The following is a 57,671-nucleotide window of genomic DNA, read 5'->3' as shown; positions in this document are numbered from 1 at the left end:
CACGCTTGTACGATTTTCATCACTGCTTCTGATTTTCAGTTGATAAGAAGCATCCCAACCGCCATGCTGATTTACAAAATCAACTGCGGCCAACACATCCCTAATCGGGCTGCTTCCGCTCGCTCCCGGGGCGCTGGGATCGGTATAGCTCATCCATCGCTGATCCTGCTTGATTTGCAGACTGCGCTTGCTGTCTGTATAAATTTGCGAACCATCCTTCTCCTGAATATTACGCGTAATCCCCGGATCGAAAAATAAATTCCGCTGCATCTGCTCTGTCGTGAACAACCCGGCATATACCACTGGCTGCACCGTCTCCAGGTTATCTGCGGGAATGTAATACTGATTATCCACCAGCTCGTACAACGGGGCATTTTTACCGAAATTCACATGCTGCCGGATATCCTCCACCGTCATATCGAACTGATTCGCCTCATACACCACATCACCTCTGGCACTGAAAAAGAGAGCGTGCGGCTTGGCATTTTTCTCATCTATATAGATCCAGATACGGTTAATCGTCTCTCCCTGAAATACAGAATCCGGCGTCAGACGCATGACCCGTTCCAGTAATGAAACCGGGACCCCGCCTGAAAAAGACAATTCCATGCCCTCATTCTCGCTGCGAATCCGCGCCCAATCCGCCGACTGGATACTTCGACGTTGAAAGCTGTTAAAGCTCCGGCTTTCCAGCCGTTTAAAAATCAAATCATAGAAAGCAACACCCGGATAAAAAACGGTATGCTTGTTTTGCCCTTGGTGAATCAGCATTTTATCGGGAAACACGAGATTTTCAATCTTTTTCTCCTGTCCCATGCTCTCGGTTTTAACATAGTTTGTCTCTGAGGTAAGTACAGAATCACTGCCAGGAAGGCGATAAATCAGAAAATAACTCTGTACGAGGCTGGAAGCAACCAGCAAAATAAGCGCCCATGACTTCAAACGTTCCTTCACTGTGCTTCCCTCCCTTCACCCGACATGGGTAGCGTAAAGGTCGTACAGGTTCCCTGACCGTATTCTGACTCCAGAAAAATCTGGCCCCCATGCGCCTTTACAATTTCCCGGGCAATCGATAGCCCCAAGCCTGTGCCACCCATATTGCGCGATCTGGCCTTGTCCACACGGTAAAACCGTTCAAAAATCCGGTCCAAATCCTTTTTCGGAATCCCGATTCCGGTATCCTGAACCGAAATAGCCAGCATTCCCTCACTATTACGGCGAGCTTCAATTCGAATATTCCCGCCCTCCGGCGTATATTTCAAAGCATTGGACATCAGATTGTCCAACACCTGTTCAATTTGATCCCGGTCAATCACGACCTTGCCGATCCCCTGCTCCACGAACATTCCAGACCGGATATTCTTTTGCTTCATTTGAAAAGAAAACCGATCCGCGACTTCGTCCAGCATTTCCATCACGTCCGCAGGCTGCATCCGCAAAGGCGATTCATTGGAATCCAGCCGTGACAGATGCAGCAAATCCGTAACTAACCGGATCATACGCTCCGTCTCGTTGCGGATCACGCCTACGAAACGCTCCGCGAGCTGCGGTTCACCCATTGCCCCGTCATCCAGCGCTTCGGCATAGCTGCGGATCGTCGTCAACGGGGTGCGCAGCTCATGCGATACATTCGCTACGAACTCCCGCCGTGTCGTCTCCATTTCCTCCTGCTCCGTCACGTCCTGAAGCACCGCAATCGTTCCCGTGATGCCAAATTCCCGCCGATGAATCGGCGTGAACGTCACGCGGATAACGATCGGCTCGTCCTGACCCGCGGGCTCCAGTTGTAACAGCGTGGAGGCCGAAGAACCGCTGTACAGGGCCTCGGTTTCCTCCGGGTCGATACCGAGCAGCACCGCGATATGTCTGCCGGTCATTTCGTTCTCGTTCACGCCCAGCATCGCGCTGGCTCGGCGGTTGACCAGAATAACCCGGCCATTGTCATCTGTAGCGACCACTCCGTCGCTCATGTTGGTCAAGATGGAGGAGAGCTTTTCCTTCTCCTCTTCATTTTGTGACAACGCCTCGCGCAAGCGGCCTGTCATATAGTTAAAGGCCACACTGAGCCTGCCGATCTCATCGTCGCCAAACACAGGCATCTGCTGGTCGAATTTGCCCTCGGCAACCTCTGTCGCATGACGCGTCATCACCTTGATCGGGTGTGTAATCGTATGCGCCAGCACCACGCCCAGCACAGCCGTCAACGCCAGTGCAATCAGCATGCCTGAAAGAAACACATTGTTAATGCGTTTCATCGTATCGTACAGCTCGGTCATGGAGGCAGCGATATACACTGCGCCGACAATCTTGCCTTGGCTGATGACGGGCTTGGCGACGACCTTCTTGCGGACATTATCCTCGTCCACCATGTACTCCTCGTTGTCACGAATACCCTGGAGTGCGCGGCTGACCACCGTCTGCGTATTTTTGCGTCCGACATAATCGGCGTGTGAGCCTTGGGACGTAATCAGCACCTTACCGCTGGCATCCAGCACCTGAATTTCTGCGCCGCTAAAATCAAACAGATTATTCACGCGTGCGCGCAGACTTTCCACGCTGTCTTCCTCCATTTTACCGTCACTGCCGTTCAGATCCTGCTCTGCCAGCACGGACAGCATTTCCGCCCGCGCCTGCAAGTCCTGTGTAAAGTTGCTCGTCAAAGAGTTCTTCATCGAGCTGACAAAATAGACCCCAATTAGCTGCATCGCCACTAAAATCAACAGCACATAAATAATGATCAGCTTCGCATGAATAGTGCGAAAGAAAGACAGCCATCTCATGCCCGCAGGCCACCTTTGCCTCCGCTAATAATATATCCGAGTCCACGGCGCGTCAGGATCGTCTCCGGCTTGCTCGGGTTTTCCTCAATCTTCTCACGCAGCCGCCGGATCGTCACATCCACCGTCCGCACATCCCCGTAGTATTCGAAGCCCCACACCGCCTGGAGCAAATGCTCCCGCGTCATGACCTTCCCGGCATTTTTCGCCATATAATACAGAAGCTCATACTCCCGGTGCGTCAGATCGAGCGGTGTACCGTTTTTGTAAGCTGTATACATATCCGTATCAAAAAAGAGGTCCGCCACGCGCAGCCCCTGCTTCTCTTCCTGCGAGCGGCTTTCCGACGTGCCTCCCCCACCGCGCTGCTGTCTGCGCATCTGTGCCTTCACCCGCGCCAGCAATTCCCGTGTGCTGAACGGCTTCGTCACATAATCATCTGCGCCCAGTTCCAGTCCCAACACCTTGTCGATTTCGCCGTCTTTGGCAGTCAGCATAATAATCGGCGTCTGTAGCTGATGCCCGCGCACCTCGCGGCACACGTCCATGCCGTCCATCCCCGGCAGCATCAGGTCGAGCAGAATCAGGTCAGGCTGCTGCTTGACCGCGATATCCACCGCGCTGATTCCATCGAAGGCGCAAATCACCTGATAGCCCTCTTTTTCCAAATTAAATTTCAAAATATCAGCGATAGGCTGTTCATCATCCACCACCAGAATCGTTCCCTGCATACAGCGCTCACCTCTTCTCACGGATCATGTTATATATTAACTTTCGTTTGTCAGTGTCCATAAGCTGCTTATTCTATTCTACCATACCCGCACGCCATTCCATCACTTGTCCAGCCCCTTTTTCTTACACGAAAAAAGCCATGCCTGCACTACTGTTAAGCATGCAGAAAAACATGGCCTTCCCCCGTAACCTCATGAATCATCAATAACTCATCGTTATAAACGATCCATCTATCTTAAATACGTCATTGGATTGCGTGGCGTATTCTCTTTACGAATTTCAAAATGCAGATGTGTTCCTGTCGAGCGTCCCGTGTTACCCATAACTCCGATCGACTCGCCTTGCTGAACCACCTGTCCTACTTGAACGCCAATGCTGCTCAAATGCCCGTACACCGTCTGGTAGCCGTTACGATGGTCGATCATAATGACATTGCCGTAGCCATTCTGCTGACCTGCAAATGTAACTACACCTTCATCCGATGCGTGAATGTCAGGACTGCCAACCAAATCGACACCCTCATGCATACGTCCCCAGCGTGCGCCAAAGCTGCTCGACATCGTTGCGCCGGACACCGGCCAAGCGAACTGCCCAGAGCCTTCACCTACGACCTTCGTTCCTTTCAGAACCACCTCGGTAACAGACGGCTGCAATACCTTTTGACCGAGCCATTCCTCTTGCACGACCTCGCCGTTCTCCTTGGTCAGACGGTAATCCATTTCCTTCAACCCTGCTTGTCCCGGTCTGACAACCTTGGTAACTCCTGCTTTCAGTTCATCACTTTGGCGAACCTCAATCTCAGGCTCAATGGCAATCTGCTCGACGACTTTCTCCACCGTCCGGACCGTAACCGGAGCCTTTGGAGCCGTGAGCTTCAGTTCATCCCCGATTTGCAGATACCGCTCACGCGAGCCGGGATTGTTCTGCTTAATCTCCCAAGCGGTCATATTAAATTTATTCGCAATCGACGACAAGGAATCGCCTTCCTGTACTGTGTACGTTACGGGTGCCTCACGCGCTTCGGTCAGCGCTGTAACCGCTTCTGCCTCAGTCAGCACCTTGTTCGGGTCTGCTTTTACAGGCTCGTATGCAATTTTCTCACGAATGCTGGCAGACTCCAGCCACGCTTTAGGCGTTTTGCTACTGGCACTTGCATGACTGCTGCCCACGGATGTTTTGCGAACCAGTCCCTTGGTGCCTGTAGCCGTGCCTTCACCCGCAGGTGTGTATTTCTTCTGCACTTGCTTCAAAGCCGCCTGCGCAGTCGCTTTATCCTTTACAATACCGACCGTCTGGCCATTGACCTTTACTTCTACCCCTTTGGCATACGCAGTCAGCATACCATCCAGCTTCTTCAGTGTTGCTCCGCTGTCGATATCCACTTTATACGCCTTTTCAATGCCTGTTGTTACCGCGCTCGTATTGAGCACCATGTCCACACCGGGATACTTGTCCTTATATTGCTTGCTCTTCGTTGCATACAATTGCTTTAGCTGTTGCTCATTGAGGATGCTTCCGACCTCGACACCCTTTACATACACTTTATAATAAGGGACCGTATTGGCCCCGACATATTGGTTACCCGCAAAAATAAGACTGCCTGCAATCACTACACCACCTGCGGTCCAGCTCAACCATTTTCTCTGTCCGCTCCACCACTTTGCTATTTTTCCCGCTTTCCCAGCAGGCTTGTCTTCCATGCTCGAATCTTCATTCATGCTGTCTGGTGAATGCTTCTCCTTCAAAACCTCCATGATTCTCTCCTTTTCAGCATATCTTATCTCTATATAAATGCGTTCGTTATTGGTCTTTCACCCTATGAATCCAGCCTGTATTCACAAGCATCTATGATATTAGTCGCTATCTATCATTGCATAGTTGCGTAAAAGGTTTCAAAATTTTAACCTTTTCGCGACACTGTTTACTTTAACATAGCTTTTACAAAGAATTCAACTGCACCCTAGATCCTTCCTGACACGCAAAAAAATCCGCGCTCGGCGCGGATTCCACAGTCCTGTTGTGAGCATGTCTATTTAAGCATACCCATCAGCTTGTTGTATTCCTCTTTGGTCAAATATTTGGCAAGCACCTGCTGAATATCCTGAAGCTCTTGCTCGGTCAGACCGCCTTCCATCGCGGCTGATATTTTCTGCAATTCCTCAGGCGGTAGCTTATTCATCAGAATCGCGAAAATTTCCTGCTTCTGCTCTGCGGGTAAGCTATTCTTCTTTTCCGTCAAATTATCAGGCGTAATGACCAGGTCATGACCTTCAATACTCGTTTCAGGTGTAGCTGTACCTCCTGCGCCGCTCCCACTCTCATCTAATCCCTGTCCCATGACAGGTAAAGCATCATCAGGCGGTTTTACACTTTCCGAACCGCCGCCCGTAGCTTTGTTTTTTCCTGTATCTGTACTTTTATCAGTACCAGAGATTCCATTCAGCCAGCCCAATCCCCATACTGGCTGATGATCCAGTTGGATGTTAAACTGCCGCAGCAGCGATTGAACATAGGCATTCACGACCACACCTGTTACCGCCAGCGTTAAAGCGCTGACCAGCACCACCGTCATTCCTTTTTTTAGCAGCCATCCAAGCCACCTCATATCCCGTTACCTCCTTATACGCATCCTGCCATGTGTATCATCATGAAGTGCATATAGATCAGTATTGACGAGATATGACGATTTTTAACCCTTGGAATATGTAAAACTAGCACGATTAGATAGTAGATGTGATTCTTCCACGGATCAGCGCGTACGGCGCACCCAAAAATGGAAAATGTCGCTGCGGACATAATCCAGTGAATACAACACCTGTCTGTTCAGCTCATCATAATGAAGCTGCTTGAGCAGTAACACCGTAGCCTGCGGATGCTTCAACAGGCGCGTCATATGGGCATCATCATGACTCGGGACAGTAAGCTCCGAATACGCACCAACGATTCGTACCCCGGCTTTAAGTTCCAGACTTTGAAAAAGCGAGCCTGAAAAAGACTCGCCGTCCAAAATCGAACCTGCCAATGTCTCCGGCATCCAATTGATAGAATGTGCTACCGCTTCTCCATCGGCTGTGCGAGTACGCTCCAGAACGATCATGGGCTCATTCTCGGAAAACCTCATTCGTTCGGCAATATCAGGGGGACATACCGTCATCCTCTGGATAGATTCCAACTGCTCATCCTCCCGCAACCCTGCCGAACGGATCATGTCCCCGATGCTGTACAGGCGGTCCAGCGAGCTTGGAATGCTCGGCAGCGGGCAAGTAGCGAACGTACCACTCCCATGCTTCACCAACAGCTTGCCTTCCGTTTCCAACTGGCGGACGGCTCCCCGTAGCGTCGCACGCGAGACGCAGAACAATCGGGAAAGTTCAGCTTCCGAAGGCAGCCTCTCGCCCGGCTCAATTTGGTTGACCTCTATATATTCCTCTATAAGCTGCTTAATGTTCTCTTGTTTTGTTGACACCGTCCAAAGCCCAGCCTTTCTATTATAGTGACCTGAGTTCAAGTGATATACATCGGATTTGTAAAGGCAATCATCGTGACGCAATCTTCCATATATCCATATAATTCGGCTCGCACCCAGCCTTTTCCTGTTGGATCTTGTAATGATAGCGTATATTCACCTGATTGAGCAGGGATATAAGTTTCGGAGCATACCCCCTGGCCGCTTGTCAGCAGAAGGCGAAGGTTCTGAGGCTCAAGGTTGTAATGGGCTGCTCTCGTTTCCACATCCAATTGAACCGTCACGGACAGTGAGTCCTCCACAGCCAGCTCTACACATTCGCCGATACCATACCGCTTATCGCTGTCATTAATTTGTGCCGACATCGTCAGTAACGGCCCCATCGTAACCGACACCGAACCGAGGCGGATCGCCTCCACTGCCCGGTCGGCCAGACTCTCCTGCTGTTCTGTTTCATCATGAACGCCCAGATACGTCACAGCCGGAAGCGCATCATCCGGTTTAGATACATGCCAGTCCCGACCGCTTACCGCAGTGATGCGATACCCCTGATTCAATAAATCCGTCCACATGGCAAACGCCCGCTGGCTGTCCCGCTTAATAGACGGCATGAGCGTCGACCAGACCTCAATATAATCGACCTCATGCCAGTCCTGAATGGTGTATTCCCAAAAGCACCCCGTACAGATCGGACTTCCGATCCTGAATGGATGGGCAAGCCCGGCAATGCCTCCCTGCTCATGCACCTGCCGGATTCCCTCATGAATGTCATCCGGTCCCAGCACACGCCAGTCAATAAAGCGCTCTACTCCCAGCGTCAGCATATGTCCGTAAAAGGTCGTCCACTCCATCCCTGAAATGATCGGGACACCGAACTGCTGCTGGACCCGTTCCTGATCCGCAAGTGCCGACTGCGTATTGTGATCCGTCATAGCGATGCATTCAAGCCCGAGATTTTTTGCGCTTTGGGCAAGCTCCTCCAGCGTTTGCTTTCCGTCGCTGTGAAGCGTATGGGTGTGAAGCTCAGACGGAATCCATTTAAGCATATATGGCCTCCTCCCCCAATACGTGAATTTGGTAAACAAGCGTCTCAGTCACAACGGCATGCAGACTGACGGTAATCCGCCACATGCCCGCCGGATTATCTCCTGCGAGGAATCCCGGCGAAGCCGCAGACGAGCCGAGCCAATGCTCCTGCTGCATCTCGGGACGGTGTGCATTTCCCCGGTGACGGAGAGGGTCATCGACAGACAATGTCAATAAATTTTGCAGCGGTATATACTTCTTCCACAGATCGGATGAATGTCCCGGTTCGTCGTATCCGTATTTGCTCATGCTTCCCTCAATAATTTCTCGCGCTTGCTCTTGATCCTCCAATAACTTGGGGGTGTAAGAGAAGTGAATGTGGATCGTGTCAGTCGGCTGTGGGATGTGAAAAGAGTACGTAATATGGCTCTGGGTGCAAGTTCTATCGACCGTTCCCTCCACGTACAGTAGCCTGCTCATGACTCCCCATCCTGGCTAGACGGTTCATCCACAACATGCTTCACCATATCATTCACAGTATGGTCTTCATCACCCGACATGTCTTTGTCTGCTGCCCACAAAATACCCGCTGGATGATGCCGCGTTAGCTCAATCACCCGGTCCGTACGAATACCAGGAAACTGCGGCAGATAATCCTCGTTTAGCGTAAAAGCATACAGTCCAGCCACTTCCATGCTGTCCGCACCGCCCTCCAGCAATACGGCTCTGATTTCAGCTATATCCTCAAGCACAGCCTCTCCAGATAACTTGACCGTTGTAGAAAAATGCGACTCTGCACCCTCATAAGCAGCCCTGAAATCACCCAGTCGCAGATCATGATAGCACGATGAATACCACTGCTCCGAGCCGTGAAGGCGAAGCTCTATATCCACACAGGCATCTTCCTCGCGTCGGTTAAAGCCTGGCTTGGACGCTGGAGACAATTCACTGCTGGAATCCCTTAAGGGGCGTTTTGAAGTCTGGATAAATACATAGCTGCGCTGGTTGGCAAGCATAATGGAAGACGCATTTGACGGCATTTCCAGCTCCTGCTGACGCTCCATCTCCCACCCGGTGACCTGATAGGCAAAAGGAAAACGGCTCATGACCGCCTCACGCGGCTCTTCCTCTGGCTTCCACTGGAAAGCAGGCGGCAGCATAAAACGATAGTCTGATGAAATGTCATCCTTAAAGTTTCCATTGGTTGTTGCGGATTGGAGAACAGGATGCCCGCCCAGATCATAGTTGCCATTAAACGCAGTCGTAATATGATGTGCCCCCTGGAAAACAGCATCCAGAACATTGCCCCCGGCATCCAGCTCGACGCGGTACATCCATTCGATATCGGTGGTTCTCCCCCATTTGCTCATGAGCAGCGGTGCGGGCGTTCCTTCATCCTCATGGCTGTACATCATCTGGTATTCAATGACCGTTTTCCCCTCATTCTCTTCCACGGAGTAGAACAGAACAAGCGGTGTATCCGTAAAGCGGTTCTCATAGGGATGTGCCAGATTGCGACCGTATAAAAGTGGGGTGTGGCGATAAATCAGCGACCTTGGAGACGAATCGGCCACACAGCGCAGTTCAACCCCGTCGATCCACGCTCTGGATACAAGCGGAGCCGATTCCAGCTCACGAAATTCGGCATACACCTCATAATCGCCTTCTTTTAGATACCCCAACAAACGTGTGTACACTCCCTGACTGCTGCCATAATACAAAATAACATCCTGATTATAGGCTTCGTTCAGGTAGAGGCGCACGAAAGCGGATTCCCGATCTGTAGCAGCCCAATCACTGTCCGATCTGGCGAGCAGATCAAGCTCTGCGAATCCGTCTTCCGGCATGGAAAACGTGAACCGGAATCCATTCCCCGGACTGAGTTCAACCTCCGCTTTGTGTAAGGAAATCCGATACCCGCAATCCAGCAGATCCTTTTCCCACACTCGCCCACTAAACCCGGTAATCTGCACCTCTGCTTGGCTGTTCATCCCTGTAACCTCCTTAGTGTATAGCGGCCGTCTAGCTCGCATCCGCATCCTTCACCATTGTCCGAATATAAAAGTAGCCCATAAAAGAACACAGCAAAAACATAAACACTGCCATTGCGCTGGCTGTATGCGTCTCCTGATAGCTGGAAAACACCTGCTGCATCGCGACACCCAGCACCTGCGGCGAGTTGGCACCGATCAGGAAGGGAGCCGTGAAGCTGCCCATAATCCCCATAAAGATGAAGGTCACCGCAACCCACATCGTTTTGTAGGAAAGGGGTAAAATAAAGCGCCCAAACAGTTGCAGCGTGCTGGCTCCCGCGTCTCTGGCACTCTCTACAACAGCGTTTGGAATGCTGGCCAAGGCCGAGCTTAGGAGCATCGTGGCGAACGGAATGTTAAACCACAGATTAGCCAGTACCAGTCCTTTGTAGTCGTAAATAATCCTCGGAATGGTTTCAATACCCAGCGGCAACAAAAGGCGTGCAGCCCAGCCATGATTGCCGTACATCGTAATGATCGCATAGGTTGCAATTACGCCGGGAACGAACATCGGGACAAAATACAATCGGCCGATCCATTTGACAACAAAACCTTTTCCAAATCGCAGATAAATCGCTAAAGCGTAGCTGATGACCAATGTGAGGGCTGTCGAGACCAGTGTGACATTGATCGTATATATAATGTTTTTTCGCATCGCAGGCTCCGTAAACAGGCGGATATAGTTCGCCAGCCCGTAGCCCGTCCCCTGCTGGTCAATCAGACTTTCCTTTACGGCATAGAGAATCGGAATAATGACGACAATCAGCAAAATGAGAAAAGACGGGATGACCAGGGCAAGCCCTAGCATCCCCCTTTTGGACGATGAACTCATGATCAACCGCCTGCTACTTCACTCTGCCAGCGTTTGTAGATTTCCTGCTGAAGCTCGCCGCTATTAAAGCTGCGGTATCCAGAAGATACACTGTTGAATTTTTCTTGCAATTCACTTGGCATCAGATTCCACTTAATCCCCGGATAGCCGTACATTTTGTTGATGACCACCGTTTGCGCTTCCGGCGTCAGCACGTAGTTCAGGAATTCCTGTGTTGCTTCTTTTTTGGAGGAAAGCGAAGGAACCATCAGATAAGACGGACCGCCTGTAAAAGCAGGGTCGATCTGTGTCAGCTTCACCGTGTCTGGAAGCAGACCCTTAGCCAGTTGCTCGAGCGCCATATCGGACCAAGCCGGAACCATGTCCACCTCTCCACTTGCCAAGATATCAAGCGTGCCTTGGTTCTTTTTCGGATAGACTCCCTTTTGGTACATCGAAGGACCCAGTTCTTTGAGCAGCGAGAAGCCTTGATCCCATTTCTTCATATTTGCCGGATCATCACTGTTCATCGCTTCTGGAGGAAGGAAATTATAGATGACCGTGTTCACAAACGAGCTGCCTGATCCACCCGTGGACGGGTCGTTATAAGCAAACTTGCCCGGATGCTGGCGAATCCACGTATACAGCTCATCCGCTGTTTTCGGAGGTGTCGCTACTTTTGCACTGTTGTAGGCGAGGACAACCGAAGATGCCCGGTATGGAATGGCCTGATTGTTTACTTGCTTGAGATACGTTTCATCGACATTCGCCAAGTTCGGAACTTTGGCGTTGTCTACCGTTTCCCACAGTTTTTCGCCTACCCCTTTGGTGATGTCATCCAGACTGCCTTCGTACAGGTCGATATCTGTATCGGTTTGACCGCTTTTCTTGGCTGCGATCAGTCGATCCAGCGTAGATGCGCCCCCGGTTCCCGCTGGCAAATATACCAGTTTGACCTTAACGTGATCATTTTTAGCTTCAAAGTCCTTGATTAACGTCTCCCACAGCTCTTTGACGTTCAAAGAACCGCCAGTGTACAAGGAGATTTCTGTCGTTCCCGTAGCTGCTCCCGCTTTCGTATCCTTGGCCTCCCCTGTAGCTGTAGCGGCATTACCGCCGGTTCCACATCCAGCCAACAACGATAAGCTAAGCACCCCAGACAAAATCAGACCCATCTTCTTTTTCCCAAACACGTTGTTGCCTCCTTTAGATAGTTGCACAAGTTCGCAGCATCACCAGATGATGCGTTCATGATGGACATTGATGCGATGTAGAGGTTGATCGTGAATCTTCACTGTGCTGCTGGAAAAGTAACAATTTTACTGAAGCTGAATCTGACTTGCTCTCCACTGCGCAGATCAGCCGCCCGTTCACGGGGCACAAACATTTTCAGATGATCGGTACCGCTATCCAGCGAAACCTCCGCATAATGCCCGAGAATCATCACTTGTCTGATCGTTCCGGCTAGAGAGCCGTTTTCTTCCGTCGTCAGAACAATATCCTCTGGCCTTACACCGACCATGGATTCACCGCTGTATTCATGCTCCTGCGCAAACGCAATTCCGCTCACGGACACACTGCGACCTGTACTCACCCCCTTTAATAAATTGATCCGGCCAATAAAGCCCGCTACAAAAAGCGACTGTGGCTTGTCATAAATCTCCTGCGGCGAAGAGAGCTGCTCAATCCGTCCCGCATTCATAACTACAATCCGGTCGGAAATGGACAGCGCCTCCTCCTGATCGTGGGTGACGAACACCATCGTCATTCCCGTCTGGGTCTGGATGTCGCGCAGCTCCTCCCTCATCTCCATGCGCAGCTTGGCATCTAGCGCGGAAAAAGGCTCGTCCAGCAGCAGCACATCCGGCTTTAGCAGCAGAGCCCGAGCGAGCGCTACCCGCTGCTGCTGACCGCCGGAGAGCTGTCCCGGCGTTTTACGCTCTGCCGTCTCCAGCCGAACCAGCGCCAGCGCTTCCTTCACCTGGCGGTCAATCTCTGCCTTTTTCACCTTACGAATCTTCAGCCCGAAAGCAAGGTTGTCATACACCGTCATATGCGGCCACAAATTATAGCTTTGGAACACCATAGCGGTCGGGCGTTTTTCGGGTGGCAACTTGAGCACACTTTTGCCCTGAATCTGGATGTCGCCACTGTCCGGGTCCAGAAAGCCGCCAATGGAGCGAAGCACGGTTGTTTTACCACAGCCAGAAGGGCCTAGCAGGGTCACAAGTTCCCCTTTCATCACGTCAAGTGAAATGCCCTTGACTCCGTCTCCCGTCTTAAAACGTTTGGTTAACTCACGAATGGATAATTGAATGGACATTAGCTTTGGCTCCTTTTTACCAATTGCGTTATTTCACCTGGAATCCGCCAGCCAGCACGTCCGCGCTTACGAAACGCCTTGCGGCCAGCAGCAGGATCACCGTGGGCAGAGTCAAAATGACAGAGAATACAGCACCCGTGGTACTCGGATAATCCGCAATAATGGAATACATAATGACAGGCATCGTTTTATAGTCCGGTGTCCCGACGAGCAGCGTTCCCTGCGCCTCATCTAATGAAGCGAGAAATGTAAAAATGGAAGCGACCACAATGCCGGGCAGCGCCATGGGGAACGTAATTTTCCAGAAAACCCGTAACGGTCCCGCCCCAGCATCCCGGGCAGATTCCTCTTGAGCGCGATGGACGCTGCGGAACGCAGAGGAAGGAATCCAGGTCATGTACATCAGCGTGTTCACCATGTGGATCAATACAATGCCCGCAAAGGTGTTCATCAGCCCGAACTTGTAGAACAACACCGCGATGGACACGTACAATCCCATTTTCGGAAAAGCATGCGTGAGCAAAAATGAAAACAAAAACCACTTGCTAAGTGGAAACGAAATCCGCGCGAAGGCGTAGGCAGCGGGAACACATACAATAATCGAGCAGACTGTAACGGTAATAGCGATCAGGAAGGATAGAGATATAGAGCTGAGCACATCATCCTGTGTCAATACAAATTTCCACCATTCCAGTGACAAACTCTGTGGCAGCGGTGCAGGATACTGCCATTTTCCCGAAATCGCCAGCAGCAGCAGATTGGTCAGAGGCCCCAGGAAAAAAATGACGAAAATAACGAGCACGATGAACTCCACAATTTTGCGTGTGCCAAGTGAGCGAAGATACCAGTTCATAATTCATCCCTTTCAAGTCGTCTAGACGTCCGAATCTCTTTCTATCTGGATTATATAGAGGGTTTGTTATCACAAATCGACATGGGCGATAAGATTTTGTAAAGGGGACGCAAATCAGAGGAACGCTTTTTACATAAAAAAAAGGAGAGGGAGGCTTTAACAGCCTCTCTCTCCTTGGTCGTGCAGGAATAGCTATACAATTAAATAGGCATAACGCCTTAACAGATAAAACGATTCCGCTGGTTTACAGGTAAATTGGAAGCACTTGGTTCGTTTGGTCACGGTTACGACCAACAGAGAAGATCGCAATTGGAATACCTGTCAGCTCGGATACGCGTTGTACGTAATTACGAGTAGTCTCAGGCAATTCCTCCAGCGTTTTCACGCCAGTAATGTCTTCGCTCCAGCCTGGCATTTCTTCGTAAACAGCCTCGCACTCCGCTAGCATTTTCAAACTAGCCGGATAATGCGTAATCACCTCACCGCGATACTTGTAGCCTGTGCAAATTTTCACCGTTTTCAGACCTGTCAATACGTCCAGCGAGTTCAAGGACAAACCTGTAAGTCCGCTGACACGACGGGCATGACGTACAACCACACTATCAAACCAGCCAACACGACGAGCACGACCTGTAACGGTACCATACTCATGACCTGTTTCACGGATGTAATCGCCGATTTCATCATTCAGTTCCGTTGGGAATGGACCGTCACCGACACGAGTTGTGTACGATTTGGCTACACCAATGACCTGTTGGATCTTGGACGGGCCTACACCGGAACCGATACATACGCCGCCAGCCGATGGGTTCGAGGACGTAACGTACGGATACGTACCTTGGTCGATATCGAGCATAACGCCTTGCGCGCCCTCGAACAGTACCTTTTGATCCGCATCAATCGCATCATTCAGCACAACAGACGTATCCCCTACATAAGGACGAACAAATTCTGCATACTCCAGGTATTGTTTCAGTATGTCTTCCACATTCAGCGGCTCGCCGCCATATACCTGTTCGATCATCTGATTCTTTTCCTTCACTTGAAGGCGCAGCTTCGTTTCAAATTCCTCTGCATCCAGCAAATCAGCAATACGAATACCGTTACGAGCAGCTTTATCCATATAAGCAGGGCCGATCCCTTTACGCGTAGTACCGATTTGGTTAGGTCCTTTGCGGTCTTCTTCCAGCACATCCAACGTGATGTGGTATGGCATAATAACATGTGCACGGTCACTAATGACCAGATTTTTCGTAGAGAAGCCATTATCGTGAATGTAAGTAATTTCTTCAATAAGAGCGGCCGGATTAACTACCATGCCGTTGCCAATGACACACTTTTTATCTTCATAAAAAACGCCGGATGGAATCAGGCTCAGCTTGTACTTTTTACCGTCAATGAGAATCGTATGACCAGCATTGTTTCCGCCTTGGTAACGGGCCACCACTTCAGCGCTTTCCGCCAGATAGTCCGTAATTTTACCTTTGCCTTCGTCTCCCCATTGTGTTCCCACAACGACTACAGTTGACATGTTTCATTCCTCCGTGGAGTGCCCACAGACACTCTGATTTTGAGCTGACGCGCTGCGCATATCCGATTTCAACCGCCTGAGCGGACAGATAGGGAGCGTTCTCGGACAGCAGGAAAAAACGTCCGTCGCAGACATTCCGTAGGTACGGAAAGCCCCGGGCGTAATGATCTCCCCACTGCGTTGAAGCAGCACTATAAGTGTAACAGCACCATTTTTCAAAGTCAAATAAAAAGCGAACATTATATCACATGAAAATAGTATTGTTCGTAATTGAGAGTTTCGGACCTTATATAAAAACTTATGAATATCGTATGTAAAAGGCCCCTCCGACATCACGAAAACCGCGTCGAAAGAGCCTTTCTTCAAATATATCATTCCGTTATCCAGCGAACGCATCCGAATGGGCACGCTCGTAATTGGCGAATTTATTATAATTTTTGAGAAACACCAGCTCTACCGTGCCGACCGGGCCGTTACGTTGCTTGGCAATGATAATCTCAATAATATTTTTCTTTTCCGTTTCCTGATTGTAGTAATCATCCCGGTACAGAAACGCGACGATATCAGCATCCTGCTCAATGGAACCGGATTCCCGCAAGTCACTCATCATCGGACGCTTGTCCTGACGCTGCTCTACACCCCGGCTCAACTGGGAAAGGGCGATTACAGGCACTTCAAGCTCACGGGCAATTTGCTTCAAGGTCCGTGAAATTTCGGATACCTCCTGCTGCCGATTCTCGCCCGATTTCCCGCGCCCATGAATGAGCTGCAAGTAGTCGATCACGATCATACCCAGTCCTTTTTCCGTCTTAAGACGGCGGCACTTGGCACGGATATCCGCAACCGTAATACCCGGCGTATCGTCAATATAGATCTCGGCCTCCGACAAGGCCGCAATGCCCATCGTCAGCTTTGCCCAATCGTCGTCGCCTTTAAAATCACCTGTCCGCATGACGTTCGCGTCCAGATTGGCCTCGGCGCAGATCATCCGCTGAACGAGCTGGGCCGCCGACATTTCCAGACTGAAGATGGCTACCGTCTCCTTCGCCCGAACCGCAACGTTTTGCGCAATATTCAGGGCGAACGCCGTTTTACCCACGGATGGACGAGCTGCTACAATGATTAGATCATTACGCTGGAAACCCGCCGTCATCTTGTCCAAATCAACAAAGCCGGACGGAATCCCGGTCGTATTACCCTTGTTCTGGTGCAGCAATTCGACCCGGTCGAACACTTCCATCACGACATCGCGGATGGCAATAAAACCGCTGCCCGAGCGCCCGTTGGATATCTCCATAATCTTGCGCTCGGCATCGCTCAGCATACCAGCGACGTCCTCGCCGCCGCTATAGCCTTCGCTCACAATCTGCGTGGCTGCACGAATCAATCGGCGGAGCATCGCCTTTTCTTCAATGATCTGAGCGTAGTAATCCACGTTAGCCGCCGTCGGCACCCCGTGAGCCAGCTTCGCCAAATAGCTGACGCCCCCGATATCCTCCAGCTGACCCTTGTCCTGAATTTTCGAGGTCAGGGTGACCAAGTCTATCGGCTGTCCGGATTCACCCAGCTCAATCATCGCTTCGTAAATCATCTGGTGAGCCTTATCGTAAAAATCCTCGGTCTGCACCCGCTCCATCGCTGTAATCAGTGCTTCGGACTGGAGCAAAATGGACCCAATAACCGCCTGTTCTGCCTCCAGGTTTTGCGGAGGAATCCGATCGAAAAATTCGCCGCCCATAATTATTCTTCGGTCACCTGTACCTTCAGCGTAGCTTTGACCTCAGGATGAAGCTTAACGGTCATTTGAGTCACGCCCAACGTACGAATCGGTTCTTCCAGCTCGATTTTGCGTTTGTCCAGCTTAATCCCCGTCGCAGCGACCGCCTCCGCGATTTGCTTACTTGTAATCGCTCCGAACAGTCGACCGCCTTCACCAGCTTTTGCTTTAAGCTGAACGGTTGTGGATTCCAGCTTTTTGCCGAGTGCCTGCGCCTCTTCCTTTTCCTCTTGCTTGCGCTTTTCTTCAGCAGCGTTCTGGTTCTCCAGCGTCTTCATGTTCCCTTCCGTCGCCGGGCGGGCAATACTGCGTGGCAGTAGGAAATTCGCTGCATACCCATCCGATACTTCCTTAATTTGACCCTTCTTGCCTTGACCCTTCATATCTTTAATAAAAATCACTCTCATTCAAATAACCCCTCTTCCCCATCAATTTCGGCCAGCACGTCGACCACTCTGCGTTTGGCTTCCTCCAGCGGACAATCCAGCTGGACCGCCGCATTCGTCAGATGTCCTCCGCCGCCTAGCCGTTCCATGACGACCTGTACGTTCATGCGTCCGAGTGAACGGGCGCTGATCCCCACCAGGCCGTCAGGACGTTCACTGACCACAAAGGAGGCCAGTACATCCGTCATATTGAGTAATGAATCCGCCACCTGAGCAATCAGGAGCTGCGGTATCTTCTGTCCGGGCTCTGTCACCGCAAGCGCGATGTGCCCATATATCATTTTAGCATGCTTAATAATTTCCGCCTTAGCAATATATTCATCCAGGTCCTCTTTTAACAAGCGCTGGATCATCACCGTATCCGCCCCGCTACGCCGCAAAAAACCGGCTGCCTCAAACGTACGCGAGCCTGTATGCAGGGAAAAATGCTTGGTATCTACCGTTATCCCCGCAAGCAACGATGTCGCCTCCAGCGGCGTCAGTTGAACCTTTTCATGAATATATTGCAGCAGCTCTGTCACCAGCTCACAAGCCGACGACGCATACGGCTCCAGATAAATCAAAACAGAGTCGTTAATAAACTCCTCGCCCCGACGATGATGGTCTACAACGACCACCCTGCTCGCCGTCTGCACCAATTTTGGCTCAATCGTCATGGAGGCCTTGTGCGTATCCACCACGACCAGCAGGCTGTGCTCGGTCATCAGCTGGAGCGACTGCTCCGGCGTCATGAGCGCTGCCGACAGATTCTCGTCCTTGTTCACCTGCTCCATCATCCGGTCGATGGACGGATTGGATTTATCCAACACGATGTGCGCCTCTACGTTGTAGAGCGCTGCGGCCTTCCACACCCCGATGGCCGCTCCCAGTGCGTCCATGTCCGGTATTTTGTGCCCCATGATCAGCACGCGATCGCTCTCCTGCATCAGATCACGCAGCGCATGCGCAATGACCCGCGCGCGCACCCGTGTACGCTTTTCGACAGCATTGGACTTGCCGCCGTAAAAAGATAGACGCTGTCCGGCCTTCACCGCCGCCTGGTCGCCGCCCCGTCCGAGCGCCATATCCAGACTGGACTGAGCCAGCTCGCCCAGCTCTTTAATGCTCTCCGCGCCGAAGGACAAGCCGATGCTCAGTGTCATCGGCACCTTCAAATCGGCCGTCATTTCCCGTACCGTGTCCAGAATGACGAATCGACTTTGCTCCAGCTCCTGAAGTGCCTTGTGATTCAGCATGGTGAGGTAACGCTCGGATGACAAACGGCGCAAATAAATATTGTACTGGTTGGCCCATGCTGTAATCTCGCTCGACACCTTCGCAATAAGCGCGGTACGCTGCTGATCGTCCATTCCCTGAGCAGCTTCATCCATATTATCAAGCATAACGATGCCGAGCGCCAGCCGCTCGTTCTCATACTGCTTGCGCAGCACCGCCAGCTCCGTTACTTCATACAAATAAATCAGACGCTCATCCAGCACGATAAGGAACTGATAGTAGCGCTCATCATGCTGTAGCTCCACCTTTAGCTCACGAACTGGCTCCTTCGTCTCCTTTTTGGCACCCAAAGCTCCTGCCAGCTGAGGAAAGAGGTCCTGAAGCGGCTCGCCTATCAGTGACTGGTCCTCGAACATTTCCCCTGCGAACCGATTGTGCCATTCCACCGTTCGATTTTCACTATATAAAATGATGCCAAACGGCAGTGAGCTGATCGCTTCCCCTTCCACCCGCTTGATGCGAAAGGAAAGGCCACTGATATATTGATTCAGTTCCCGACGGAAATCCAATTCCGTCTTCAGCATCAGCCCGCCGAGCAAGAATGACAGCACCAGTCCCATCACACCCAGTTCCCAGTTATACATGGAAATACATATGACAAGCACCAGCAGCAGTAAAAACGCCCAGACAGTCTGATAGCCGTGCCAGCGTTTTTGTAGAAATTTAGGCATGACTGTTCACCCTATTTCTTTGATCTTGTAATAGCTTCACGCAGCGGAAAGGCCAAATCAATAATACCGATAATGCGGAGCGGCTGGAACACCAGAACGACGAGCGACAGCAGCAACGCGATCACCGGGCTCATTTTACGACTATGCGTCCAGAAGTAAATAAAGCCAATCGTCTGGATAATAAAACACGCATGGATTAGCGGCAACATACTAACAGAAACCGCCTGAATCCAACTGCTGTCAGAGGACATGGCCATCCACTCAAACACAATCGCCAGCAGGTAATACCAGATGAGCGCGCGTGGCAGCCTCCATTCTCGAGCAGGCTTCATTTTGCGTACAGGCACATCAAGGCTGCTCAATGCCGGACGCGTCAGAGCGTGCGTGATCACAGCCAGTAAAAACGAGGTCAGGATCAGCACATATGGAACTTTGCCGATCATCATCGTACCGAGTCTCTGTGTATCTTCTGCTGTCCAATTCATGCCCGGAAGCATCGGATTTCCATTTAAGATTTGCTGTACCAGATTTGCCGATATAGCAGCCTGATCACGAAGATACTGCGAAAGATCAAACCCGAGGGCATACGTAGCAATGAGTAGCACAACCAACAACTCGGCTAAAATCACACCCGTTCCGGTCATCAACGCCTGAAAAGCAGGGGCTCCCTTTTTATATACCCGTCCCATTAACAAGGCTGGGATCAGAAAATAAATCGCGGGAAGCAGTAAATATACATCTTGTAGCGCTATAATCAACAGCACCGGTATCACATGAATCAGAAATCCTTTGAAAGGCAGCGATGAAAACAATACAACGCCAGGCACAATCAGCAAAAATACGGTAAAGATTCTTAAGGGTGTCAATAGAGACAGCAGCAGAAGCAAATAAATAACGCTCCATGCTACAGTTGCCAAGCGGAATTTCAAAGTTTTCACCTCTTACGCATATGTTCTTCCAGTGCGGAAATGTCCTGATACCAATCCTCTAGCTGGTGTCCTTCTTTTTTGTGCTTTCTTAGCTTGTCAATGAGGAGATCATCCAATTCACGGTAAGACACCCCGAGGCGTCTTCCCAAAATATAACTGCTCATCATCAGGCTCGCCAGACAATCGCCAATGCGGGCTGTACTGCCTTCCCACATCGCTTTAAACAGACGGGAAACCTGGTCAAGCACCTCTGTTTTGAGCCATTCAATCACCTTGGCCCGTTTAACTACATCCAGTTCTTTAGGCATATGATGAAGAGTCACACCCCTCTGAAAAAGCTTTATTCTCCATTATAGCATATCCTATTCTGAAAATAACTGTTACCCCATAGGGTAAATCGTTATTTTCAGAGCAACTATGCTGCTTGCTTTAAGATGACGAGTTAAGTGATTCCCTCGACACAAACTTTTCACAATATTCAATAATCTGGCTACGGCGGACAATGCCGATAAACCTTTCCATGTCATCCACAACAGGGACAAAGTTCTGTACCTTCGCCAAATTAATTAAATCCTCCATATTGGCATCAATGGACACCGGCTTTATCGAAACCCGAAGCGGGACGTCCTTGAGCATGAACTTCGAAGCGTTTTCAAAGGTGATTTTTCCCTCAGATTCTTTCATATGCCACAGCAGATCACCCTCTGTAACCGTGCCGGTATATCTACCTTCCTTATCCAAAATCGGAACCGCCGTGAAACGGTGATACTCCATTCGCTCCAACGTTTGCCGTAAAGTTGCATCCGCCGTGACAAAAGCAACCTCTTGTTTGGGAAGCAAGAAAAAAGCGATATTCATGAGAAACGAATCCCCCTCAAAATCAATTGTAAGATCAAATGATTACTCACTGAATGTCCTGCTTGTCGGGAAGCTTCAGCGTCTGCGGGGTTGTGCCGGAATCCAGCCAGTTTGCGATCATGAGTCTGGCGTATTCGAGTTCCTGTTCATTGGCCCGGTCATAATACAGGCCCTTCTTCTTGAAACCTTCCCCCGTAATCGTAAAGCTCGAAATTTGTGGTTGCCCCTGCGAAATGGCCTGCTTGCCAAGCCCGGTAATAAAAGTAGGCTCCATATCCGTCTTGAAATTGGCCCCCATAATATCGAGCAGCTCCGGAATCTTGGAAATCCCGTTGATATTCAGCAGCTTATCCGCCATTGCATTCAGAAAAATTTGCTGCCGTTTGGTACGGTTAAAGTCGCTGTCTTCCCTATATCTAACATAATACATTGCTTCTTCACCATTATAAAGCGGCTTGCCCGCCTCGATGCGGAACTTGATATGCAGCGGATTTTTATTCTCAATCGGCTTATCGATGGGAAGCTCAACCCCGCCCACCACATTTACAGCATCCTGAATACCCTGAAAATTAATCGTAGCATAATAATCGGCCTTATGCTCCATCAGCTTCTCTACCGTAGCTATGGACATATCCTCGCCTCCGAACGCATAAGCATGCCCCAACTTATCAAAATCATCCTCACCGTCATGATTTGGATCATGTCCGACAATCTGGACATACGTATCCCTTGGAAGGGAAACCAGAAGCACACGCGATTCCGCAGGCCGTACAGCCGCATAAATAACCGTATCCGAGCGGCCACGCGCCTTCTCGTTCGGCCTTTGGTCCGTACCGAGCAGCAGCACCGAAAACGGCTCTTTCCGATAAGCAACCGGCTCCGGTTGCTTCTGTCCCTCCGACTGGCGCGGCTGAAAGGACTTCTCCAGCTTGCTCTCCAAGGTCGGAGATACGAACCAGTCAAAGGCCACCAGCGTCAGCTGTTTACGGAACAGATATCCTCCCGCCGCAATCAGAAACAAAACAATACATGAAATATATAGAGCAGTAAACCTTTTTTTCTTCTTAGGCTTTCCGCCTGTCCTTCTCCTATGTCTTCTCTCCATAACAGGTTCCTTCCTTCTTTACTTCAATAAATCCCATCTCTTCATTAAACCGAATCAGGTCCTTATGAAGCGGAAACTTCCCCCCACAGCATAAAAGGTCTGCTACCTTGTTGTCAAAAGTACCATGTCGTAGCCAGCCCCTCGCCACCACATTCACGCCAAAAAAGGCTTCACCCTCACGGTCAAAGCCTTGCTTGATGTTTATAGCCCGTATCCTATGTAGCTTTTAAAGTCGTTCCTTACCTTAGCGAGGAGCCAGCTTCACCAAATTCTGCACCCTTACCGGGAAAGAGGTAGACAGAGCGAAACCGTAGTCGAACAGCTTCCGTGTCTGCTCGAAACGTTCCTCCTTGCTCGGTGCCCCCAGCACCACAGCTACCAGCCTTCTGCCATGCTGTTCGGCTGTGCCGGTGAAGCAATATCCCGCATCGCTGGTGTATCCCGCTTTCAGCCCATCCGTTCCTGCGTAAGAGTAGGGTCCCGCCAAGGAAGGCAGCATCCAATTCGTATTACTAATATAAATGCCCTTATCCTTCAATTCCATCTGCGTACGGCTGGACGTTCTCAAAATCTCCGGATGCGACGTTATCAGGTAGGAGGCCAGCTTCGCCGTATCGCTTGCCGTCATTTGTGTTTCTCCCCGAATATTCTCGGGATGGTTAGGACCCAGCTCACTCTGTCCCGCTCCTGACGCATTGCTAAATCGGCTGTAGGACGTTAATCCAATCTTAGCCGCCTTGTCGTTCATACGCTTCACAAAGGCCGGTTCATTGCCTGCTGAGCGTTCCGCCAGTGCCACAGCCGCGTCATTAGCCGAATACACAACCATACTCTGGAACAGTTCGGACACCGTCAGCCTTTCACCATACCGGAGTGACAGATTTACACCACCCACCGTACTTGCGTAACGACTAATTTTCACTTCATCATTCCAGCCTAACCGCCCGGCACGAATATCCTCTAGCACCAGCAGCTCGGTCATGAGCTTGGACATATTTGCGGAAGGCATAGGCGTATCGCCATTCACATCCATCAACAATTCTCCCGTCTGCATGTCCATCAGTACCGCAGCGCCTGCGTGTACATCTGGCTTACCGACCAGCAGTCGGGGTCCAAGTGTAATAAAAATCAATATAATAAGTACCGGGACCACAATAGCCCAACGTAACCAGTATTTTTTCATCATCGTAATAACCCCCATACTTTATTAGACGATGAAAAATCCATTTTGTCTGCAACTTTTCGAAAAAAAGATGCAATTTTTTTGCTTTTTCCAATCCACAGCAAAAAATCTGTCATTTCCTGCTTGCAGACTGACAGATTTTTATAAGTCGAATGATTCAAAAAGGCTTTCTACTATGTTTCTAGGCAAAATGACAGGCCACATAATGCTGATCGCCTGCATCCCGATACGCTGGAATTTCTGTTTTACAACGGGCCTCCGCCATAGGACAGCGCGTATGGAACTTGCAGCCTGACGGCGGATTCGCCGGGGAAGGAATGTCCCCTTTTAGCACAATCCGTTGTCTCTTGATCGTCGGGTCGGGAATGGGAACCGCCGACAGTAGCGCCTTCGTATACGGATGAAGAGGATTACGGAATAGCTCTTCCTTGGAAGTTAACTCCACCATCGAGCCTAGATACATCACACCGATACGGCTGCATAGATGCTCGACCACACTTAGATCATGCGAGATGAACAGATACGTCAACTGCCGTTCCTGTTGCAAATCACTTAACAAGTTAATGATCTGAGCCTGAATAGACACATCAAGTGCAGATACCGGCTCGTCAGCCACGATAAAATCAGGATTCAAAATCAAAGCCCGCGCAATCCCGATCCGCTGACGCTGACCGCCAGAGAACTCATGCGGATACCGATCATAATGATAAGCAGATAATCCGCAGATATCCAGCGTCTCGTTCACCTTTTTCCGCAGCTTGCTATGTTCAATCAATCCGTGATCCAGCAGCGCTTCCCCGATGGCTTCCCCCACCTTAATTCTCGGATTCAATGAGCTAAAAGGGTCCTGAAATACAATTTGCAGCTTCGGACGAAGCGCACGGATCTGCTCCTTGCTTAACGCATGCAAATCCTCTCCCTTGTATCGCACCGATCCCTCGGTCTTATCCATCAGTCTGAGAATCGTACGCCCAATCGTGCTTTTGCCACAACCGGATTCTCCTACCAGACCAAAGGACTCTCCCTTATGGATGTTAAAAGATACATCATCGACCGCTTTCACATGCCCCACGGTACGCTGGAAAATCCCGCCTGTGATCGGGAAATATTTTTTCAGACCTTCCACTTGAATTAAAGGCTCGCTCATCCCCGTTGCCCTCCTTCTTCCTCATATAGCCAGCAGGCAACCTTATGACCGTTCTTCTTTTCGTGCAGGGGAGGGACCTGATCCTTACAGATTTGCATACAATGCGCACACCGATCATGAAAATGACAGTTTTCCTCCAGCTCAATCGGGTTGGGAACCTGACCAGGGATCGAATACAGCCGATCAATCTTCTGATTAATGACAGGCTTCGCCTTCAATAGCCCTTGTGTATACGGATGCTGTGGATTTTTGAACAACTCAATGACGGGGGCCTCTTCAATCACATTCCCAGCATACATAACGACCACGTAATCGGCCATTTCCGCCACGACGCCCAGATCATGCGTAATCAGCATAATGGACGTTTTGAGCTTATCCTTCAAATCCCGCATCAGATCGAGGATTTGCGCCTGAATGGTAACATCCAGCGCCGTTGTCGGCTCATCTGCAATGAGCAGCTTCGGATTACAGCTCAATGCAATAGCAATCATGATCCGCTGACGCATGCCGCCGCTCAGTTCATGCGGATACGAATGAAATATTTCTTCCGAACGCGAAATCCCCACCAGATTGATCAGCTCAATCGCCCGGGTACGTGCTTCCTTTTTACTCATTAATGTATGCATCAGCAGCGGTTCCGTAATCTGTTCTCCAATGGTAAGCACGGGATTCAGCGAAGACATCGGCTCCTGAAAAATAATTGAAATGTCATTGCCGCGAATTTGCTGCATTTGACCTTTATTCAGCGTTAACAGGTTTTTGCCCTCAAACCAGATTTCACCGTCTGAGGTGTGTGGGGAATCAATTAGTCGCATCATCGTCATGGCTGTTACACTTTTGCCGCAGCCGGATTCGCCTACCACACAGAGCGTTTCACCCTCACGTATTTTAAAACTGACGTCATTGACCGCTTTGACAGTTCCGCTAGAGGTATGAAAGTGGGTTTTCAGGTTACGAAATTCAATCAAAGCATTTTCCATAAACGTTCGTCTCCTACTTCTTCATTTTAGGGTCCAATGCATCGCGCAAACCGTCGCCAATCAGGTTAATCGCTACAACCGTAATCAAAATACACATTCCTGGTGGAACCCATATCCAGGGCCGTTTGCGGAAGTCGATCAGATTGTTCGCAGCCGAAATCATATTTCCCCACGAAGGTGTGGGCGGCACAACACCGATTCCCAGGTAACTGAGCGCTGACTCCGTGATAATCGCCCCGGCCACCCCGAGCGTAGCCGTTACAATAATAGTAGGAATCGTGTTCGGCAGCAGATGGCGGAATATTTTACGGCGGTCTCTCAAGCCGAGCGCTTCCGTCGCCTGCATGAACTCCTGTTCACGCAGCGTAAGAATCTGCCCCCTGACCAGACGGGACAAGCTCGTCCAGCTCAAGATCCCGATAATGAGCATTAGAAAATAAATCCGTTTCGCTGGATCAACCTTCAAATCGGACAGAACGGCACCTAAAATAATCAACAGCGGCAATGTAGGCAATGCCATAAAAATATCGGCAATCCGCATAATGATCGTATCCACGCCTTTACGATAAAATCCTGCCAGTGCTCCCAACGTCGCACCGATCACGACTGAAATAAACGTGGCCACCAGCCCCACCGTCAAAGAAATACGGCCAGCCAGCATTGTACGCAGCAAAATATCTCTGCCAAACTTATCTGTACCAAGCCAGTACTGGGCATTCGGGGCTAAATTTTTGTCAGATAGCTTATAATCATCCAGATGATAAGGTGAAATCATCGGTCCAAATACGCAAATGATCACCATAAGAATCAGTATAATGAGTCCGGCCAAAGCCAAATGGTTCTGGTTAAAACGGCGAACGGCGATTCTCCACGGAGACGCTTCAGGACGGGTCGCCGCCTTTGGACTGGTTTCAATCGTGACTGTTTCTGCGGGCAATAGTATCCCTCCTACTTCAAGCGAATTCTTGGATCTGCCATGCCATACAATACATCCGAGAGCAAATTACCGATGAGCGTAAGGACCGCCAGAAAAATAGTGAAGCCCAGCATAAACGGATAATCACGCATACTGATCGACTCCAGATAGACCTGCCCCACACCCGGCCACACAAATACCTTTTCCAGAATCATCGCCCCGCCAAATAAAGCCGGAAGCTCAAAGCCGAGCAGCGTGATGGCTGGAATCAGTGCGTTGCGCAGAGCATGCTTGAAAATAACCGTCCGTTCCTTCAAGCCCTTAGCGCGTGCGGTGCGAATATAATCCTGACGAATAACCTCCAGCATACCTGTACGGAAATACCGGGTCAGGCTGCCTGTGCTCAGCATCGTAAGAACGAGCGTTGGCAGGAACATATGCTTGAGAACATCCACGATATAAGCCCATGAGCCCGGCTCCATCCCTGCTGTTGTCATACCGCCAACCGGAAGAATGCCCCATTCCAAAGCAAATACTTTGATCACCAAAAGACCGATAAAGAAGGACGGCAGCGACATACACAAAAATATGAATAGCGTGACAAACTTATCGAATAACGAATATTGGAACTTGGCTGAAAATACCCCGGCAACAACTGCAATCAGCCAGCTAAAAATAAGACTGAAAAAAGCGATAATAAAAGAGTTCCATACATAATTGCCAATGACCTTCGTTACCGGCTGCTTATGCTGTAATGAATCCCCCATATTACCCTTCAACATATTCCCCGCCCATATAAAATAGCGTTGGTACTCCGGCTTATCCAACCCGTAGATATGTCGTAGCTGCTGTGCCTTTTCGGCGGTCATATTCGGGTTCTGCTTGGCTGTAATATAATCACCCGGCACCATGGCTGAAATCGCAAATACGATAATGGATATGCCAATGAGTGTGGGGATGAGTTGCAGCAGTCTTCGAATAATATACTGCTTCATAATCATTCCTCCAGACAAATAAAGAAGTGATATGCCCAGCCCGTGAGAGCTGAGCATACGATTGGCAACCCTTATTGAGCGAGCTGAGCGTTATACAGACTGAATTCAAAATCTTTGTATGGTGTAATTTCTAAGCCGGATACACGCCCATTAACTGGCCACATATCTCTGCGCTGATACATAAAGATGGCTGGCAAATCCTTGTTCAGCTCTTGATACAGCTCCTTGTAGATCACTTTACGTTTCTCTTGATCCAATTCCTTTTTACCCGTAATCGTCAACTCATCGACCTTTTTATTGGAGTAGCCGACATCATTTTGTGCGCCGTTCGTAAGGTAAACCGTTGTATCCGGATCAGGTGTCAATCCCCAAGCGGCAAAGAACATATCGAACTTGCCTGTATCTTTTTTATCCATAATCGCGTTAAAATCCAGTGTTTCAGAATTCAGCTTAATGCCCAGTTCCTTGTAGTTGTTGGACATAATCGGCAGCAAGGCCTCTACTACTGGATTATCCGCAGTCGCTGAGAAGTTAATGGTAAACTTTTCACCATCCTTCTCACGGATACCGTTCGCTCCAACCTTCCAGCCAGCCTCATCCAGCAAAGCCTTTGCTTTAGCGGTATCAAACTCATATTTGTTAATGCCTTCATCTGTATAAGACCAAGCTTCTGTAGATTGTGGAATGTTAATGACATTCGCATACGGACCGTACACCCCTTCCACAATTTCCTTCCGGTTCAAACCGATGGTCAGAGCTTGGCGTACCTTAGGGTCCTGAAATTTCTTTTCTTTGTGATTAAATGCAATATATCCGTAGCCGTTGGTCGGCATAATATTCACGTCCAGGAAGCCCAGAGACTTCAATTCCTCTACGTTATCTTCTGTAACCGTAACATTGTCTATATCGGTCTCACCCGTTTGCAGCATAGACAAGTTGGTTTCGTCTGTCGTGGTTTTGAAAATAACCGATTTTACCTTCGGTGCGCCCTTGAAGTAGTTTGGATTGGCTTCAAGTACGACTTGTTGACCCGGGGAGAAGCTTTTCAACACATACTGCCCGGAGCCGATTGGCTTATTATTAAGCGCCTTGATGCTGTCCAGGTTACCCTTTTTGAAACCTTTTCCGTAATAAGCTTCTGGCATGAAGTATTGCTCACCCAGAAAATCCTTTGTATAAGCTGTTGCTTCTGTAACGGTTACCTCTACCGTATTATCATCAATGACCTTGATACCGGAGATATCATTCGCCTTGCCATCGTGATATTCTTTACCGCCTTTAATCTTAAAAGATAAAATATCGGTTTCTCCATCGTAATTCGGATCATGCAGTACCTTCAGGACAAAAGCATAATCCTTCACCGTTACTGGCGTTCCGTCGCTATACTTCACACCTGGTTTCAGGTGGAACGTGTATTTCAAGCCATCCTGAGATACATCAATTTTGTCAGCCAAACTATTTTCATATGTACCATCCGCTTTCACCTGTAAAAAGGAATCAAATACCGTTCTGACTACATATAGATCGTAGGTCGTTTGCCAGAACAACGGATTAAATACCCCTTTAGGTGACGTCATACCTACCACAATGTTATCCTTTCGGTTTGTAGCTCCCGGCGGATTTTGGGTCAGATCACTTGCTTTAATAACACCCTCAGTAACTTGTGCACTGCCTTTTTTACCCTCTGTTTTATTATCCGTTTTGCCCGGCTGCGCTTCATTAGCACCTCCGCTACATCCTGCAAACAGAACACCAACGATCGTAAGCACCATAAGCAAAGAAACCCATTTCTTCGTTTGCACCATTCTGTTCATCCCCCTTAGTCGGTTCTTTTATTTAACAGCCTGTCTCTTTCCTGCGTTGATTCGTTAAAGCTTGAGGTTTGAAAATGAAGTCTGTGCATCCTCCTTACGGTTACCAATGATAACGTAAACACGTGTTTTTAGACCTTTGGTCAATTTAGGGTGCTGATAACCATTACATTTTTATTAAGGTTTATCTTAAGTGTAAAATAATATCACGTCAATATCTTTTTTTGTGTAATATAAAAATGCAAAATATCTATTTTTGTAAAGTTTATGAATTTTATTCGAAAAAATGCCGGTGATCTGAACTTCCATGTAATATAAAATAACATTTCAGAAATCTGAAATGTTTACTCTGGCGAGTTGGGGAATGTGTGATCACAAATGCGACCATAAAAGCTGAGCTACGCTTAATGGTTAAACATGGATTGTATTATTAGTAAGTTACAATACATGGGACTTGTTGTCAACCAGAAAAATCATAAAAAAGACGCTCCCGAAATCGGGAACGCCTCTTTTGCTCTTCCATCAAACTACTATTCAGTAGTGTAAGGAAGCAATGCGATTTGACGGGAACGTTTAACCGCGATTGTCAACATACGTTGATATTTCGCGCTTGTTCCAGTCACACGACGAGGAAGAATTTTTCCACGTTCGCTGATGAATTTTTTAAGCAGGTCTGTATCTTTATAGTCAATGTGAGTAATTTTGTTCACAGTGAAGAAACATACTTTACGACGTTTGTTGCGACCACCACGACGAGCTGGTCTTTTGTTATCGTCTCCGCCTTCTCTTTGTCTGAAGCCCATTCTTTGTCAGTCCTTTCCCAATTAAAATGGTAGATCATCATCCGAAATATCGATCGGTTTTCCGTCATCGGAAAAAGGATCCTGATTGTTTCGCGAGTTATTATTCCCGCGTCCACTATTGCTGTTACCGCCTCCGAAAGGAGACTCCTCACGCGCAGCTCCACCGCTATTGCCGCCACCGTTACCGCCATCGCGGTTAGATTCCAGGAAACGCACATTATCAGCTACAATTTCAGTCACGTATACACGTTTTCCTTCATTGTTCTCATAATTACGCACCTGAACACGGCCTTCAACAGCCGTTAAACGACCTTTGCGAAGATAGTTAGCGCATGTTTCAGCAAGCTGACGCCAGGTTACGATCGGCAAGAAATCCGCTTCCCGTTCGCCGCCTTGACTCGTAAACGGACGGTCTACAGCCAGGGTGAACTGGGTTACTGCTACACCAGACGGTGTATAGCGCAGCTCTGGATCTTTGGTCAAACGACCGATCAGAATGACACGGTTCAACAATCCAATCCCCTCCTTTGAGCGTTGTTCATTACATAATCACGTACAATAATTAAGCTACGTCGTTCGTAATGAGATAACGAATTACTTCGTCAGAAATTTTCATGAGACGCTCAAGCTCAGCAACTACAGCAGGTTCTGCTGTGAAGTTTACCAGAACGAAAGAACCATCACGGAATTTCTTAATCTCATACGCAAGACGACGTTTAGTTACATCGTGACTCGTAATTTCGCCACCGCCGTTGGAGATGATACCTTGGAATTTATCGACTGCCGCTTGAACAGCTTCTTGTTCAATGTCAGGACGAATAATGTACATCACTTCATATTTGCGCATTCTTTACACCTCCTTATGGACATAAGGCCCTCAATCTTGGTTGAGAGCAAGGAACGAGCCTAAACTCGCACTAAAACAGTTTACCAAATCCAGCAACTGATTGCAACCAGCAATTGAGTTCATGGGATGTAAATCCGTTAAATTAGCTGCACACATCCCATTTTCTATGATTTTATAGGTACAGTATAATTTATATATATAGGAAATAACTCAATTTTCTGAAATCCCGTGTTGTTGTTCCCGCATGTTTCTGCTCATGTCAGCGCACAATAACCGTTGCAGTTCAAATCCATGTAGTAAAGGAGGAACAATCTTATGGGTGAAAAAACCGAATTTGAGCCAGGCGACAAAGCGCCAAATGACGGCGTATATATGGAAGTCGGAGAAAAAAGCTTTCATACCGAAATTCAAAACCCGCAGCAAGTGACACTCGAAAGAGGCGAAACTTTTCCGGAGACGACCAACCATAATCGCAAATGGAAGAAAAAAACGAAAGCCCGCGTTCATTAATGTATATTTTCTCGACATTCGGGCCATATTATAATCAGGCGATACAACAGAGAGGTGTGGTTCCGTTGGATGACGTAGCCGGACAAACTGTTAGGGGATCCATTCCGGGCATTAGAAGCGTTAGGTTTGTGTAAGAGGACACTGTCTTTTCAACACTGGTATTGCTTGTCAGTACACCGAGTTTCGTGATGTGATTGGACAGATCGTATCCTGTTAAAAATGTATCGCCTACGATGGAGGACCTTTGAGGTCCTCCTTTGTTGCATTATCGGACTTTTTGCATATACTGGTAAAATGCAGATTAATCCGGCTCCTTCTGCTAGAATATATCCAAGTACAAAGACCTACTATTTACGGAGGTTTTAAGATGAGTTATTCTCGAATATTAAGGTGGATATCAGGTATATTCGAATTGGTGCTTGCCGTACCGATTGTGGGAGGAGCTATTGTCGTGGGGACCGGTTACTCTGCTCTGGGATTCATGCTTGTCCTGCATGCAGTAACACTCATCCTGTCGTTACGCAATCAGGAAGCGATCTACGGCTCTGTATGGGGGATATTGACCTCTTTGCTGGCCTGGATCCCCGTCGTAGGCTGGGTTCTCCATCTGATCGCAGCAATCCTACTGATGATCTCCGGCTCAAAAAAAACTAAACGCTATAACTACCCACCAAACCAGTTATAACAACGAAAAATGCTCCTGACGGCACTTATTTTCCTGCTGTCAGGTTTTTTTCGCTGTAACGACACCTCTAAAGAACTTCCTAACTCTTGTCTTTTACAAGATTCAGCTGTATGTCTCCCCTTCCTCGTAGACACAGTAATTCATCGAACAGAAAAGTAAGGCCGCTCTTGTCCCTCCAGCTCCTGATGAGGTCGGTTACTACCTCCATCAAATCACGCCGAATCCCTTCTGCCAGTTGTAGTCCTGCACTATCTCCGTCGATGAAAAAATGTGAATGCCCCGGCTGATCAAACTTGCGAACCTGACGCAGACATAGCACACCATTGTCCAGATAGAAGTAATAGCATTCTTTATAAAGTACTCCTTCGAATAGCTCATACATATGCGGCAAATCATACGGCCCGTATACCATCGCAGCCCATTCCAATCCCAACGATTTACTCATACACCCGTCCTCCTTTTCTTCCTTTATCCGTTTTAGTTCTTAAACCAATTAGAGACTCAACTTCCTTTGATTTTTTTCAACTTCGTACGCTTATACGTACAACATATATTTCAATTATATTGTACGCTTATGAGTACAGTCAACGGTTTTTGAAATAAAAATAGGAGTGTGTGGAATGAAGGTAAAAGTAATGCTTGGTGAGCTGATCAAAGTGAGGGGGATTTCTCTAAACGAATTGTCTCACAAGACTGGTGTCCGCAGAGCGGCACTATCTGAACTTGCGAACGAGAAGAGAGAAAACATAAACTTCAAACATATTGAAGAAATCGCAGATGCATTAAACATTACAGACATCCGTGAAATAATCACACTTATAGATGAAGAACAGAGCACACGTTATAAATAGGAAATAAAAAACTTTGTGATCCATATATAATCCCTTCCCTTAATTACGATTTTCGTAATTTACATTTAATTACGTTTTGCGTAATTGTCAACATTTATTACGTTTCTCGTATCCTCTATATATTTAGTTATGTGAAATAAGAAAGGAGGACAAACATTGAGTCAACGATTGCTCGTCTGTGATTTAAAGAACCTCTTGCGCGAAAAGGGTTGGGAACAAAAGAAATTAGCCGAGCTAACTGGTATTAGAGAAGCTACCATTTCAGAACTGGTCAGAAATAAAAACAAGATGTTTCCCCGACAGGCATTGGAAAAAATCATTAATGTTTTAGATATAGATGATATAGGGAAATTATTAAGAGTTGAATATGCAGATGCTGATAAGTAAATAAATATCTGCCTCAGCTTAATTGTAGTGTAACGCTATAACTACCCGCCAAACCAGCTATACTATAATAACAAATAACTAATTTAGTATTTTACAATATGTCTCTAAGGAGGCTCACTAGCTTGGGTCAAATTTATTTTAAATTGAGTGAAACACTAGAAATGATTGGAGCTACACGTAACAAGGTCGCAGTTGAGTCGAAAACAAGACCTGCTACTATTCTTGATTTAGCAAGTGGCGATACAAAAACCATTAAGCTGGAAACCTTGGTCAATATCTTAAATGCGATAAACGAAATCGCCCATAGCCACGGATTAGAAAAAACATTTGGTATTGAAGATATCATTCAGTACATTCCTAAAAACATAAAAAATGAGCGCTAACCCGCTTTGGGGCAGCGCTCATTTTTTTATCAGTTTATATAAATTTATTGCATAATAAATTATCGCCTAGAAAATCAAAAAATCTCCTACGTCCATAGACGTAAGAGATTGATTTATTATCTAATGAAGTTAGTGGCGGAAAGAGTGGGAGTCGAACCCACGCACGCCTTGCGACGCCTAACTGATTTCGAGTCAGCCCCCTTAGACCTCTTGGGTACCTTTCCGCAGCAAGGATTATTATATCATCATTGTGCCCATGATGCAAGTTCATTCTTACCCAAAATCACTCAGTTACCCCGGCTCAATTCGTTTCTGAATTTTGCCCATCAGCGCTTGCCTTTGAACGCAACACCTTCTTCATATTCTTTTCGAACTTGGCACGCGGAATCAGCACACTGTGCTGGCAACCGACACATTTGATCCGAATATCCATACCCATACGGATAATTTCCATTTCATTCGTTCCGCAGGGATGGGGCTTCTTCATCTGCACAATGTCCCCCAGTTCAAACGACTTACGCTCCACCCTTCTCTCCCCCTTTTCTTTCTTGCTCGTCTTCCTTTTCGAGGGTTACCGCCGTCTCCAGCGCGCTCTGACGATGTTCCTCATCCTCTAGTGCCTTCTTGATGTTATTCTGAATATCGCGTCCCACCGCAGCCCCTGTATTCGGCATACACTCCGCCACAACACGCACAATATACTCAGATGTCGTCATGGACTGAACTCCCAGAACATCCGGTATATTCAGCACCTGCACATTGGACTCCTCAATTCCATGGATCGCTTGTTTTACCAAGCCAACAGCTTCCTCCAGAGTACGCTCCGCCTTCATCGGTACATCTACCACCGCCAACGAATTGGACATGGAAAAGTTCGTAACAGCCGTAATCGAGCCGTTAGGTAAAATGTAAACTTCCCCTTTCCAGCTCACCAGCCTGGTTGTACGCAGCCCAATCACTTCTACTGTACCTTTGTAGGTTCCTGTCTGAATAACGTCTCCTACGGCAAATTGATCCTCGAAAATGATAAAGAATCCGGTAATCACGTCCTTGACCAAGCTCTGCGCCCCAAAACCAACGGCCAATCCAAGCACTCCGGCTCCGGCAATCAGAGGTCCGAGATTAATGCCCATTTGAGACAATACCAGCATAATCAGAATAAAATTGAATACGATATTGGTTACATTTTTAAGCAGTTCCCCAACGGTAGTTAACCGCCGGGTATTCAATCGAAATCTGCCGTTCTCTCCCTTTTGCTGCATCGACTTATCTATAATTTTATTAATAACCCGAATAAAGATACGTGTAATGATGAAAATAATAGCGATCTTCAAAACCACAAACAACAAGGTTGACCACATCGCACTATCTGTAAGCCATCCCCATATAACATCCTTCCAGTGTATCGCATCCTTCACAACAGCAGCCGTTCCTGTATCGTTCTCCAACCAACGCATTAAGGTCATTCTGTTGCTCCTCCTTACACAAGGGACCTACTCTTCTGGTTTCCCAAATTCTATTTTCTACTACATAAGCCCATCTACTGCCTTCATTCATGTTGCTATGAATAATCTACTTCCCCCGAGTATAAAAGCCCAAACTTATCCATATACTAGCTACTATCTTGAGAATAAATGTTACCCGCAGGCTAATTGTTATTCTCTAAGGCAGTTATACTGCTGGTTTTCATCTCTGATCAAATGCGATACCAACAGCTAACAGTCTATATAAAGCGAGCGCAACCTGCACACTCCATTACAGAGCGAAAGGAAGATTCCATGACTCATCCATCTGACTTCATTCCGGGGCAAGAACCCCTTAGCTTAAAAATATCACACACCGACCCCGGGATCCAATCAGCCATCATCCATCGTTTGCTGTTCCATTTGCACCAGGCGCCCAGTCTGCAAAATATCGTTATTATTTGCATCGGCACCGACCGTTCTACTGGAGATTGTCTCGGCCCGCTCGTAGGTACTCATTTGTCTCGCTATAAAAGCCCGCTCTTTCACCTTTACGGGACATTGGAAGAGCCTGTACATGCTATGAATCTGCAAACAACACTGGACGGCATACACACCCGGTACGACCAGCCCTTTATCATCGGCATAGACGCATGTCTTGGACAAACCTCCAGCGTTGGATGCATTCAGGTTGCGGACGGGCCTTTGAAACCTGGTGCGGGGGTAAATAAAGAATTACCGCCGGTCGGCGATATCCATTTGACAGGAATCGTTAACGTCGGCGGCTTTATGGAATACTTTGTGTTGCAGAATACAAGACTAAATCTGGTAATGAAATTATCAGATATCATTGCTGGCAGCTTATACTCCGCGATTAAGGAGTGGCATTACCGTTCCGTCCTGCTTGCTGCGCAAGAGTAATGGCTTCTTTCTCTTCAGGAGATAAGGAATAGGATGACTGCCCCGCTTCCAGGGGCTTGGCATACACATAAGAACCATCCCGGTTATAAATACCGGTTAATACGATACCGTCCTGATTGTCATCTACAATAGCCATGGAGAAGCTTAGATCGCTTCCTCGCTCGCCAAAGGCATTATAGCGTTTGATGCCTATATGTCCTTTCAGGCCTGTCAGTTTACTGCGTAGAGATTTCATACTTGCACGATGGGCTTCCTGCTCATCCTCAATCGTATCCATTTGTACCTTCAAATCAATCAGCAGCGTTTCCAAATTCTCAACACCGCTGCCTGCCATCATGGTTTCATACTTTCGCCGCATCTTCTTCAACTTTGCACCCTGCACAATGATAACAATCAACAGGATGAGCAAAATCAGCACAATTCCTGCAACGATTCCGGCAAGCTGTTCCATGATTAGTCCGTTCAATTCAGCCATATGCTTGCTTCTACTCCTCTATCTCAAAAAATCATGTCACTGCATACCTCTTATTTTATACGTTTGAGGACAGCGAAACAAATAACAGAAGGCTATTAGTTTATCCATCCAGACTATTCTGATTCCTACGCATCCAGACAAAGTAAAGACATATCTCACTTCCCATTTCGACCAAGGAGACATGTCCTATTTCATACAGACTACTGCAATAGTTCCAGTAATCTTTCCAAATCCTGCTGGCTGTAATAATTCAATTCGATTTTACCTTTATCCTTGTTATGCTTAATTTTCACAGTTGTTTTAAAACGTTCACGCAAGGACTCCTCCATATGATCAATAAAAGGGTCCTTTTTTCTCACCTTGGGCTTGGCCTTCGCTTCACCAGGCTTATGGTCCAACTGCTGTACGGCTTCTTCCAGCTCCCGAACACTCCACTGCTGCTCAATGCATTGTGTCGCCAGCTGCTTCACCATGTCCGGATCTTTGAGCCCAACAATCGCTCTGGCATGTCCCATAGATAATGTTCCACGTGAAACATGATCCTTAACTTCCTCCGGCAATGCAAGCAAACGAAGGAAATTCGCAATATGAGAGCGCGACTTGCCCACTTTCAAGGACAATTCCTCTTGAGTTAACGAGAACTGATCCATTAATCCCTGATAGGCAACTGCTATTTCCATCGCATTCAGATTTTCGCGCTGCAAATTCTCAATCAGGGCAATCTCCATTACCTGCTGATCAGTAAAATTGCGAACAACCACAGGTATCGTCGAATTCCCACAATATTGGGAAGCCCGGAATCTTCTTTCACCTGCAATAATTTCATAGCCTCTTAATACACTACGCGCAATAATAGGTTGAATAACACCGTGCTGACGAATGGATTCTGCCAGTTCTTTAATCGATTCCTCATCAAACGTTTTGCGAGGCTGGTACGGATTTGCACGCAACTGACTAAGCGGAATGTCAACAACCTTGTCCTCATCATTGACCGTAAGGGAGGGAATGAGTGCATCCAGCCCTTTTCCCAACCGTTTACTCATAAGATGCCACTTCCTTTGCCAACTCAATATATACCTCTGCCCCACGGGAGCGGGGATCATACGTAATAATGGACTGGCCATGTGATGGTGCTTCACTGAGTCTCACATTGCGTGGAATAATCGTCTGATAAACCTTGCTTTGAAAATACTTTTTCACTTCTTCAATCACCTGAATACCCAAGTTGGTACGGGCATCAAACATCGTCAGCAGCACACCTTCAATTTGCAGTGAGGTATTCAAATGCTTTTGCACCAATCGCACAGTATTCAGTAGCTGACTTAAACCTTCCAATGCGTAATATTCACATTGAATGGGGATAATGACCGAATCAGAGGCCGTTAAAGAATTAAGTGTCAAAATCCCTAACGATGGAGGGCAATCAATCAATATATAATCGTACTTATGCTTGACGAGCTGGAGCGATCTTTTTAATCGGAGTTCACGAGAAATGGTCGGCACCAGCTCGATTTCCGCTCCTGCCAGTTGAATGGTGGCAGGAATAATATCCAGACCCTCAATCTGTGTACTGACAATCGCTTCGCTAGGATCAACCTCATTAATGAGTACATCATAAATGCAATTTGCCACATCCGCCTTATTGATACCCACACCGCTCGTTGTATTACCTTGCGGGTCGATATCCACGAGCAATACCCTTTTGCCGAGGGAAGCAAGTCCGGCGCCCAAATTCACGGAAGTAGTTGTTTTGCCCACTCCGCCCTTTTGATTGGCTACGGCTATTATTTTTGACACTTCATTCACCTCATACTTTAATCGGAATCCTGCTATATTTCTTTATTGCAAAATCCTTTATTAAGACGATTCTCTATTATTAGCTTAGGGATAAGGGCAATTTTATCAATAGAATACGAGTATGCTGCGATTTTAATTGGCGTTAGACAGAAAAAGCGGCAATTGCTGCCGCCTGTACGCTTCATCCCTTACTTACGTTTGGGGATTTGAATGACAATCTCATAGTGATCCTCATGATCGGATTCCTTGGTCTTGATATCCAAGCCTGAGCCAGACACCATATCAATGGATTGACGAATCGTATTCAGCGCAAGCCGGACATCCTTAGTAAAGGAAATCCGCTTGGATTTCTTAATCGTGGACACTTGTTTATAAAAGGCGACTCTCGCCTCTGTCTGTTTCACATTGAGTTCCTTGGCGATGACTTCATCCAAAACCTTATACTGTAGCTCTTCAGTCTCTAATGACAATAAAGCACGGGCATGACGCTCGGACACTTTCCGTTCCATTAGAGCACCTTTCACTCTCTCTGGCAGGTGAAGCAGTCGTATCTTATTAGCAATAGTGGATTGGCTTTTGCCAAGTCGCTGAGCGAGACTTTCCTGGGTGAGCTGATGCAGGTCAATCAACTTCTGGTAAGCTACAGCCTCTTCAATCGCTGTGAGCCCTTCCCTTTGAAGATTTTCAATCAACGCGATAGAAGCAGCTTGTGAATCATTAAACTCACGAACAATGGCTGGAATGGTATCCATCCCCAGCTTGGTGACAGCCCTCCATCGACGTTCCCCTGCTATAATTTCGTATTGTCCATTACGGAAACGAACGACAATCGGCTGAATTACACCATGCGTCTTAATGGTCTGGCATAGCTCATCAATCTTCTCGTCGTCAAATATGGTGCGGGGCTGATAAGGACTGCTGACAATATCCCGAACTGGAATTTGCTTTATTTCGTCCCCAGTGGATCGCTCCGTCAAACCAAATAGCTTGGAAAATTGTTCTTTCATTCCGTATAATACCACCTAATTTCATAATAGCACCATACTAACAGCGCTTCGTGAAAAACAGTTCCTTACGCGGATCGTAGACGCTTTTATATGGGACAGCGCCGTAACCGGGTACACTCCACGTATTCTCCCTGGCATTGTTGTCCCACTTCCCCCTTATGTATATCGTAATCGAACGGTACGGGAAGCAGTCAACTTAAATCAAAAACGATTATCTCTATTCTATCACTTTTCCAGCCATAATCCTATCGTCTCTACCAGCTTTTCGGAAGGATCAGAGAATAAATTGCACACCCAATCAGATGCCTATTTATCCATGTTTCTCTACGCCGTAAATAAAGACCTTCTGCATCTATACGTTGTTTATGTTAAGAGCATTGCAAGTCATAAAAAAAGTGAATGTTTCACGTGAAACATTCACTTTCTTTCAATTGGTTACACTAACGGTGTTTTTAAAGGCGTACCCGGCTTACGCGGATATTTCCGTGGTGTAGCTGCTCTTTTTTCAATAATAATCATATGTCTAGCTGCATCCTCCACAGGTAACTGAAAAGCCTGAATATGCTTAATCTTCCCTTTAAGCTCTTTCAAGCTATAGGAAGCTTCCTTGATTTCTTCCGTCGGATCACTGCCCTTCATCGCAGCAAAGTGACCCCCTTCACGGACAAAAGGCAAACAAAACTCATTCAGTACCGCAAGACGGGCAACGGCTCTGGCGGTGACCAGATCGTAGCTGTCGCGGTATCCCGTTTTACGACCCAACTCCTCTGCCCTGCTATGGACCAGCTCCACGTCTTCCAATCCTAGCTGTTCTACCACATGCGCCAGAAATTGTATGCGTTTGTTCAACGAATCCACAATGGTCAACTGAATCTGCGGAAAGCATATTTTCAAAGGAATGCCTGGGAAACCTGCACCTGATCCGATATCCGCCAAGCTTTCCACATCATTTAACGGAACATAAAAAGCCAGCGAAAGAGAATCGTAAAAATGCTTGGTGTACACCGCATCCCGCTCTGTAATGCCTGTCAGGTTCATCTTTTCATTCCACTCAACCAGCACACGGTAATACGTTTCGAACTGCTCTAGCTGACTGTCATTAATCACAATGCTATGCTCTGCCAGTCGCTGCTTAAATTGCTGTTGTATCGCGTCCATTATGATCCCCTTGCTGCCGTTACGCGGTTATAATGCTCCAGGTAAACAAGCAAAATGGAAATATCCGCAGGAGTCACACCCGAAATACGGGATGCCTGACCAATCGACATCGGACGAATTTTCGCAAGCTTCTGCTTGGCTTCAATCGCCAAACCCTGAACCTCATCGTATACGATATCCTCTGGAAGCTTTTTCTTCTCCATTTTTTGCAGACGTTCTACATGCATCAGTTGTTTCTCGATGTAGCCCGCATACTTAATCTGGATTTCTACCTGCTCCTGTTCCTCCTCAGTCAGAGCTACAGGTGAAGGTGAAATTTGTGCCACTTGTGCATAGCTGATCTCTGGTCGACGCAGCACGGTTAACAAATTACTGCCGTCCTGTATCGGTGCAGATCCACCTTGCTCCAGCATCTCATTCACATCAACTGGACGCACTTTTGCCAGACGCAAACGCTCAATCTCTTGCTCTACCTTTTGCTTCTTATCCAAAAAGCGCTCATACCGTTCATTCGTAATCAGGCCGATATCATGCCCGATTGGAGTCAAACGCAGATCCGCATTATCATGACGCAGCAACAGACGGTATTCTGCACGGGAGGTTAGCAAACGGTAAGGCTCATTCGTACCTTTGGTCACCAAATCGTCGATCAGAACGCCGATATAGCCTTGGGAGCGGTCCAGCACGACAGGTTCTTTGCCCTGCACCTTACGAGCCGCGTTAATGCCTGCCATAATCCCTTGGCCGGCTGCTTCTTCATAACCGGAAGTGCCATTAATTTGACCCGCCGTGAACAGGCCGGGTACTCTTTTCGTTTCCAACGTAGGCCACAATTGTGTAGGCACCATAGCATCATACTCAATCGCATAGCCGTTACGCATCATTTCTACCTTTTCCATCCCCGGAATCGAGCGCAGCACAGCTAATTGCACATCCTCAGGCAAGCTGGTCGACAAGCCTTGAACATAGTATTCAGATGTGTTTTTACCCTCAGGCTCCAAAAAGATTTGATGCTTCGGCTTATCACTGAAACGCACCACTTTATCTTCAATAGATGGGCAATAGCGCGGTCCTGTTCCTTCAATCAGACCAGAGAACATCGGCGCACGATGCAAATTATCATTAATAATCTGATGAGTTTCCACTGAAGTATAAGTCAGCCAGCAAGGAAGCTGCTCATTATCCGAAGACTTCGTTTCATACGAGAAAAACTTCGGTTGATCGTCCCCCGGCTGAATTTCGGTTTTGCTAAAATCAATCGTGTCCTTATGCACGCGCGGCGGCGTACCCGTTTTGAAGCGGACCAGATCAAAACCCAGCTCGCGCAAATGCTCAGACAGTCTCAACGAAGGCTGTTGATTGTTCGGGCCACTTTCATACATCAGCTCACCCATAATGATTTTACCACGTAAATAAGTGCCTGTAGTCAGGACAACCGCTTTGCTGCGGTACTCTGTGCCGGTCTTCGTGATGACGCCCACGCAATGACCGTCTTCAATAATCAGCTCTTCCACCATTCCCTGGCGCAAGGCCAGATTCGGTTCCTTTTCCATCGTTTCCTTCATCGCATGCTGATAAGAGAACTTGTCAGCCTGTGCGCGCAATGCGTGAACGGCAGGCCCTTTACCTGTATTCAGCATCCGCATTTGGATAAACGTCTTGTCGATGTTCCGGCCCATTTCGCCGCCCAAAGCATCAATTTCACGCACAACATGCCCCTTTGCAGGACCGCCAATAGACGGGTTGCAGGGCATGAACGCGACCATATCCAGGTTAATCGTAATCATCAACGTACGACAGCCCATCCGGGCTGCTGCCAAGGCGGATTCCACACCCGCATGGCCCGCGCCTACGACAATCACGTCATAGTCGCCTCCTTGATATCCCATACCTCTCTTACCTCCTTATGCACTTCAGTCTTGATACCGAATATGCTCTTGTATATCTATAACGATAGCAGGGCTTATACCAGCCATACTCGAATGTCCTATTTGCCCAGACAGAATTGTGAAAATATTTGATCGATTAACGCATCATGCGCCGTATCGCCCACAATCTCGCCCAAATGCTCCCACGCCAATCTTACATCAATCTGGATCATGTCAATCGGAACGAATTGATCAGCAGCTTCATAGGCATCTACCAACGATTGGCGAGCCTTCTTCAACAAAGCAATATGCCGTACATTGCTGACATATGTCATATCGGCAGATTCCAGCTTACCACTAAAGAACAACTGCGATATGGCCTGCTCCAGCCGATCTGCTCCCTCATTTTCCTTTACAGACATCGGTACGATAAGCTCTTCGGGAACATAACGCAGCAGCAAATCCCGGTCTATTTGGGCCGGTAAGTCCATTTTATTCATAATGACAATCGCTTGTCTACCGCGGATTTGTTCCATTAATGCCATTTCATCCTCATGCAGCGGTTCGTTGGCGTTAATCACGATGAGCAGCAGATCTGCTTCACTGACCGCTGTTCTCGAACGCTCTACCCCGATCCGTTCCACCACATCCATCGTTTCCCGAATGCCAGCCGTATCCAGCAGCTTCAGAGGGATGCTGTTAATCGTCACATATTCCTCAATAACGTCACGGGTCGTGCCCGGAATATCGGTCACAATCGCCCGTTCGCCCTGAGCCAGTGTATTCAGCAGCGAGGATTTCCCCACATTCGGTCTTCCGACAATCGCTGTGGTCAGGCCCTCACGTAGAATTTTCCCCTGCTCCGCTGTATGCAGCAACCGATCAATTTCCGCCATGACCTGACTGCTCTTATCCTTGATCAGTTCAGACGTAAAAGACTCCACATCATGCTCAGGATAATCAATGTTCACTTCAATATGAGCCAATGTCTCTACCAGAACATGCCGCAAACGGCGGATATTCTGTGACAGTTGTCCATCTACTTGCTTCAAAGCTACTGAAAAAGCTTTATCCGACTTCGAGCGAATCAGGTCAATGACTCCCTCCGCCTGACTCAGATCAATACGACCGTTCAGAAAAGCACGCTTCGTGAATTCGCCCGGTTCGGCCAAACGTATATTTTGCAGCAATAGTAAATCCATCACCCGTTTGACGGCTACAACCCCGCCATGGGTACTGATTTCTACGACATCTTCTGTTGTAAAAGAGCGTGGCGCTCGCATAACCGTAACTAGAACTTCCTCCACCTTTTCATGGCTTTGAGGATCTATAATATGTCCATAGTGTACCGTGTGAGATGGAGCCTTGCTTAGAGGCGTTTTGCTCCGAAACAAAGCTTCCACTTCCGTGACGGCTTCCGGGCCGCTGACCCGTACAACCGCAATCCCCCCTTCACCAACAGCAGTTGCAATGGCAGCTATGGTATCGCTCAACATATGATTTCTACCTCCTATCAAGTAGAAACGGCATTGCCGCCCTTAATCAAGGACGGCAACCGTTTCAGCAAGAAATATAAAAAACAATGGCTTCTGCACCTTGCAGAGAGCCATTGCGTCGGATTATTTTTTGGCAATGACGACGCGCCGATTCGGCTCGTCCCCCTTGCTGTATGTTCTAACCAGCGCATGCTGTTGAAGCTTGGCGTGAATCAGCTTTCGCTCCTGTGACGGCATTGGCTCCAGCACTACTTCCTTGCCAAAACGAATAGCCTGGTTTGCCAGCCGATCTGCCAAATCTTCCAATGTTTTTTGCCGACGTGCGCGAAATTGCTCGGCATCCAGCACAATCCGGATGAATTTGTCAGAATGACGGTTGGCAACGATATTCGTCAGGTACTGCAATGCATCCAGCGTCTGTCCCCGGCGGCCGATCAGCATGCCGAGCGACGGACCGGATATATCTAGTATGCTTTCATCCTTGCGGTGACGGACATCCACTTCCACATCCAGTCCCATTCCGGCTGCTGTTTCGTGGATAAAACGTACAGCTTCTTTATAAGGGTCTGCATGTTCTGTGGAGGCTTCCTTACTCGTACGTACTTCCTGGATAACAGATTCCACTTTCGGAACAACAGTCTGTCCCACGGCAGGCGCTTGAGCCGATACATGATGTTCAGCCGCGTGTGTGGTTTCGGGAGACGGATCAGATAGCAGCGTAAGCTCTACCTTCGCCTTTTTGACCCCCAGCCACCCCAGGAATCCTTTTGACGGCTGTTCCAACACGTTTACGGTTACCCGTTCACGGCTTACTCCCAACTGGGAGAGTCCTTGTTTTACAGCATCTTCAACGGTTTTTCCTGAAGTCACGACTTTGGTCATCTCGACTTTTTAGCCCCCTTCGAGTTTCTGCCACCTTTTTTCTTGTTATTGCTATTGGAGGAACCTGTTTTCGTAAGACTGGCTGTTTTTACATTGGCCAGCGCAACTTCTTTATCCTTATTCCGATAAAGGAAATAGTTTTGAATAATCGTGTAAATATTACTGTAAAACCAGTATAGCGGCAAAGCGGATGGGAAGTTATACGACATGAACAGAATCAACACCGGATAGACGTACAGCAAAAATTGCATCGGTCCCTGCTGCGGAGTCGGATTCATTTTCATCATCATCCAGGTTTGGACGAATGTTGTGATTGCTGCCAGAATTGGCAGGATAAAGAAGTGATCCGGTTTACCTAACTGGAGCCACAAGAAATCATGATCCCGCAATGCCGAGTTATAGTAAATGGCATTATAGAGCGCGATAAAAATAGGCATCTGAACTACCAAAGGAAGACAGCCCGCCATCGGGTTGACCTTGTTTTCCTGGAACAGCCTCATCGTCTCTTGCTGGACTTTCTCAGGCGTATCCTTGTATTTCGCTTGAATTTCTTTTAATTGCGGCTGAATGGCCTGCATAGCTTTAGAACTGCGTACTTGCTTGAGTGTAAGCGGCAAAATAATAGTTCGCACGATAATCACCAGAATCAGTACGGCCAGGCCATACTCTCCCGAGAACCATTGAGCAAATGTATCCAGCGCATACGAAAACCAGTAAACGACATATCTTTGCCACCAAGATCCATTGGCCAAGTCTGCCGTCGTGTAAGAATTGTGGGCCGTCTGGGCACATCCCGACAGCACAGCAACAAGTGCCAATAAGGCAATCAGGAGGAACCATTTCCCCCGTTGAGTCTTCAAACGCGACACTTCATAACCCCTTTCTTAACCAATCCATTCCAACGTAAATCATACCATATCCTGTAGGACAAAGATACTGACTATCGACGTGAAGACTTGAGCAGCGAGGCTTTGCGCAGAACGTGCAGCACGCTTTTCTCCAGCTCCTGATACGACATTGTAACCGCTCCCTTGCGGACGATAAAAATCAGGTCAATTTGCTCCACCAATTCATGCTCATGATGACGCACAATTTCCTTGACAATTCTGCGCATCCGGTTACGGACTACGGCGTTGCCGATCTTCTTGCTGGCCGAAATTCCAACGCGGAACTGCTCTACCTCTCTGCGGCGGAACCAGTACACCACAAACTGATGGTTGGCAAAAGATTTGCCATGGCGGTATACGCGCCCAAAGTCCGCCCGGTTTCGTAGACGCAATTTTTTTTGCACGGCGCTTCTCCTTGCTCATCTCTTTTACACATGCCAGCAAGCCAATCCTTACCTCTTATATAGTAAGAAGTATGGACAACATTCCGTCATGGTAATCTCGCTTATTTTACATCCATTTTCAAAAGCTTCATCTAATATAGAGCAGGATGCGGTGCTTCTCCCTCTTTTTTCACTGCATTTCTACAGACGCAGGGAGAACGATCCGGCCCATGAATACCTCCATTATGAAAAAAAAGACCACCGTAGTGGTCTTTATGCACGCATTACGCACTCAATACTTTTCTGCCTTTTTGGCGACGAGCTGCCAAAACTTTACGGCCATTCTTTGTGCTCATTCTTTTACGGAAGCCGTGGACTTTTTTACGTTTGCTGACATTCGGTCTGAAAGTCGGTCTCATTGTACTGCACCTCCTTACAAGGAATACGTTTTATATGGAATATACCTAACATAGCAATCTCCACAAAAAACACCTTTGTACATTTAACCATAAATAGCGGCCAAAGTCAATGTACAGCTTAATCCCCTCCCCCAAAATCATGCAATCCTCTCCCTCATTTTTTTACGCCAGAGATTTTGCTCTTTCATCCAGTTCACTTATCCCACGCTCTTTTGCTCTTTTTTACCGTGAATTTTCTTCGACCTTCCTCCTTCAATATCAGCTTGTCTACATTTTGCGTTCCTTCCACCTCTCCTGTTCCTTACGATTCGTTCTTCCTTCCTAATTTCTTTACACCGTCTTTTATTTTGTGATCGGCATATTTCCAAGCACCGTAATCGGATCATTAAAAATATTGTCGGAAACGTTACCGGAAATTTTCAACAGAAAAAACGACCTCCGTGACCAAAAGGCAACGGCTGTTATGCACAGATCCACAAAAAGATCTGAATTGTGATTTAAATGGTCATAACCTGTGCATAACATTTTGAGACGAAAAAGAGTTATTGTCGAAAACTGAACAAATTATAAACAATATCTTGTGTTGTGAATAAAAATTGTACACAACAGATTGAATTTGTGGATAAATAACCACGAGTCATTGAAATACAAGGCTTCTTTTGCTATGATGATATTACTTTTGAATGTGAATATGTTGTTTTACCCTCCATATTATCAACACCCTGTGGATAAAGTTGTGAACAAGTTCAATTTATCCATCTTTTTATTTTTGTGCGGATTCGGGATTCTGGGGATATATTCTACATTTTTCATTTGATTTCGACATATTGAAGTCCCGTTTTGGCCTGCGGGATCAAGAGAACGGATCGTGCCGCACATTCCCTCCTGAGAAATATCGCCTTCTTCTGCCGATCAGCAGCGGATTTTTCCATTAGCTATTTTTCAGGACCATTTTGTGCTGCGTTCTCTCACCACACTGCCGCATGATTCAGGCGGCGGTATGTCTTTTTATGGCCTTCAACAACATTTTTGGGATTTTAGGCGTTTTGCCGAAGCGCCGGGAGCAGCTCTCTGCAGCTTAAACGGCAAAATGTCAGGATTTAAAAGGAGTGACGTCTGTGGACAGCCATACCTCTGAACTATGGCAGCAAATTCTATCCATCATACAAACCAAGCTGAGTAAGCCGAGTTACGACACTTGGTTTAAGGCTACCAAGGCAGCGAAACTGAATGACCACTCCATTGTGATTTCCGCACCAACAACTTTTGCCGTGGAATGGCTTGAAAGCCGCTATACCAAGCTAGTCGGGGCAACGGTTTATGAAATTTTGGGCAAGCAGCTGGAGGTCAAGTTCGTCATTGAAGAGAACAAGCCAGCTGAGTTCGACCTTCAGCAACAACCTCAGCAGCAGCCGGTCGTACATGAAGAAGCCGTGTCCCATATGCTGAATCCCAAATATACATTCGATACGTTCGTCATCGGATCGGGGAACCGTTTTGCCCATGCAGCATCGCTGGCCGTCGCCGAGGCGCCGGCCAAAGCTTACAACCCGCTGTTTCTGTACGGCGGCGTAGGCCTGGGCAAAACGCATCTGATGCACGCCATCGGACATTATATTTTGGAACACAACCCGGCCAGTAAGGTCGTGTATTTGTCGTCGGAGAAGTTTACTAACGAATTTATTAATGCTATTCGGGACAACCGCGGGGAAAGTTTCCGGAACAAATATCGCAATATTGATATTTTGCTCATTGATGATATTCAGTTTATTGCAGGCAAGGAGTCGACGCAGGAGGAATTTTTTCACACGTTCAATGCACTTCATGAGGAACGCAAACAAATTATTATCTCAAGCGATCGTCCGCCTAAAGAGATTCCAACGCTGGAGGAACGGCTGCGTTCCCGCTTTGAGTGGGGATTGATTACGGATATTCAGCCGCCGGATCTGGAAACGCGAATCGCAATTCTTCGGAAAAAGGCAAGAGCGGAAAACCTGGATATTCCCAATGAAGCCATGATGTATATCGCTAACCAGATTGATACGAACATCCGAGAGCTGGAAGGGGCACTGATTCGCGTTGTAGCCTATTCCTCCCTGACCAATCAGGATGTGACAAGTCATCTCGCGGCCGAGGCGTTAAAGGACATTATTCCTTCCAGTCGTCCCAAAATGATTACCATTCAGGATATACAGCACCAAGTCGGGGAATTTTACAATCTGCGCCTGGAGGATTTCAAAGCACGCAAGCGGACAAAGGCTGTTGCTTTTCCACGGCAGATCGCTATGTACCTGTCTCGCGAGCTAACCGACTATTCCTTGCCGAAAATCGGAGAAGCCTTTGGCGGACGCGACCATACAACTGTCATTCATGCGCACGAAAAAATCTCCAAAGCCATTCAAGTGGATCAGGAGCTGTTCAAAGTTATCAACAGCCTAATCGAAAAAATCAAAAATCCAACCTGAACAAGTTCAGAGCCTATACACAACTTATACACATGTGGATAGGCTTGATTTTATTAGGCTTACACCGACTTATCCACATATTCAGTGCGCCTATTACTATTACTAATAGATTTTAAAGATATACATCACCTAAATAAGGCCCGCGTCAACGCGTGCTTGAAGGATTAAAACCCGTAGGAGGAACTTATGAAGATCAGCATTTTGAAAAACGTATTGAACGAGGCTATACAACATGTATCCAAGGCCATATCAAGCCGGACCACGATTCCGATTTTGAGCGGTATTAAGCTGGATGTGAATCATCAGGGAGTAACGTTGACTGCCAGCGATACTGACATCTCCATTCAATCCTTTATTCCGATGGAGGATGGTGACCAAACCGTCGTTCAGGTCGAACAACCGGGAAGTGTTGTACTGCCAGCCAAGTTCTTTGTCGAAATTATCAAGAAGCTGCCGTCTCAGGAGATCCGCATGGAGGTAAAAGACCATTTCCAAACCTTCATCTCATCCGGTGCAACCGAAATTCAGATTGTGGGTCTGGACCCTGAAGAATTCCCGGTGCTTCCAAGCATTGAAGAAAATCAGGTTATCTCTGTACCAGGTGATTTGCTCAAAAACATGATCAAACAGACCGTTTTCTCCATTTCCACTCACGAAACGACACCTATTTTGACAGGGGTATTGTGGAATTTGGCTGAGGGCGAATTAAAATTTGTAGCAACGGACCGCCACCGCCTCGCCACCCGCAGCGCCCGTTTGGAAACGTCCGAAGGCTTGCGCTTTAGCAATGTTGTCATTGCAGGTAAAACGTTGAATGAACTGAGCAAGATTATTCCGGATCAAAATATGCTTGTGGATATCGTCGTAGCAGACAACCAGGTACTATTCAAAATTGACCGGGTTTTGTTTTATTCCCGCATTTTGGACGGAACGTATCCGGATACTTCTAGAATTATTCCAACCTCCTACAAAACAGAACTGATTGTGGATACAAAAAGTTTGAGCGAATCCATCGACCGTGCTTATTTGCTGTCTCGTGAGGAAAAAACGAATATTGTAAAAATGCAGTCGCTGGAAAACGGTGGCCTAGAGATTTCCTCCAGCTCCTCCGAGCTGGGTAAAGTGCGTGAGGAAGTCACAGTCTCCAAATTTGAGGGAGAGCCGCTCAAAATCTCGTTCAACTCGAAATATATGCTTGATGTGCTGAAAGTGATTGACAGCGAGCAGCTGACGATTGCTTTTACCGGCATTATGAGCCCGATCATTTTAAAACCGGCGGACTCCAGCAATGCGTTGTACATCATCCTGCCATATCGCACCACCAACTAACGTGTAGCGTCACTCATTAAGAGCAAGCGAAAGGATGAACAAGCCTTGAAACAGATATCTATACAGACCGAATACATCAAGCTGGATCAATTTTTAAAATTAGCCGATTGTGTTCCTACAGGGGGAATGGCCAAAGCTCTGTTGCAGGAGGGACAAGTTCGTGTCAACGGTGAGCAGGAAGAACGACGCGGAAGAAAACTGTACCCGGGCGATATCGTAGAAGTAGAGGACAACGGAAGTTTCGAGATCACAGTAGGAGCATGATCGCCTGGTTGGCAAGGACTCCTTTTAGGTGCGGAGTAACAAGGGGGACCCTATGTGTTTGTGAACAATATTGTTTTGCAGCAATACCGGAACTATGAACAGCTGGAGCTGAATGAATTTGGGCCCGTTAATTTGCTGATCGGACAAAATGCGCAGGGCAAAACGAACCTGGTAGAGGCGATTTTTGTCCTAGCTTTGACCAAAAGCCACCGGACGTCGCGCGACAAGGAGTTAATCTCTTTCGGGGCTACCTCCACTCATCTGGCTGCGGATGTGGATAAAAAATACGGAAAAATCAGGCTGGATCTGTCGTTATCCACACAAGGGAAAAAAGCGAAGATCAACGGCCTGGAGCAGCGAAAGCTGAGCGATTTTATTGGTTCGCTGAATGTCGTTATGTTTGCACCTGAGGATTTGGAAATCGTCAAAGGAACACCGGGGGTACGCCGCCGGTTTCTTGACATGGAAATTGGACAGGTTGCACCGGGATATCTGTACCATTTGCAGCAATACCAGAAAGTGCTGGTCCAGCGTAACAACCTGCTCAAGCAAGCATGGGGCAAAGATATGGCTTCCGTACAGCTCATGCTGGAGGTATGGAATGAGCAACTTGTTGAGCACGGTGTTAAAATTGTTAAAAAGCGGAAACAATTTATAACAAAGCTGCAAAAGTGGGCTCAGGCCATTCATGAAGGGATCGCGGGAGGTACTGAAGAGTTAAAATTAACTTATGTTCCCTCCTTCAGTGAGCCGGAGGAAGAAGATGAAGCTGTCTTATTGGAGCGATTTATGATAAAGTTATCCCAAATGAGGGAACAGGAAATCCGCCGTGGTATGACTTTGGCGGGGCCCCATCGTGATGATTTGGCCTTTGCCATTAACGGCAGGGAAGTGCATACGTATGGCTCTCAGGGGCAGCAGCGGACGACGGCCCTGTCCTTGAAGCTGGCTGAAATTGAATTAATCCATGAGGAAATTGGTGAATATCCTGTCCTGCTTCTGGATGATGTTCTATCCGAACTGGACCCCTACCGTCAGACCCAACTGATCGAGACCTTCCAGAGCAAGGTACAAACCTTTATCACGGCAACCGGCATTGAGACCTTGAATGCAGAACGACTCAAGGATGCCAGCATTTATCACGTCCACGACGGGCATGTGGAACACTAAGGAGTGAGTGACTGCTATGTATATTCATCTGGGTGGAGAAAAAATCATCCGCTCGTCAGAGCTTGTGGCTATTTTCGATATCTCGATTAAAAAATCCTCTAAAATCTCCAAGCAGTACGTGAACCACGCCCAACAGCAAAAGCATGTCGAGATGATTGGTGAAGAGGAAGCCAAGTCCATCGTGGTGACTCAAAATACGGTGTATTATTCCCCCATCTCCTCAACAACTCTCAAAAAGCGGGCAAACCAGTTTGTTGCCAATGCTTAACCATAGAATCTATAGAAGTAGGTGAAAGGCATGTCTATGAATCAACCGTCTTATGATGCGGGTGAGATTCAGGTCCTGGAGGGCCTGGAGGCGGTTCGGAAACGTCCCGGGATGTATATCGGCTCCACCAGTGCCAAGGGGCTCCATCATCTGGTCTGGGAAGTTGTGGACAACAGCATTGACGAAGCGCTGGCAGGTTATTGTGACAGCATTCAAGTTGTCGTTCACGAAGATAACAGCGTTACCGTTACAGATAACGGACGTGGTATTCCGGTAAGCGAACACGCCAAAATGAAAAAATCTGCGTTGGAAGTAGTTATGACTGTACTTCACGCAGGTGGTAAATTCGGAGGCGGAGGGTACAAAGTATCCGGCGGTCTGCACGGTGTTGGTGTATCCGTAGTAAACGCCCTCTCCAGCAAAATGATCGTTCACGTCAAACGGGATGGACATCTGTACGAGCAGGAATACCACCGCGGTGTTCCGCAGTATGATGTCAGAGTCATTGGCGATACGGACGAAACCGGTACCCAAACGACGTTCTACCCGGACGATCAAATTTTTACAGAAACGACCATATATGACTATGATACGCTCCAAACGCGGATTCGCGAACTGGCCTTCCTGAACAAAGGAATTGCGATTAGTTTGACCGATGAACGGACTGGCACCAGTGATACGTTCCACTACGAGGGCGGAATTAGTGAATACGTGCAATTTTTGAATCAGAAAAGAGAAGCGCTACATGAGCAGCCGATTTATGTCGAAGGCTCGCGCGATATGATTCAAGTCGAAGTTGCGCTGCAATATAACGACAGCTATACCGAAAATATTTATTCTTTCGCCAACAACATCAACACCCACGAAGGTGGAACGCATGAATCCGGCTTCAAGAGCGCATTGACACGGATTATTAACGATTATGCGCGTAAAAATGGCTTTATCAAGGACAACACCGCCAACTTGACGGGTGACGATGTGCGTGAAGGACTGACAGCAATTATTTCTGTCAAAATCCCGGAGCCGCAGTTTGAAGGTCAGACCAAAACCAAGCTGGGTAACAGTGAGGTGCGCGGGATTGTCGAATCCCTGTTCGCAGAGAAACTTCAGGAATTTCTTGAGGAAAATCCGTCTGTCTCCCGCCGCGTTGTTGATAAATCATTACAAGCAGCCCGTGCTCGTGAGGCGGCACGTAAAGCGCGTGAGTTGACTCGCCGTAAAAGTGCGCTGGAGATCAGTTCCCTCCCAGGTAAGCTGGCAGACTGTTCTTCCAAGGATGCGTCAATTAGCGAACTGTACATCGTCGAAGGCGATTCAGCGGGCGGATCGGCCAAACAAGGCCGTGATCGTCACTTTCAGGCTATTTTGCCGATTCGCGGTAAAATTCTGAACGTCGAGAAGGCACGTTTGGATCGTATTTTGTCCAGTGATGAAATTCGGTCAATGGTAACAGCTATGGGAACGGGGATTGGCGACGATTTCGATATTGCTAAAGCTCGTTATCACAAGGTCATTATCATGACCGATGCGGACGTCGACGGAGCCCATATTCGGACGCTGTTGCTGACATTTTTCTATCGGTACTTGCGTAAAATTATTGACGCCGGCTATATCTATATTGCTCAGCCGCCGCTGTTTAAAGTAGAGCGCAATAAGGTCGTACGTTATGCAAACTCTGAAGCGGAACGTGATGCTATCATCAGCGAATTCGGAGAAAATGCGAAGTACAACGTACAGCGTTATAAAGGTTTGGGTGAAATGAACGCGACCCAGTTGTGGGAAACGACTATGGACCCTGAGAGCCGTACAATGCTTCAAGTTACCATCAGTGATGCCATGCTGGCTGATACGCTGTTCGATACCCTGATGGGCGATAATGTTGAACCGCGTCGCGACTTTATTCAGGAGCACGCCAAGTACGTGAAAAATCTTGATTTTTAATTTGAAAGAATTCACCAAGGGGCGCTCAGATGAGCGTCCCTTTTCTTGTCATTAACCCGTCGCGGAGAATTTGAATATTTAATATCAAACACTTACGCCTTTTTCTTAGCGCTTGCAGGCTTACCCGTGGATGCTGTGTAACGGCCGTAGCCTACAGCATATCTGAATATTTTATGATACAGGCTTTTGTTAGGCAGGGAAGAGAACACTTTAATCGCTGGTCTTGTATTTACCTCCAAAATCCACGGATAGACTTGCTGATCCAGGCCTATATCCAAACCAATTTCCCTCAAACGGGGATATCTTTTTTGCAGTTGCCAAGCTACCCGCTCGCCCATTTTCGATAATTTTTGCTCCAGCCGTACGGCTTCCTTTACATCCAGATATGAAGCTACCAGTTCATTGAAAAAGCGCACTGTGCCCCCGCTGTGGTGATTAGTGACGACTTTGTCAGGAGCAGCTACGCGTCCTATGATGAGCGTCGTCTCCCATTGCTTTCTCAAGTTCATCTGTGTTAATACCCGTAAATCAAAGGGACATCCATCATGATGAAGAAGGGGGATTCCTCGTTGAATTAGATAAGGACGCTTCCGTATGCGGTGAGAAACTGCCCTATGCAGGTCTTCCAGATTTTCGAAGGTGTGGGTCTCTACCTCATAACGAAGGATATACCACGTTCTCTCCCCGATGATCCCCTCTTCAGTTGGCGGAAGCGGCTCAGTGAGTCTCTCTGCACGCATAACCCCTTTCCCATAAGTACCGTTATCCGGCTTAATATAGACGGTTCCGTACACTGCCAGCATTTCATTCAAATGTTCCATGGCATACAAACGTGTTTCCGGTACATAAGCGGACAACAACGGATTGGGGAGAATGATATTTGTTTTGGTCCACTTACTGGATACTCGTTGAATTGACAAGTATTCTCATCCCTTTCTTTTGGAAATGTAAGTCACGTTCTTGGAATTCACGACGCTTGAACAAAACAAGGGAAACTAAAGGACAAGTGCGTAAAACAATGATATAATAGAGAAATACGGCGTTTTTTCGGAATTGTACTCAGTTAACCCTGACCGTATACGTATTGTATGTGGAAAAGGCCTTCAGGGTGGGGGCTAATCCCCAATTCGGGGGAATTTGTCATGATTAGGACCTGTGAGCCGTAAGATGCGTGGGTCATTCTGCTGCTCACAGAAGGGCAATCTCTGAGAGATTTACGCTGTAAAGCGGACAGATGCGTTTAATTGTGCTCTTTTTGTGAAAGTAATATAATTATACAGATGAGGATTTCAGCCAAAATCCTGCTTACAGAGCGGAGTATATAGGCAGTATCTTGTTAGGCTTTTCACATAGAGAGCAATGAATGAAGGACGAGAAGGAGGACCAGCATGGCGGATCAAAATAACTCGCAAATCATCAATAGGGATATCGGAGTGGAAATGCGCGAATCCTTTATGGATTATGCCATGAGTATTATTGTCAGCCGTGCCTTGCCTGATGTGCGGGACGGACTGAAGCCGGTACACCGTCGTATTTTGTACGCGATGTCCGAGCTGGGCATGTCGCCAGACAAGCCTTACAAAAAATCAGCGAGAATCGTCGGTGAAGTTATCGGTAAATATCACCCACATGGTGATACGGCCGTATACGATACGATGGTTCGGATGGCGCAAGATTTTTCCTTGCGTTATATGCTGGTGGACGGACACGGTAATTTCGGTTCCGTTGATGGAGATATGGCGGCTGCGATGCGTTACACCGAAGCACGATTATCGAAGATTGCAATGGAAATGCTGCGTGATTTGAACAAAGAGACCGTTGATTTCATGCCAAACTACGATGGTGAAGAGAGCGAGCCAGTCGTGTTGCCTGCACGTTATCCTAATCTGCTGGTGAACGGTGTCGGCGGGATTGCAGTCGGAATGGCAACCAATATTCCTCCCCATAACTTGGGAGAGGTTATCGATGGTGTACAAGCACTAATCGAAAACCCTGACATTACGCCAATGGAACTGATGGATTATATTCAAGGGCCGGATTTCCCGACAGCAGGTTATATCTTAGGGCGGTCGGGCATTCGTCAGGCGTACCAGACTGGTCGCGGATCTGTGACCATGCGTGCCAAGACTACCATAGAAGAGATTGGCAATAAAGCACGGATTATCGTGCATGAGTTGCCTTACCAAGTCAATAAGGCTCGTCTGGTCGAAAAGATTGCTGAATTAGTACGCGAGAAGCGTATTGAAGGCATTACCGATCTGCGGGATGAATCGGACCGTACGGGTATGCGTGTCGTTATCGAGTTGCGCAGGGATGTGAACCCGAACGTTGTTCTGAACAATTTGTTCAAGCATACGGCAATGCAGTCCACTTTCGGCATCAATATGCTCGCGATTGTAAATAACGAGCCGAAGATTCTGAACCTCAAAGATGTTCTGTATCATTATCTCAAGCATCAGGTTGAAGTTATTCGTCGTCGGACAGAATTTGATCTGAAAAAGGCTGAGGCCAGAGCACATATTCTGGAAGGCTTGCGTATTGCCCTCGACCATCTGGATGAGGTTATTTCACTGATTCGTTCCTCACAAACTGCCGAAGCGGCACGCGAAGGATTAATTGAGCGCTTCTCGCTGTCTCTGGAACAGGCTCAGGCGATTCTTGATATGCGTCTGCAACGCCTGACCGGCTTGGAACGTGAGAAGATTGAGAACGAATATAATGAGTTGCTGCAAAAAATTGCGGAATACCGTGAAATTTTGGCCAACGAGCATCTGGTACTCAGCATTATCAGCGATGAGCTTAATGAGCTGAGAGGACGTTTTGCAGATGAGCGCCGTACTGAAATCACAGTGGGTGAAGAGAGCATTCTGGATGAGGATCTTATTCCGCGTGAGGATGTTATCATTACTGTAACCCATACCGGATATATTAAACGTCTTCCCGTGACTACTTATCGTAGTCAAAAACGCGGCGGTCGTGGTGTAGTGGGGATGGACACCAAGAATGAGGATTTCGTAGAGCATCTATTCATTACGAATTCACATCATCATTTGTTATTCTTCACCGACAAGGGTAAGGTATATCGGATTAAGGCTTACGAGATTCCTGATCTAAGCCGGACAGCCCGTGGGACACCGATCATTAACCTGATTCAGATTGAGCAGGGCGAGTCGATCAATGCGGTCATTCCAATTGAGGAATTTGTAGAGGACAGCTATCTGTTCTTTGCTACTCAGCAAGGGATTATCAAGAAAACACCGCTTGATAACTATGCTAATATCCGCAAGGGTGGCCTGATCGCTATCAACTTGCGTGAAGATGATGCCCTGATCGAAGTGAAGCTGACCGATGGACAGCAAGAAATGAT

Annotated in this window: 58 protein-coding genes and 1 tRNA gene (2 of these 59 only partly in view); 13 read left to right on the top strand and 46 right to left on the bottom strand. The window is 47.7% G+C overall.

The window, feature by feature from the left end:
* The 30 genes from ACQ4MX_RS15170 to rpsF form a co-directional block, all read right to left on the bottom strand.
* A protein-coding gene (locus tag ACQ4MX_RS15170) for a YycH family regulatory protein (protein WP_431085689.1) crosses the window boundary here: on the bottom strand, positions 1-954 show its 5' portion. The gene continues 390 nt to the left of window position 1, outside the view; 954 of the gene's 1,344 nt are visible here — the first part of the coding sequence; the start codon lies at positions 952-954; its stop codon lies beyond the left edge, outside the window.
* The gene (walK, locus tag ACQ4MX_RS15165) at positions 951-2,705 is read right to left on the bottom strand and encodes a cell wall metabolism sensor histidine kinase WalK (protein ID WP_431091344.1); all 1,755 of its coding nucleotides are present in this window, start codon (positions 2,703-2,705) and stop codon (positions 951-953) included. Before walK ends, ACQ4MX_RS15170 begins: the two co-directional genes overlap by 4 nt.
* Positions 2,706-2,776: 71 nt before the next feature.
* On the bottom strand, positions 2,777-3,508 hold the full coding sequence (yycF, locus tag ACQ4MX_RS15160) for a response regulator YycF (RefSeq protein ID WP_134911790.1): 732 nt from the start codon (positions 3,506-3,508) through the stop codon (positions 2,777-2,779).
* Positions 3,509-3,739: 231 nt separating this feature from the next.
* On the bottom strand, positions 3,740-5,263 hold the full coding sequence (locus ACQ4MX_RS15155; protein ID WP_431085686.1) for a peptidoglycan DD-metalloendopeptidase family protein: 1,524 nt from the start codon (positions 5,261-5,263) through the stop codon (positions 3,740-3,742).
* A gap of 275 nt (positions 5,264-5,538) precedes the next feature.
* Positions 5,539-6,114, bottom strand: coding sequence for a hypothetical protein (locus tag ACQ4MX_RS15150; RefSeq protein WP_431085684.1), 576 nt, complete (start codon positions 6,112-6,114; stop codon positions 5,539-5,541).
* 144 nt (positions 6,115-6,258) lie between these two features.
* Positions 6,259-6,975 carry a GntR family transcriptional regulator gene (locus ACQ4MX_RS15145; RefSeq protein WP_431085683.1) on the bottom strand — a complete coding sequence of 239 codons (717 nt, stop codon included), beginning with the start codon at positions 6,973-6,975 and terminating at the stop codon, positions 6,259-6,261.
* A 38-nt stretch (positions 6,976-7,013) separates the two neighbouring features.
* The gene (locus ACQ4MX_RS15140; RefSeq protein WP_431085682.1) at positions 7,014-8,021 is read right to left on the bottom strand and encodes a CehA/McbA family metallohydrolase; all 1,008 of its coding nucleotides are present in this window, start codon (positions 8,019-8,021) and stop codon (positions 7,014-7,016) included.
* Positions 8,014-8,481, bottom strand: a complete 468-nt coding sequence (locus ACQ4MX_RS15135; RefSeq protein WP_431085680.1) for a hypothetical protein — start codon at positions 8,479-8,481, stop codon at positions 8,014-8,016. The genes ACQ4MX_RS15140 and ACQ4MX_RS15135 overlap by 8 nt, the downstream gene beginning before the upstream one ends.
* On the bottom strand, positions 8,478-9,992 hold the full coding sequence (locus ACQ4MX_RS15130; RefSeq protein WP_431085678.1) for a hypothetical protein: 1,515 nt from the start codon (positions 9,990-9,992) through the stop codon (positions 8,478-8,480). Before ACQ4MX_RS15130 ends, ACQ4MX_RS15135 begins: the two co-directional genes overlap by 4 nt.
* 31 nt (positions 9,993-10,023) lie before the next feature.
* Positions 10,024-10,866, bottom strand: a complete 843-nt coding sequence (locus tag ACQ4MX_RS15125) for an ABC transporter permease (RefSeq protein WP_431085677.1) — start codon at positions 10,864-10,866, stop codon at positions 10,024-10,026.
* A 2-nt stretch (positions 10,867-10,868) separates the two neighbouring features.
* Entirely contained in the window at positions 10,869-12,038 is a 1,170-nt protein-coding gene (locus ACQ4MX_RS15120; protein ID WP_431085676.1) for an extracellular solute-binding protein, read from the bottom strand.
* Positions 12,039-12,136: 98 nt separating this feature from the next.
* A complete protein-coding gene (locus ACQ4MX_RS15115) occupies positions 12,137-13,168 on the bottom strand; it encodes an ABC transporter ATP-binding protein (RefSeq protein WP_431085675.1) in 1,032 nt (343 codons plus the stop codon).
* Between the two features lie 28 nt (positions 13,169-13,196).
* The gene (locus ACQ4MX_RS15110) at positions 13,197-14,021 is read right to left on the bottom strand and encodes an ABC transporter permease (RefSeq protein WP_431085674.1); all 825 of its coding nucleotides are present in this window, start codon (positions 14,019-14,021) and stop codon (positions 13,197-13,199) included.
* A 244-nt stretch (positions 14,022-14,265) separates the two neighbouring features.
* Positions 14,266-15,552, bottom strand: coding sequence for an adenylosuccinate synthase (locus tag ACQ4MX_RS15105; protein ID WP_431085673.1), 1,287 nt, complete (start codon positions 15,550-15,552; stop codon positions 14,266-14,268).
* 379 nt (positions 15,553-15,931) lie between these two features.
* Entirely contained in the window at positions 15,932-17,290 is a 1,359-nt protein-coding gene (gene dnaB / locus ACQ4MX_RS15100) for a replicative DNA helicase (protein WP_014278975.1), read from the bottom strand.
* A 2-nt stretch (positions 17,291-17,292) separates the two neighbouring features.
* Positions 17,293-17,736 carry a 50S ribosomal protein L9 gene (rplI, locus tag ACQ4MX_RS15095; RefSeq protein WP_431085672.1) on the bottom strand — a complete coding sequence of 148 codons (444 nt, stop codon included), beginning with the start codon at positions 17,734-17,736 and terminating at the stop codon, positions 17,293-17,295.
* Positions 17,733-19,721 (bottom strand): DHH family phosphoesterase, encoded by a 1,989-nt coding sequence (locus ACQ4MX_RS15090; RefSeq protein ID WP_431085671.1) that lies wholly within the window; start codon positions 19,719-19,721, stop codon positions 17,733-17,735. The genes rplI and ACQ4MX_RS15090 overlap by 4 nt, the downstream gene beginning before the upstream one ends.
* An 11-nt stretch (positions 19,722-19,732) precedes the next feature.
* Complete coding sequence (locus ACQ4MX_RS15085; RefSeq protein WP_431085670.1) at positions 19,733-20,650, bottom strand: DUF2232 domain-containing protein; 918 nt, start codon at positions 20,648-20,650, stop codon at positions 19,733-19,735.
* A 5-nt stretch (positions 20,651-20,655) separates the two neighbouring features.
* Positions 20,656-20,958: a MazG-like family protein gene (locus ACQ4MX_RS15080; RefSeq protein ID WP_014278979.1), complete on the bottom strand. Its 303-nt coding sequence runs from the start codon at positions 20,956-20,958 to the stop codon at positions 20,656-20,658.
* A 121-nt stretch (positions 20,959-21,079) separates the two neighbouring features.
* Positions 21,080-21,508: a CBS domain-containing protein gene (locus ACQ4MX_RS15075; protein WP_025683707.1), complete on the bottom strand. Its 429-nt coding sequence runs from the start codon at positions 21,506-21,508 to the stop codon at positions 21,080-21,082.
* Between the two features lie 46 nt (positions 21,509-21,554).
* Complete coding sequence (locus tag ACQ4MX_RS15070) at positions 21,555-22,613, bottom strand: LCP family protein (protein ID WP_431085669.1); 1,059 nt, start codon at positions 22,611-22,613, stop codon at positions 21,555-21,557.
* 244 nt (positions 22,614-22,857) lie between these two features.
* Entirely contained in the window at positions 22,858-23,799 is a 942-nt protein-coding gene (locus tag ACQ4MX_RS15065) for a D-alanyl-D-alanine carboxypeptidase family protein (protein ID WP_025683705.1), read from the bottom strand.
* A gap of 178 nt (positions 23,800-23,977) precedes the next feature.
* A complete protein-coding gene (locus ACQ4MX_RS15060) occupies positions 23,978-24,943 on the bottom strand; it encodes an ABC transporter ATP-binding protein (protein WP_134911778.1) in 966 nt (321 codons plus the stop codon).
* Complete coding sequence (locus ACQ4MX_RS15055; RefSeq protein ID WP_431085668.1) at positions 24,940-25,923, bottom strand: ABC transporter ATP-binding protein; 984 nt, start codon at positions 25,921-25,923, stop codon at positions 24,940-24,942. The genes ACQ4MX_RS15060 and ACQ4MX_RS15055 overlap by 4 nt, the downstream gene beginning before the upstream one ends.
* 13 nt (positions 25,924-25,936) lie before the next feature.
* On the bottom strand, positions 25,937-26,860 hold the full coding sequence (gene opp4C, locus ACQ4MX_RS15050) for an oligopeptide ABC transporter permease (protein WP_431085667.1): 924 nt from the start codon (positions 26,858-26,860) through the stop codon (positions 25,937-25,939).
* 11 nt (positions 26,861-26,871) lie between these two features.
* Positions 26,872-27,834, bottom strand: coding sequence for an ABC transporter permease (locus ACQ4MX_RS15045; protein WP_431085665.1), 963 nt, complete (start codon positions 27,832-27,834; stop codon positions 26,872-26,874).
* 71 nt (positions 27,835-27,905) lie between these two features.
* On the bottom strand, positions 27,906-29,639 hold the full coding sequence (locus ACQ4MX_RS15040; RefSeq protein WP_431085664.1) for an ABC transporter substrate-binding protein: 1,734 nt from the start codon (positions 29,637-29,639) through the stop codon (positions 27,906-27,908).
* 536 nt (positions 29,640-30,175) lie between these two features.
* A complete protein-coding gene (gene rpsR / locus ACQ4MX_RS15035; RefSeq protein ID WP_013312800.1) occupies positions 30,176-30,448 on the bottom strand; it encodes a 30S ribosomal protein S18 in 273 nt (90 codons plus the stop codon).
* A gap of 21 nt (positions 30,449-30,469) precedes the next feature.
* The gene (gene ssb, locus ACQ4MX_RS15030; protein WP_013312801.1) at positions 30,470-30,961 is read right to left on the bottom strand and encodes a single-stranded DNA-binding protein; all 492 of its coding nucleotides are present in this window, start codon (positions 30,959-30,961) and stop codon (positions 30,470-30,472) included.
* Positions 30,962-31,010: 49 nt separating this feature from the next.
* On the bottom strand, positions 31,011-31,295 hold the full coding sequence (gene rpsF / locus ACQ4MX_RS15025) for a 30S ribosomal protein S6 (protein ID WP_044648139.1): 285 nt from the start codon (positions 31,293-31,295) through the stop codon (positions 31,011-31,013).
* Between the two features lie 315 nt (positions 31,296-31,610).
* On the opposite strand from rpsF, the gene ACQ4MX_RS15020 reads away from it, so the two are divergent.
* Positions 31,611-31,805: a YjzC family protein gene (locus tag ACQ4MX_RS15020; protein WP_025683698.1), complete on the top strand. Its 195-nt coding sequence runs from the start codon at positions 31,611-31,613 to the stop codon at positions 31,803-31,805.
* A gap of 367 nt (positions 31,806-32,172) precedes the next feature.
* The gene (locus tag ACQ4MX_RS15015) at positions 32,173-32,490 is read left to right on the top strand and encodes a hypothetical protein (RefSeq protein WP_014278991.1); all 318 of its coding nucleotides are present in this window, start codon (positions 32,173-32,175) and stop codon (positions 32,488-32,490) included.
* Positions 32,491-32,569: 79 nt separating this feature from the next.
* Here the strand turns inward: ACQ4MX_RS15015 and ACQ4MX_RS15010 are convergent, their stop codons facing one another.
* On the bottom strand, positions 32,570-32,935 hold the full coding sequence (locus ACQ4MX_RS15010; protein ID WP_431085663.1) for a hypothetical protein: 366 nt from the start codon (positions 32,933-32,935) through the stop codon (positions 32,570-32,572).
* Positions 32,936-33,110: 175 nt separating this feature from the next.
* On the opposite strand from ACQ4MX_RS15010, the gene ACQ4MX_RS15005 reads away from it, so the two are divergent.
* The 3 genes from ACQ4MX_RS15005 to ACQ4MX_RS14995 all read left to right on the top strand — a co-directional run bounded on the left by ACQ4MX_RS15005 (position 33,111) and on the right by ACQ4MX_RS14995 (position 34,111).
* Entirely contained in the window at positions 33,111-33,341 is a 231-nt protein-coding gene (locus ACQ4MX_RS15005) for a helix-turn-helix domain-containing protein (RefSeq protein ID WP_431085662.1), read from the top strand.
* A gap of 156 nt (positions 33,342-33,497) precedes the next feature.
* The gene (locus ACQ4MX_RS15000) at positions 33,498-33,728 is read left to right on the top strand and encodes a helix-turn-helix domain-containing protein (RefSeq protein WP_431085661.1); all 231 of its coding nucleotides are present in this window, start codon (positions 33,498-33,500) and stop codon (positions 33,726-33,728) included.
* A gap of 122 nt (positions 33,729-33,850) precedes the next feature.
* The gene (locus ACQ4MX_RS14995) at positions 33,851-34,111 is read left to right on the top strand and encodes an XRE family transcriptional regulator (RefSeq protein WP_431085660.1); all 261 of its coding nucleotides are present in this window, start codon (positions 33,851-33,853) and stop codon (positions 34,109-34,111) included.
* Between the two features lie 133 nt (positions 34,112-34,244).
* Here the strand turns inward: ACQ4MX_RS14995 and ACQ4MX_RS14990 are convergent.
* The 3 genes from ACQ4MX_RS14990 to ACQ4MX_RS14980 all read right to left on the bottom strand — a co-directional run bounded on the left by ACQ4MX_RS14990 (position 34,245) and on the right by ACQ4MX_RS14980 (position 35,577).
* Positions 34,245-34,335: transfer RNA gene (locus ACQ4MX_RS14990), tRNA-Ser, on the bottom strand.
* A 77-nt stretch (positions 34,336-34,412) separates the two neighbouring features.
* Positions 34,413-34,637 carry a DUF951 domain-containing protein gene (locus ACQ4MX_RS14985; protein ID WP_149096140.1) on the bottom strand — a complete coding sequence of 75 codons (225 nt, stop codon included), beginning with the start codon at positions 34,635-34,637 and terminating at the stop codon, positions 34,413-34,415.
* Positions 34,627-35,577: a mechanosensitive ion channel family protein gene (locus ACQ4MX_RS14980; RefSeq protein WP_431085659.1), complete on the bottom strand. Its 951-nt coding sequence runs from the start codon at positions 35,575-35,577 to the stop codon at positions 34,627-34,629. The genes ACQ4MX_RS14985 and ACQ4MX_RS14980 overlap by 11 nt, the downstream gene beginning before the upstream one ends.
* 312 nt (positions 35,578-35,889) lie before the next feature.
* On the opposite strand from ACQ4MX_RS14980, the gene yyaC reads away from it, so the two are divergent.
* Complete coding sequence (gene yyaC, locus ACQ4MX_RS14975; protein WP_134911768.1) at positions 35,890-36,495, top strand: spore protease YyaC; 606 nt, start codon at positions 35,890-35,892, stop codon at positions 36,493-36,495.
* On the opposite strand, the gene ACQ4MX_RS14970 is transcribed toward yyaC, so the two are convergent.
* From ACQ4MX_RS14970 to rpmH, 11 genes are all read right to left on the bottom strand, one after another.
* Positions 36,449-36,970 carry a DUF4446 family protein gene (locus ACQ4MX_RS14970; protein WP_134911767.1) on the bottom strand — a complete coding sequence of 174 codons (522 nt, stop codon included), beginning with the start codon at positions 36,968-36,970 and terminating at the stop codon, positions 36,449-36,451. The two genes, yyaC and ACQ4MX_RS14970, sit on opposite strands and share 47 nt — an antisense overlap.
* 200 nt (positions 36,971-37,170) lie before the next feature.
* Positions 37,171-38,013: a ParB/RepB/Spo0J family partition protein gene (locus ACQ4MX_RS14965; protein WP_044648683.1), complete on the bottom strand. Its 843-nt coding sequence runs from the start codon at positions 38,011-38,013 to the stop codon at positions 37,171-37,173.
* Positions 38,006-38,767 (bottom strand): ParA family protein, encoded by a 762-nt coding sequence (locus tag ACQ4MX_RS14960; protein ID WP_025683689.1) that lies wholly within the window; start codon positions 38,765-38,767, stop codon positions 38,006-38,008. The genes ACQ4MX_RS14965 and ACQ4MX_RS14960 overlap by 8 nt, the downstream gene beginning before the upstream one ends.
* 188 nt (positions 38,768-38,955) lie before the next feature.
* Entirely contained in the window at positions 38,956-39,774 is an 819-nt protein-coding gene (gene noc, locus ACQ4MX_RS14955) for a nucleoid occlusion protein (RefSeq protein ID WP_431085656.1), read from the bottom strand.
* Between the two features lie 435 nt (positions 39,775-40,209).
* The gene (gene rsmG, locus ACQ4MX_RS14950) at positions 40,210-40,932 is read right to left on the bottom strand and encodes a 16S rRNA (guanine(527)-N(7))-methyltransferase RsmG (protein ID WP_134911765.1); all 723 of its coding nucleotides are present in this window, start codon (positions 40,930-40,932) and stop codon (positions 40,210-40,212) included.
* Entirely contained in the window at positions 40,932-42,821 is a 1,890-nt protein-coding gene (mnmG, locus tag ACQ4MX_RS14945; RefSeq protein WP_431085655.1) for a tRNA uridine-5-carboxymethylaminomethyl(34) synthesis enzyme MnmG, read from the bottom strand. Before mnmG ends, rsmG begins: the two co-directional genes overlap by 1 nt.
* Positions 42,822-42,919: 98 nt before the next feature.
* Positions 42,920-44,296 (bottom strand): tRNA uridine-5-carboxymethylaminomethyl(34) synthesis GTPase MnmE, encoded by a 1,377-nt coding sequence (mnmE, locus tag ACQ4MX_RS14940; protein WP_149096137.1) that lies wholly within the window; start codon positions 44,294-44,296, stop codon positions 42,920-42,922.
* A 123-nt stretch (positions 44,297-44,419) separates the two neighbouring features.
* Positions 44,420-45,178, bottom strand: coding sequence for an RNA-binding cell elongation regulator Jag/EloR (jag, locus tag ACQ4MX_RS14935; RefSeq protein ID WP_431085654.1), 759 nt, complete (start codon positions 45,176-45,178; stop codon positions 44,420-44,422).
* Positions 45,175-46,047, bottom strand: coding sequence for a YidC/Oxa1 family membrane protein insertase (locus ACQ4MX_RS14930; RefSeq protein ID WP_431085653.1), 873 nt, complete (start codon positions 46,045-46,047; stop codon positions 45,175-45,177). The genes jag and ACQ4MX_RS14930 overlap by 4 nt, the downstream gene beginning before the upstream one ends.
* A gap of 71 nt (positions 46,048-46,118) precedes the next feature.
* Positions 46,119-46,469, bottom strand: a complete 351-nt coding sequence (rnpA, locus tag ACQ4MX_RS14925) for a ribonuclease P protein component (RefSeq protein WP_013312817.1) — start codon at positions 46,467-46,469, stop codon at positions 46,119-46,121.
* A gap of 263 nt (positions 46,470-46,732) precedes the next feature.
* Entirely contained in the window at positions 46,733-46,867 is a 135-nt protein-coding gene (gene rpmH, locus ACQ4MX_RS14920) for a 50S ribosomal protein L34 (RefSeq protein ID WP_007433250.1), read from the bottom strand.
* 1,118 nt (positions 46,868-47,985) lie between these two features.
* On the opposite strand from rpmH, the gene dnaA reads away from it, so the two are divergent.
* From dnaA to gyrB, 6 genes are all read left to right on the top strand, one after another.
* Positions 47,986-49,332, top strand: a complete 1,347-nt coding sequence (gene dnaA / locus ACQ4MX_RS14915) for a chromosomal replication initiator protein DnaA (protein ID WP_134911760.1) — start codon at positions 47,986-47,988, stop codon at positions 49,330-49,332.
* A gap of 186 nt (positions 49,333-49,518) precedes the next feature.
* Entirely contained in the window at positions 49,519-50,661 is a 1,143-nt protein-coding gene (gene dnaN / locus ACQ4MX_RS14910) for a DNA polymerase III subunit beta (protein WP_025683682.1), read from the top strand.
* A gap of 45 nt (positions 50,662-50,706) precedes the next feature.
* Entirely contained in the window at positions 50,707-50,925 is a 219-nt protein-coding gene (gene yaaA, locus ACQ4MX_RS14905; protein ID WP_431085650.1) for a S4 domain-containing protein YaaA, read from the top strand.
* Positions 50,926-50,979: 54 nt separating this feature from the next.
* Entirely contained in the window at positions 50,980-52,095 is a 1,116-nt protein-coding gene (recF, locus tag ACQ4MX_RS14900) for a DNA replication/repair protein RecF (protein WP_025683680.1), read from the top strand.
* Between the two features lie 16 nt (positions 52,096-52,111).
* A complete protein-coding gene (remB, locus tag ACQ4MX_RS14895) occupies positions 52,112-52,363 on the top strand; it encodes an extracellular matrix regulator RemB (RefSeq protein ID WP_025683679.1) in 252 nt (83 codons plus the stop codon).
* Between the two features lie 30 nt (positions 52,364-52,393).
* The gene (gene gyrB, locus ACQ4MX_RS14890; RefSeq protein ID WP_134911757.1) at positions 52,394-54,304 is read left to right on the top strand and encodes a DNA topoisomerase (ATP-hydrolyzing) subunit B; all 1,911 of its coding nucleotides are present in this window, start codon (positions 52,394-52,396) and stop codon (positions 54,302-54,304) included.
* 92 nt (positions 54,305-54,396) lie between these two features.
* Here gyrB and ACQ4MX_RS14885 read toward each other — a convergent pair whose 3' ends face one another.
* Positions 54,397-55,224, bottom strand: coding sequence for a YheC/YheD family protein (locus ACQ4MX_RS14885; RefSeq protein WP_431085649.1), 828 nt, complete (start codon positions 55,222-55,224; stop codon positions 54,397-54,399).
* A 468-nt stretch (positions 55,225-55,692) separates the two neighbouring features.
* Between ACQ4MX_RS14885 and gyrA the strand changes: the two genes are divergently transcribed.
* A protein-coding gene (gyrA, locus tag ACQ4MX_RS14880; RefSeq protein ID WP_149096132.1) for a DNA gyrase subunit A crosses the window boundary here: on the top strand, positions 55,693-57,671 show its 5' portion. It continues 598 nt past the right edge of the window; the window shows 1,979 of its 2,577 coding nt (coding positions 1-1,979); it begins with the start codon at positions 55,693-55,695; the stop codon falls past the right edge of the window.

Origin of the sequence: Paenibacillus sp. 8b26 (assembly GCF_050626875.1) — a bacterium.
Lineage (GTDB): Bacteria > Bacillota > Bacilli > Paenibacillales > Paenibacillaceae > Paenibacillus.
This window is presented reverse-complemented; position numbering and strand designations above follow the sequence as displayed.

Excerpts from the sequence above, each read along its gene's own strand:
- walK (WP_431091344.1), bottom strand. The coding sequence starts at position 2,705 with ATGCAGCTAATTGGGGTCTATTTTGTCAGCTCGATGAAGAACTCTTTG.
- yycF (WP_134911790.1), bottom strand. The coding sequence starts at position 3,508 with ATGCAGGGAACGATTCTGGTGGTGGATGATGAACAGCCTATCGCTGAT.
- ACQ4MX_RS15155 (WP_431085686.1), bottom strand. The coding sequence starts at position 5,263 with ATGGAGGTTTTGAAGGAGAAGCATTCACCAGACAGCATGAATGAAGAT.
- ACQ4MX_RS15150 (WP_431085684.1), bottom strand. The coding sequence starts at position 6,114 with ATGAGGTGGCTTGGATGGCTGCTAAAAAAAGGAATGACGGTGGTGCTG.
- ACQ4MX_RS15140 (WP_431085682.1), bottom strand. The coding sequence starts at position 8,021 with ATGCTTAAATGGATTCCGTCTGAGCTTCACACCCATACGCTTCACAGC.
- ACQ4MX_RS15135 (WP_431085680.1), bottom strand. The coding sequence starts at position 8,481 with ATGAGCAGGCTACTGTACGTGGAGGGAACGGTCGATAGAACTTGCACC.
- ACQ4MX_RS15130 (WP_431085678.1), bottom strand. The coding sequence starts at position 9,992 with ATGAACAGCCAAGCAGAGGTGCAGATTACCGGGTTTAGTGGGCGAGTG.
- ACQ4MX_RS15125 (WP_431085677.1), bottom strand. The coding sequence starts at position 10,866 with ATGAGTTCATCGTCCAAAAGGGGGATGCTAGGGCTTGCCCTGGTCATC.
- ACQ4MX_RS15115 (WP_431085675.1), bottom strand. The coding sequence starts at position 13,168 with ATGTCCATTCAATTATCCATTCGTGAGTTAACCAAACGTTTTAAGACG.
- ACQ4MX_RS15110 (WP_431085674.1), bottom strand. The coding sequence starts at position 14,021 with ATGAACTGGTATCTTCGCTCACTTGGCACACGCAAAATTGTGGAGTTC.
- ACQ4MX_RS15105 (WP_431085673.1), bottom strand. The coding sequence starts at position 15,552 with ATGTCAACTGTAGTCGTTGTGGGAACACAATGGGGAGACGAAGGCAAA.
- dnaB (WP_014278975.1), bottom strand. The coding sequence starts at position 17,290 with ATGGGCGGCGAATTTTTCGATCGGATTCCTCCGCAAAACCTGGAGGCA.
- rplI (WP_431085672.1), bottom strand. The coding sequence starts at position 17,736 with ATGAGAGTGATTTTTATTAAAGATATGAAGGGTCAAGGCAAGAAGGGT.
- ACQ4MX_RS15090 (WP_431085671.1), bottom strand. The coding sequence starts at position 19,721 with ATGCCTAAATTTCTACAAAAACGCTGGCACGGCTATCAGACTGTCTGG.
- ACQ4MX_RS15080 (WP_014278979.1), bottom strand. The coding sequence starts at position 20,958 with ATGCCTAAAGAACTGGATGTAGTTAAACGGGCCAAGGTGATTGAATGG.
- ACQ4MX_RS15075 (WP_025683707.1), bottom strand. The coding sequence starts at position 21,508 with ATGAATATCGCTTTTTTCTTGCTTCCCAAACAAGAGGTTGCTTTTGTC.
- ACQ4MX_RS15070 (WP_431085669.1), bottom strand. The coding sequence starts at position 22,613 with ATGGAGAGAAGACATAGGAGAAGGACAGGCGGAAAGCCTAAGAAGAAA.
- ACQ4MX_RS15065 (WP_025683705.1), bottom strand. The coding sequence starts at position 23,799 with ATGATGAAAAAATACTGGTTACGTTGGGCTATTGTGGTCCCGGTACTT.
- ACQ4MX_RS15060 (WP_134911778.1), bottom strand. The coding sequence starts at position 24,943 with ATGAGCGAGCCTTTAATTCAAGTGGAAGGTCTGAAAAAATATTTCCCG.
- ACQ4MX_RS15055 (WP_431085668.1), bottom strand. The coding sequence starts at position 25,923 with ATGGAAAATGCTTTGATTGAATTTCGTAACCTGAAAACCCACTTTCAT.
- ACQ4MX_RS15045 (WP_431085665.1), bottom strand. The coding sequence starts at position 27,834 with ATGAAGCAGTATATTATTCGAAGACTGCTGCAACTCATCCCCACACTC.
- ACQ4MX_RS15040 (WP_431085664.1), bottom strand. The coding sequence starts at position 29,639 with ATGGTGCAAACGAAGAAATGGGTTTCTTTGCTTATGGTGCTTACGATC.
- rpsR (WP_013312800.1), bottom strand. The coding sequence starts at position 30,448 with ATGGGCTTCAGACAAAGAGAAGGCGGAGACGATAACAAAAGACCAGCT.
- rpsF (WP_044648139.1), bottom strand. The coding sequence starts at position 31,295 with ATGCGCAAATATGAAGTGATGTACATTATTCGTCCTGACATTGAACAA.
- ACQ4MX_RS15020 (WP_025683698.1), top strand. The coding sequence starts at position 31,611 with ATGGGTGAAAAAACCGAATTTGAGCCAGGCGACAAAGCGCCAAATGAC.
- ACQ4MX_RS15015 (WP_014278991.1), top strand. The coding sequence starts at position 32,173 with ATGAGTTATTCTCGAATATTAAGGTGGATATCAGGTATATTCGAATTG.
- ACQ4MX_RS15010 (WP_431085663.1), bottom strand. The coding sequence starts at position 32,935 with ATGAGTAAATCGTTGGGATTGGAATGGGCTGCGATGGTATACGGGCCG.
- ACQ4MX_RS15005 (WP_431085662.1), top strand. The coding sequence starts at position 33,111 with ATGAAGGTAAAAGTAATGCTTGGTGAGCTGATCAAAGTGAGGGGGATT.
- ACQ4MX_RS14980 (WP_431085659.1), bottom strand. The coding sequence starts at position 35,577 with ATGACCTTAATGCGTTGGTTGGAGAACGATACAGGAACGGCTGCTGTT.
- yyaC (WP_134911768.1), top strand. The coding sequence starts at position 35,890 with ATGACTCATCCATCTGACTTCATTCCGGGGCAAGAACCCCTTAGCTTA.
- ACQ4MX_RS14970 (WP_134911767.1), bottom strand. The coding sequence starts at position 36,970 with ATGGCTGAATTGAACGGACTAATCATGGAACAGCTTGCCGGAATCGTT.
- ACQ4MX_RS14965 (WP_044648683.1), bottom strand. The coding sequence starts at position 38,013 with ATGAGTAAACGGTTGGGAAAAGGGCTGGATGCACTCATTCCCTCCCTT.
- noc (WP_431085656.1), bottom strand. The coding sequence starts at position 39,774 with ATGAAAGAACAATTTTCCAAGCTATTTGGTTTGACGGAGCGATCCACT.
- rsmG (WP_134911765.1), bottom strand. The coding sequence starts at position 40,932 with ATGGACGCGATACAACAGCAATTTAAGCAGCGACTGGCAGAGCATAGC.
- mnmG (WP_431085655.1), bottom strand. The coding sequence starts at position 42,821 with ATGGGATATCAAGGAGGCGACTATGACGTGATTGTCGTAGGCGCGGGC.
- mnmE (WP_149096137.1), bottom strand. The coding sequence starts at position 44,296 with ATGTTGAGCGATACCATAGCTGCCATTGCAACTGCTGTTGGTGAAGGG.
- jag (WP_431085654.1), bottom strand. The coding sequence starts at position 45,178 with ATGACCAAAGTCGTGACTTCAGGAAAAACCGTTGAAGATGCTGTAAAA.
- rpmH (WP_007433250.1), bottom strand. The coding sequence starts at position 46,867 with ATGAGACCGACTTTCAGACCGAATGTCAGCAAACGTAAAAAAGTCCAC.
- dnaN (WP_025683682.1), top strand. The coding sequence starts at position 49,519 with ATGAAGATCAGCATTTTGAAAAACGTATTGAACGAGGCTATACAACAT.
- remB (WP_025683679.1), top strand. The coding sequence starts at position 52,112 with ATGTATATTCATCTGGGTGGAGAAAAAATCATCCGCTCGTCAGAGCTT.
- gyrB (WP_134911757.1), top strand. The coding sequence starts at position 52,394 with ATGTCTATGAATCAACCGTCTTATGATGCGGGTGAGATTCAGGTCCTG.